47 protein-coding genes (1 of these 47 only partly in view) are annotated in these 57671 nt (G+C 59.0%); 29 read left to right on the forward strand and 18 right to left on the reverse strand.

Features of this window, described 5'->3' with window-relative positions; translation table 11 throughout:
* The 3 genes in view from K6U75_00230 to K6U75_00240 are tightly spaced (each overlapping or abutting the next) and all read left to right on the forward strand, a layout consistent with a single transcriptional unit that may run on beyond the window.
* Positions 1 to 568: the final stretch of an exonuclease SbcCD subunit D gene (locus K6U75_00230; protein ID MCL6473465.1), read on the forward strand. 608 nt of this gene lie to the left of the window's left edge; only the last 568 of its 1176 coding nucleotides appear in the window; the start codon falls outside the window, past its left edge; it ends in the stop codon at positions 566 to 568.
* Positions 565 to 3543, forward strand: coding sequence for an AAA family ATPase (locus tag K6U75_00235; GenBank protein ID MCL6473466.1), 2979 nt, complete (start codon positions 565 to 567; stop codon positions 3541 to 3543). Before K6U75_00230 ends, K6U75_00235 begins: the two co-directional genes overlap by 4 nt.
* On the forward strand, positions 3543 to 4127 hold the full coding sequence (locus tag K6U75_00240; GenBank protein ID MCL6473467.1) for a hypothetical protein: 585 nt from the start codon (positions 3543 to 3545) through the stop codon (positions 4125 to 4127). Before K6U75_00235 ends, K6U75_00240 begins: the two co-directional genes overlap by 1 nt.
* Before the next feature lie 53 nt (positions 4128 to 4180).
* On the opposite strand, the gene K6U75_00245 is transcribed toward K6U75_00240, so the two are convergent.
* Both K6U75_00245 and K6U75_00250 read right to left on the reverse strand, forming a co-directional pair.
* A complete protein-coding gene (locus K6U75_00245; protein MCL6473468.1) occupies positions 4181 to 4999 on the reverse strand; it encodes a hypothetical protein in 819 nt (272 codons plus the stop codon).
* A 41-nt stretch (positions 5000 to 5040) separates the two neighbouring features.
* On the reverse strand, positions 5041 to 8511 hold the full coding sequence (locus K6U75_00250) for a DNA polymerase III subunit alpha (GenBank protein MCL6473469.1): 3471 nt from the start codon (positions 8509 to 8511) through the stop codon (positions 5041 to 5043).
* 394 nt (positions 8512 to 8905) lie between these two features.
* Between K6U75_00250 and K6U75_00255 the strand changes: the two genes are divergently transcribed.
* Both K6U75_00255 and K6U75_00260 read left to right on the forward strand, forming a co-directional pair.
* Positions 8906 to 9586, forward strand: coding sequence for a Uma2 family endonuclease (locus K6U75_00255; protein ID MCL6473470.1), 681 nt, complete (start codon positions 8906 to 8908; stop codon positions 9584 to 9586).
* A gap of 16 nt (positions 9587 to 9602) precedes the next feature.
* Positions 9603 to 10862, forward strand: a complete 1260-nt coding sequence (locus K6U75_00260) for a hypothetical protein (protein ID MCL6473471.1) — start codon at positions 9603 to 9605, stop codon at positions 10860 to 10862.
* 17 nt (positions 10863 to 10879) lie between these two features.
* Here the strand turns inward: K6U75_00260 and K6U75_00265 are convergent, their stop codons facing one another.
* Positions 10880 to 11734: an aldo/keto reductase gene (locus tag K6U75_00265; protein ID MCL6473472.1), complete on the reverse strand. Its 855-nt coding sequence runs from the start codon at positions 11732 to 11734 to the stop codon at positions 10880 to 10882.
* A gap of 316 nt (positions 11735 to 12050) precedes the next feature.
* Between K6U75_00265 and K6U75_00270 the strand changes: the two genes are divergently transcribed.
* Positions 12051 to 12698: a DUF4011 domain-containing protein gene (locus tag K6U75_00270; protein ID MCL6473473.1), complete on the forward strand. Its 648-nt coding sequence runs from the start codon at positions 12051 to 12053 to the stop codon at positions 12696 to 12698.
* A 36-nt stretch (positions 12699 to 12734) separates the two neighbouring features.
* Positions 12735 to 16325 (forward strand): DUF3320 domain-containing protein, encoded by a 3591-nt coding sequence (locus K6U75_00275; GenBank protein ID MCL6473474.1) that lies wholly within the window; start codon positions 12735 to 12737, stop codon positions 16323 to 16325.
* Here K6U75_00275 and trpC read toward each other — a convergent pair.
* The 10 genes from trpC to K6U75_00325 all read right to left on the reverse strand — a co-directional run bounded on the left by trpC (position 16312) and on the right by K6U75_00325 (position 24541).
* Positions 16312 to 17115: an indole-3-glycerol phosphate synthase TrpC gene (gene trpC / locus K6U75_00280; protein ID MCL6473475.1), complete on the reverse strand. Its 804-nt coding sequence runs from the start codon at positions 17113 to 17115 to the stop codon at positions 16312 to 16314. The two genes, K6U75_00275 and trpC, sit on opposite strands and share 14 nt — an antisense overlap.
* Positions 17112 to 18140 (reverse strand): anthranilate phosphoribosyltransferase, encoded by a 1029-nt coding sequence (gene trpD, locus K6U75_00285; protein MCL6473476.1) that lies wholly within the window; start codon positions 18138 to 18140, stop codon positions 17112 to 17114. Before trpD ends, trpC begins: the two co-directional genes overlap by 4 nt.
* A gap of 5 nt (positions 18141 to 18145) precedes the next feature.
* A complete protein-coding gene (locus tag K6U75_00290) occupies positions 18146 to 19261 on the reverse strand; it encodes a Xaa-Pro peptidase family protein (protein ID MCL6473477.1) in 1116 nt (371 codons plus the stop codon).
* 47 nt (positions 19262 to 19308) lie between these two features.
* Positions 19309 to 19881, reverse strand: coding sequence for an aminodeoxychorismate/anthranilate synthase component II (locus K6U75_00295; GenBank protein MCL6473478.1), 573 nt, complete (start codon positions 19879 to 19881; stop codon positions 19309 to 19311).
* Between the two features lie 8 nt (positions 19882 to 19889).
* The gene (trpE, locus tag K6U75_00300) at positions 19890 to 21371 is read right to left on the reverse strand and encodes an anthranilate synthase component I (GenBank protein ID MCL6473479.1); all 1482 of its coding nucleotides are present in this window, start codon (positions 21369 to 21371) and stop codon (positions 19890 to 19892) included.
* Between the two features lie 76 nt (positions 21372 to 21447).
* A complete protein-coding gene (locus K6U75_00305; protein ID MCL6473480.1) occupies positions 21448 to 21714 on the reverse strand; it encodes a DUF167 domain-containing protein in 267 nt (88 codons plus the stop codon).
* Entirely contained in the window at positions 21711 to 23153 is a 1443-nt protein-coding gene (locus tag K6U75_00310) for a CPBP family intramembrane metalloprotease (protein ID MCL6473481.1), read from the reverse strand. Before K6U75_00310 ends, K6U75_00305 begins: the two co-directional genes overlap by 4 nt.
* Positions 23128 to 23679 carry a DivIVA domain-containing protein gene (locus K6U75_00315; protein ID MCL6473482.1) on the reverse strand — a complete coding sequence of 184 codons (552 nt, stop codon included), beginning with the start codon at positions 23677 to 23679 and terminating at the stop codon, positions 23128 to 23130. Before K6U75_00315 ends, K6U75_00310 begins: the two co-directional genes overlap by 26 nt.
* Positions 23667 to 23927 carry a YggT family protein gene (locus tag K6U75_00320; protein MCL6473483.1) on the reverse strand — a complete coding sequence of 87 codons (261 nt, stop codon included), beginning with the start codon at positions 23925 to 23927 and terminating at the stop codon, positions 23667 to 23669. Before K6U75_00320 ends, K6U75_00315 begins: the two co-directional genes overlap by 13 nt.
* A complete protein-coding gene (locus K6U75_00325) occupies positions 23924 to 24541 on the reverse strand; it encodes a tetratricopeptide repeat protein (GenBank protein MCL6473484.1) in 618 nt (205 codons plus the stop codon). The genes K6U75_00320 and K6U75_00325 overlap by 4 nt, the downstream gene beginning before the upstream one ends.
* A 155-nt stretch (positions 24542 to 24696) precedes the next feature.
* Here K6U75_00325 and K6U75_00330 point away from each other — a divergent pair, with 155 nt between their 5' ends.
* The 9 genes from K6U75_00330 (at position 24697) to K6U75_00370 (ending at position 33515) form a co-directional block, all read left to right on the forward strand.
* Complete coding sequence (locus K6U75_00330) at positions 24697 to 25275, forward strand: CPBP family intramembrane metalloprotease (GenBank protein ID MCL6473485.1); 579 nt, start codon at positions 24697 to 24699, stop codon at positions 25273 to 25275.
* A gap of 81 nt (positions 25276 to 25356) precedes the next feature.
* Positions 25357 to 25983, forward strand: a complete 627-nt coding sequence (locus K6U75_00335; GenBank protein MCL6473486.1) for a phosphoribosylanthranilate isomerase — start codon at positions 25357 to 25359, stop codon at positions 25981 to 25983.
* Positions 25955 to 27157, forward strand: a complete 1203-nt coding sequence (gene trpB / locus K6U75_00340) for a tryptophan synthase subunit beta (protein MCL6473487.1) — start codon at positions 25955 to 25957, stop codon at positions 27155 to 27157. Before K6U75_00335 ends, trpB begins: the two co-directional genes overlap by 29 nt.
* The gene (gene trpA / locus K6U75_00345) at positions 27154 to 27954 is read left to right on the forward strand and encodes a tryptophan synthase subunit alpha (GenBank protein MCL6473488.1); all 801 of its coding nucleotides are present in this window, start codon (positions 27154 to 27156) and stop codon (positions 27952 to 27954) included. The genes trpB and trpA overlap by 4 nt, the downstream gene beginning before the upstream one ends.
* A gap of 2 nt (positions 27955 to 27956) precedes the next feature.
* A complete protein-coding gene (locus K6U75_00350; protein MCL6473489.1) occupies positions 27957 to 28736 on the forward strand; it encodes a phosphoglycolate/pyridoxal phosphate family phosphatase in 780 nt (259 codons plus the stop codon).
* Positions 28737 to 28980: 244 nt separating this feature from the next.
* Positions 28981 to 30039, forward strand: coding sequence for a Gfo/Idh/MocA family oxidoreductase (locus K6U75_00355; protein MCL6473490.1), 1059 nt, complete (start codon positions 28981 to 28983; stop codon positions 30037 to 30039).
* Positions 30040 to 30056: 17 nt separating this feature from the next.
* A complete protein-coding gene (locus K6U75_00360) occupies positions 30057 to 31328 on the forward strand; it encodes an MFS transporter (GenBank protein ID MCL6473491.1) in 1272 nt (423 codons plus the stop codon).
* The gene (locus K6U75_00365) at positions 31318 to 32550 is read left to right on the forward strand and encodes a sodium:calcium antiporter (protein ID MCL6473492.1); all 1233 of its coding nucleotides are present in this window, start codon (positions 31318 to 31320) and stop codon (positions 32548 to 32550) included. Before K6U75_00360 ends, K6U75_00365 begins: the two co-directional genes overlap by 11 nt.
* Positions 32550 to 33515, forward strand: a complete 966-nt coding sequence (locus K6U75_00370; GenBank protein ID MCL6473493.1) for an ABC transporter permease — start codon at positions 32550 to 32552, stop codon at positions 33513 to 33515. Before K6U75_00365 ends, K6U75_00370 begins: the two co-directional genes overlap by 1 nt.
* A gap of 10 nt (positions 33516 to 33525) precedes the next feature.
* Here the strand turns inward: K6U75_00370 and K6U75_00375 are convergent, their stop codons facing one another.
* Positions 33526 to 35919: a response regulator gene (locus K6U75_00375; protein MCL6473494.1), complete on the reverse strand. Its 2394-nt coding sequence runs from the start codon at positions 35917 to 35919 to the stop codon at positions 33526 to 33528.
* 249 nt (positions 35920 to 36168) lie between these two features.
* On the opposite strand from K6U75_00375, the gene K6U75_00380 reads away from it, so the two are divergent.
* Complete coding sequence (locus K6U75_00380; protein MCL6473495.1) at positions 36169 to 36666, forward strand: hypothetical protein; 498 nt, start codon at positions 36169 to 36171, stop codon at positions 36664 to 36666.
* Positions 36667 to 36671: 5 nt separating this feature from the next.
* On the opposite strand, the gene K6U75_00385 is transcribed toward K6U75_00380, so the two are convergent.
* Positions 36672 to 38114, reverse strand: a complete 1443-nt coding sequence (locus K6U75_00385) for an NAD-dependent malic enzyme (GenBank protein ID MCL6473496.1) — start codon at positions 38112 to 38114, stop codon at positions 36672 to 36674.
* 235 nt (positions 38115 to 38349) lie between these two features.
* Here K6U75_00385 and K6U75_00390 point away from each other — a divergent pair, with 235 nt between their 5' ends.
* The 4 genes from K6U75_00390 to xylB all read left to right on the forward strand — a co-directional run bounded on the left by K6U75_00390 (position 38350) and on the right by xylB (position 43003).
* On the forward strand, positions 38350 to 39498 hold the full coding sequence (locus tag K6U75_00390; protein MCL6473497.1) for a cystathionine gamma-synthase: 1149 nt from the start codon (positions 38350 to 38352) through the stop codon (positions 39496 to 39498).
* Between the two features lie 80 nt (positions 39499 to 39578).
* Positions 39579 to 40679: a DUF2961 domain-containing protein gene (locus tag K6U75_00395; GenBank protein ID MCL6473498.1), complete on the forward strand. Its 1101-nt coding sequence runs from the start codon at positions 39579 to 39581 to the stop codon at positions 40677 to 40679.
* A gap of 27 nt (positions 40680 to 40706) precedes the next feature.
* A complete protein-coding gene (locus K6U75_00400) occupies positions 40707 to 41525 on the forward strand; it encodes a sugar phosphate isomerase/epimerase (protein ID MCL6473499.1) in 819 nt (272 codons plus the stop codon).
* Complete coding sequence (gene xylB / locus K6U75_00405) at positions 41489 to 43003, forward strand: xylulokinase (GenBank protein MCL6473500.1); 1515 nt, start codon at positions 41489 to 41491, stop codon at positions 43001 to 43003. The genes K6U75_00400 and xylB overlap by 37 nt, the downstream gene beginning before the upstream one ends.
* A 25-nt stretch (positions 43004 to 43028) precedes the next feature.
* On the opposite strand, the gene K6U75_00410 is transcribed toward xylB, so the two are convergent.
* Positions 43029 to 43379 (reverse strand): hypothetical protein, encoded by a 351-nt coding sequence (locus K6U75_00410; GenBank protein ID MCL6473501.1) that lies wholly within the window; start codon positions 43377 to 43379, stop codon positions 43029 to 43031.
* Positions 43380 to 43555: 176 nt separating this feature from the next.
* On the opposite strand from K6U75_00410, the gene pyrR reads away from it, so the two are divergent.
* From pyrR to carB, 8 genes are all read left to right on the forward strand, one after another.
* A complete protein-coding gene (gene pyrR / locus K6U75_00415) occupies positions 43556 to 44107 on the forward strand; it encodes a bifunctional pyr operon transcriptional regulator/uracil phosphoribosyltransferase PyrR (protein ID MCL6473502.1) in 552 nt (183 codons plus the stop codon).
* Positions 44107 to 45024: an aspartate carbamoyltransferase catalytic subunit gene (locus K6U75_00420; protein MCL6473503.1), complete on the forward strand. Its 918-nt coding sequence runs from the start codon at positions 44107 to 44109 to the stop codon at positions 45022 to 45024. Before pyrR ends, K6U75_00420 begins: the two co-directional genes overlap by 1 nt.
* Entirely contained in the window at positions 45021 to 46307 is a 1287-nt protein-coding gene (locus K6U75_00425; GenBank protein MCL6473504.1) for a dihydroorotase, read from the forward strand. The genes K6U75_00420 and K6U75_00425 overlap by 4 nt, the downstream gene beginning before the upstream one ends.
* A gap of 267 nt (positions 46308 to 46574) precedes the next feature.
* A complete protein-coding gene (locus K6U75_00430) occupies positions 46575 to 48176 on the forward strand; it encodes an amidohydrolase (protein ID MCL6473505.1) in 1602 nt (533 codons plus the stop codon).
* Positions 48173 to 49285, forward strand: coding sequence for a glutamine-hydrolyzing carbamoyl-phosphate synthase small subunit (gene carA, locus K6U75_00435; GenBank protein ID MCL6473506.1), 1113 nt, complete (start codon positions 48173 to 48175; stop codon positions 49283 to 49285). The genes K6U75_00430 and carA overlap by 4 nt, the downstream gene beginning before the upstream one ends.
* Positions 49286 to 49295: 10 nt before the next feature.
* The gene (locus K6U75_00440; GenBank protein MCL6473507.1) at positions 49296 to 51047 is read left to right on the forward strand and encodes a glycosyltransferase family 39 protein; all 1752 of its coding nucleotides are present in this window, start codon (positions 49296 to 49298) and stop codon (positions 51045 to 51047) included.
* Entirely contained in the window at positions 51047 to 53785 is a 2739-nt protein-coding gene (locus tag K6U75_00445; protein MCL6473508.1) for a hypothetical protein, read from the forward strand. Before K6U75_00440 ends, K6U75_00445 begins: the two co-directional genes overlap by 1 nt.
* A 60-nt stretch (positions 53786 to 53845) precedes the next feature.
* A complete protein-coding gene (gene carB / locus K6U75_00450) occupies positions 53846 to 55528 on the forward strand; it encodes a carbamoyl-phosphate synthase large subunit (GenBank protein MCL6473509.1) in 1683 nt (560 codons plus the stop codon).
* A 47-nt stretch (positions 55529 to 55575) separates the two neighbouring features.
* On the opposite strand, the gene K6U75_00455 is transcribed toward carB, so the two are convergent.
* Both K6U75_00455 and K6U75_00460 read right to left on the reverse strand, forming a co-directional pair.
* Positions 55576 to 57123, reverse strand: a complete 1548-nt coding sequence (locus tag K6U75_00455; protein ID MCL6473510.1) for a hypothetical protein — start codon at positions 57121 to 57123, stop codon at positions 55576 to 55578.
* 112 nt (positions 57124 to 57235) lie between these two features.
* Positions 57236 to 57559, reverse strand: a complete 324-nt coding sequence (locus K6U75_00460; GenBank protein ID MCL6473511.1) for a helix-turn-helix domain-containing protein — start codon at positions 57557 to 57559, stop codon at positions 57236 to 57238.
* Between the last annotated feature and the right edge of the window lie 112 nt (positions 57560 to 57671).

Consider the following 57671-nt stretch of genomic DNA (forward strand, 5'->3'; position numbering starts at 1 on the left):
TTATCACGACTTTCGCAAAGTGGCGCGCAACGCGGCGTATGCCGGTGCGACAGAGTTCACCACCACCAACATCTGGAGCGAGAACCGCGAGAAGGGCTGGGTGTGGGTGGAGATCGAGAAGGGCAAGCATCTTGCTATCCGTCACCAACCGGTTCCAACGCGCCGGGTGGTCAGTCTGCCCGATGTGGACACCCTGCAATGCGCCTCCACAGAAGAGGCGATAGAGAAGATACTGGCAGAAGCCAGGCTGGAAGATACCGCCAATGCGCTGGTGCGGGTGCGCATCCTGAACCTGCCCTACTCGGAGCGTGCGAGGGTGCATCGCGCCATCGTGGAGGGAATGGAGAATGCTTTCCACGTACAGGTGGATTTTCGCGCGGCTCCGCGCATCTCACCCTCTGCGGGCGGACAAACATCGGAAACAGGTGTAGCCCAACCCATCGAGGAACGCTGGCGACAGTTTGTTGAGGAACACAAAGGCGAGCTGCCTGTGGAAATCGGCGCGGAGGAGGTCATCTCTCGTGGACTGCAGGCTCTGGGCGCGGTAGGTGAGGGGGTATCCGCATGAAGGTGCATCGTTTACAGCTCACCAATTTCCGACAGTATACGGAGCTGGATCTGACCTTTGAAGACGGCATTACCGCCATTATCGGGGCAAACGGTTCGGGCAAAAGCACCCTGCTGGAGGCAATCTGCTGGTCGTTGTACGGGTCGGATGCGCTGCGCAGCAAGGTAGAGGAGGTGCGCCCGTTGTTTCTGAGCCTGCTGGATGGTGGCTCCCAGAGAGGCAGAGGCACGAACCCGAAGGCGGTGCTGACCTTCTCACTGGGTGGCACTACCTACGAAATCGAGCGCACAGCGCAGGGAGCGCGTCTGTATCGCCTGCAATCGGAGCGGGAACCACTTGCGGACGGCACCACGGCAGTCAACAGCATGGTGCAGCGGTTGCTTGGCGGCATGACCTATCGCCAGTTCCTCACCTCGTTCTTCGCACAGCAGGGCGAGCTGGATTTCCTGAACTTCGACAGGGCGCGTCGGCGCGAGGAAGTACTGCGGATGCTGGGACTGGAACGCGTTACCCGCAGTGTGAAGTGGATGGACGCCGAGCTGGCGAAGGGGCGTGCGGAGCTGCAGGGCAAACAATCACTGCCTGTCAGTCCCGAGGAGGCAAAGGCACGGCTGGAGCGGGCGAGGGAGGAGCTGCAGACGGCGCGCGCTGAGTGGCGAGAGGCTGAGCGGACACTGGAGAAGGCAAAAGCGGACTGGGAGCGCCGGAAGCCAATTGCCGAGCAGTGGCAGGCAAAAAAGACAGCTTACGACAGCCTGCAAACACAGGTGAAGCTACTGGAGCAAACCATCCAGACCCGCCAGGAAGAGCTGAGCCGACTGCAGGGTGAGCTGTCCGAGGCACAGACAGCCCGCGCGCGCCTGGAGGAGCTGCGTCCGCAGGGAGAACGATACAAACAGGTGCGCGAACAACTGCGCCAGCTGGATGACCTGCAGCGATATGAGCAACGTCGCGCCGAGCTGCGGGTACATATAGAGAACCTGACAGTACAGATAAAGGAAAAAGAAACCCAGCTTGCGCAGGCGGAGGCGGAACTATCCCGTGTGCAGAGCCAAAGAGAGGAACTGAACGTTCAGGAGCAGCGCGTGCAGGAACTGGAGCAAAAGGCGAAGCAGGCAGAAGACCTTCAACGCAAGCTCGAGCAGATGGATAGCCTTAAACTGGCTGTGCAGAAGCAGTTATCGGCGCTGGACGCGCAAATCGCCTCTCTGCACAGGCAACTGAAGCAGATAGAGCAGCAGATTGCGTCCACAAAGGGAATCGACACCGAGGTGCAGCGCACGGGTACGCTGGTGCACGAGGCGGAGGCGCGCGTGCGGGAACTGGAAGCCGAACTGGGGCGTTTGGAGAAACAACGTGCCAGCGCCATCGCCAGTGCAGATGCCGAAGCGAAAAGCGTGCAACAGCAAATGCGGGAGATAGAGCGACGTCGCCAGAACGTGGAAGCACTGGGACCCGATGGCGAGTGTCCTGTCTGCACCCGCCGTTTGGGCGAGGAGTACGCCAGTGTGGTGAAGCACTTTGACATGGAACTGCAGGAGGCGGAGAAGCGGTTGCAGGCGGCGCTGAGCCGCAAGGCAGAGGCAGAACGCGATACCGAGGCTATTGAACAGTGCAGGGCAAACCTGGAGGAGGCGCGTACCGACCTGCAGCAATATCGTGAGCAGCTCGCGCGATTGCAGGAGCAGATTCGCCAGCGGGATGGCTGGCTGCAGGAGGTACAGAACCTTCGCCAGCAAATGGATGAACTGTCGCAGCAGCGCGAACAGGTGGCGTCCACTTACAACGCCCAGGAGCACGAGCAGATACGTCGTCAAGTGGATCTACTGCAGCCCATTGTGGGTCAGGCAACGGCAGAGAGGCAGGTTTGGCTGGACCGCCTCAGCCGATGGCAGCGTGAAAGTGCGCAGGTACAGGACACGGTGAAGCAGCTGCGCACTGCGCTGGAACATTTTACGAAGTCGATGCGTACCGCCGAAGCCGAGATGCAGCAGCTACCGTCGGGCTACGATGCGGCACTCCATGAACAGCTGCGCAAAGAGCTGGTCGACCTGCAGCCGGCGTGGGATGAGGCGTTGCGATTGTACGCTATTGCAAAACGACTGGACAGCCTGCAGACGCGCCACAGCGAACTGCAGAGCGCTTTGCAATCTGCATCGGAGCATCTGGAGCAAACGCGCCAGAGATTGCGGGAACTGGCTTACGACGAGCAAGAGTACCAGCACGTCATGAGCCAGTTCGAGCAGTGCGAGAGCGTGCTGCGGGATGCCGAAACGCAGGTGCGCGTCCTGCAGGAACGGGTACAGCAGCGGGAGGGGCAGGTGGCTACCCTCGAGGAGCAATGGCAGCGCTTGCAGGAACATCTGCGCGAACTGCATGAGTTGCAACGCGCGGTGCGCCGCGATGAGACCGTGCGCAACTGGCTGCGCAGTTTTGCCGACCTGTTGAACGGTGAAGTGGTTCCGGAGTTACAGGAGCGCGCGGGTGAGCTCCTGAACTTGCTAACCGACGGGCGCTACACGCAACTGCAGATTACCGAAGAGTTCGAGTTCACGCTCTACGATGAAGACCGCCCCAAGCCCATCATTTCGGGTGGAGAAGAGGACATCGTGAATCTCAGCCTGCGCCTGGCAATGGCAGAGATGATATGCGAGCGTAGCGGTCAACCGTTAGGACTGCTGGTGCTGGACGAGGTGTTCGGCTCGCTGGATGCTGACCGCCGCGAAAATACCCTGCAGTTGCTGCGCCGCTTGCGTGACCGTTTCGAACAGATTATCATCATCTCGCATATCGAGGAGATACAGGCAGGCGCGGACCGCGTGTTGCATGTGGAGTACAATCCCAGTTTGCATCGCAGCACCGTGCGGGAGATGGACCTCTTACAGACCGTGGATATCCTGAGCGAGGAGCCTTCTTTGATAATGGCAACCTCTGAAGCCGTCTCGCAGGGGTGGGGAGGGCTGTTTGACGTCTGATGGATGAACTCAGCAAGCGACGCAAATGGCGACGCTGGCTGTCAATCATTGAGGCAGAGAACCAGCGCCTGCAGGAGGACCATCGGCTGTATACGGAACTGCGCGAGCATCTTCGGGAAAAACCAGAGTGGATTTCGTGGATAGATACCCTGTACCTGGTAGGGGTATCTCTCGCCCTGCGTCGCCTGGTGGACGCCAACCCGCGGCACCGAACGGTCTCGCTGGTCAAGCTGCTGACAGAGATGGAGACTCATGTGGAGTGCCTGTCCCGCCGCCGTGTGCTGCTTCAGGCGAAACCGGCACAACGTGCAGAAATTCATGGGTTTTTTGACCGAATCGCAGGTGAAGGCGCCACCACGATTCCCCCGTCGGTGATTCGGCAGTGGCGGGAGGAGTTCAAACACCTTGCTGCGCCTTTCCGGGCGTGGGTGGACCATCGCATCGCCCACTACGATTTGTCTGTGGACTGTCCTCCTCCCGACAGAGCGCAAGTCGAGCAGGTTCTACAGTGGTTATGTTCACGCCTCGAGATTGTGAAGGTGTTGCTGGTAGTCCATCAGACCGATTACCATGCATCGTCATAAAAAGAGCCCCTCGCATTGTGCGAGAGGCGTTGAGGGGGGAGCACAAAAGAGCCTTACACGCACCGGACAACAGCGTTCCCGGTACCGATAATTCCCTGATAACTCAATACCTGCACTTCCCGTGCTTGTTGGGCAAAGCCCGATAGCACCGCCAGGTGGTGCATCCCGCCAACCGGTTGCGCCCGCGCCGACAGCAGGGGGTCCAGGTTCAACAGGTCGTTCCACGCCCGGCTCTGCAGAACACGCAGTACCTGCTCATCGTGTTTCTTTCCTTCGGGCGATACGGCGGTAATCTCGCGATGATCCAATCTGCCGGACAGCCCGCCTACTGCCAGCAGGGCAACACGCTTGCCCCATGCTGCGGCAGTTTCCGCAAGCACACGTCCCCAACGGTAGCTGTCGCGCAGAGATAAGGGGCAGATACTGAGTGGTATCACTTGCATCTGTTCGTTTAGCCGAAGGGCGCGTAACGCCACTACCGCGCTGACGTCCATTTCGCACCGCTCCGCCACCAGTCTTACCGGCAGGGAGGCATCTGCCCCTCGCTCTACAAGTAGCTGCGCCAGCTGTGGGGCGCCATGATAACTGTATGGTATGATTCCGATAAAGTTTTCCTCACAAACCCCAGCATATTGTGTGCATGCTCCCACATTGAAAGCATCGGGGGTTACCCATCCTGCCGAAACCACCAGTAGCACCTGTGTCATGCTCTCTGCCAGTTCTTCGGAGACGCGGCGGAGGGCATTATGCAAGGACAGAAAACTGGGTGCCAGTTCCTCGTCCAGTAATAGGGACTGCGCTGGAATCACGTAGCTGCGCAGTGTTGCCGGACTACCCAGTGACGGCTGTTCCAGAGTAGTAATCTGATACACTTTTGCGCTCCTCCATATACAAATAGTGTATAAAGCGTGGTCTATTGAAGCCAGACGCTGTCGCGTCCAACGATGCGTACCAGGTCCTGCTGAGTGTCATCGCTGACATCCACGTTCAGGTGCGAGACCACCCGATACCGCTGTCTGCCGGAATCAACGTGCAACACCAATCGCGCCTCGCCCGGATGTCTGGTGAGAATTTCTCGCAACACCCGCAGCGCGGGGCGGTGGGCAGGCGTCAGACGGATATGCAGTGTGCGGGCAGATGGTTTTCCGTTGCCGTTACCGTTGTTTGGTGTGCTACCGTTAGTCAGGGCGTGCGCCTTTTCACATACCAGTTCGACCGGCGCCTGTGTTTCACCAGACTCCGGGTCCTCCGCACGCCAGCGATCGCGGTGTTTGACCCTGCCTTCGATAACCACTACGCTGTCTTTGACAAGCAGCGATTTGTTTTCTTCGAACACCTTGGGGAAGACGGTGGCAGAGACGGTTCCGGTGAGGTCTTCCAGAGTGATTGCTGCCATGCGGTCGCCTCGCTTGGTTCGCAGAGGACGTACATCAGTAATGACCCCGGCGACGCGCACCTGTGCACCGTCCGCCATCTCATTGAGGTGGCTGCAGAGCACCACCCCCAGCTGCTTCAGGCGTGTTTGCAGGGAACGCAGGGGATGGTCTGCCAGATAGACACCCAGCAGTTCCTTCTCAAAGGCGAGTATTTGCTCGCGCGGGAATTCGGGCACGCTCGGCAGGGCAGGTGCCTCCACTTCCTGCATCTGCCCCCCTGCGAACAGTGATTCCTGCCCGATGCGTCGGTTGTGTACGGCGCGTTGCGCCGCCGTCCATGTATCGTCTAGACCAGATAGCAATTGGTTGCGGTTGGGTACCAGAGAATGGAACGCACCCGCCTGGATAAGCGTTTCCGCCGTGCTCTTGCCGAAGTTGCCCTGCTGCTCCAGTGTGCGCACACAGAAATCAAAAAGGCTGGTGAACGGTCCATCTGCCCGCGCACGCAGGATAACCTCTACCGCTGCCTTTCCCACGTTTTTGATAGCCCCCAGCCCAAAGCGAATGGCTCCCTCCTCCACGGTGAAGTCCACATCACTGCGGTTGATGTCCGGGGGCAATACCTGGATGTTGCGCCGCCGACACTCCTCTACATACTGCACCACTTTGTCCTGTTTATCGAGGTGCGCTGCCATGAGGGCGGCAAAGTATTCTACGGGATAGTTCGCTTTCAGGTAAGCGGTCTGGTAGGCGACCATAGCGTAGCACACCGCGTGCGCCTTGTTAAAGGCATAGCCCGCGAACGGCTCGATCAGCTTGAAAAGCTCTTCTGCCTGTTGCGCGTCGATACCGTTGCGCACCGCGCCTTCGATAAACTTGGAACGCATCTTCTCCATATCTTCGGATTTCTTCTTACCCATAGCGCGGCGCAGGATATCCGCCTGCCCGAGGGTAAACCCGGCGAGCGTGCGCACGATTTGCAACACCTGGTCCTGGTAGACGATGACACCATAGGTCTCTTTGAGAATCGGTTCCAGCGATGGGTGCGGATAGACGATGGGCTGTAATCCCAGCTTGGAGCGGATATACTGGGGGATATGGTCCATTGGACCCGGGCGATAAAGCGCGACCATCGCTGCCAGCTCGCGCACGTCGGTCGGTTTCAACTCTGCGATGTTGCGCCGCATCCCCTGCGATTCCAGCTGGAACACACCGGTGGTATCTCCCTGTCCGAGCATCTCGTAGGTTTTGCGGTCATTCAGCGGGATGCTGCGCAGGTCGATGCGTTCTCCTCGCGTCAGCTCGATGTTTCGCAACGTTTTGGCAAGGATGGTCAAGTTGGTCAACCCCAGAAAGTCCATCTTCAGCAAGCCAATCTTTTCCAGCGAGCCCATGTCGTACTGGGTCACCGGTGGTCCGTCGCTTACCCTTGCCAGAGGGACGTGCTCTGCCAGTGGGTCGCGGCTGATGACTACCCCGGCGGCATGAGTGCTCATGTGTCGGGCGACCCCTTCGAGACGCCTGGCGATTTGGATGAGTTCTTGCAGTTTGGGCTCGCTGGCGACTAATGCTTGCAGTTCGGAGTCTTCCTGCAGGGCTGAATCAATAGTCACCTTTGGCCCCGAAGGGATCAGTCGGGCGAGGTGATCCACCGTTTGTGCAGGGATGCCCAGTGCCTTGCCAACATCGCGTACCGCTTGCTTGGCGCCCAGCGTCCCAAACGTACCGATTTGCGCTACCCGGTCTTTGCCGTATTTCTCGGTGACGTATTGAATCACCTCATCCCGGCGCGTATCTTCGAAGTCCATGTCGATATCAGGCATCTGCACGCGCTCGGGGTTCAAGAAGCGCTCGAATGTCAAGCCGTAATAGAGCGGGTCGATCTCGGTGATGCCGATGCAGTAAGAGACCATGCTACCGGCTGCGGAGCCACGCACACCAAAGAAAATCCCCCGGTCGCGGGCAAACTGAGCGAAATCCCGCACGATGAGGAAGTACGGGGCAAACCCGGTTTTTTCAATGACATCCAGCTCGTACGCCAGCCTTTGCTCCACTTCAGGAGTAACCGGGTGGTATTTGCGTCTCATCCCCTCCCGGGCCAGATGCGTCAGATAGCTGATGGCTGTGTGCCCTGCAGGGAGGTCCGGCTCGGGCAGATGCACCCGCCCGAAGTCCAGACGCAGGTCCACCATCTCTGCAATGCGCAGAGTATTTTCCAGCGCCTCCGGGTGTTCGGGAAACAGCTGAGCCATCTGTTCGGGGGTTTTCAAGTAGAATTCGTTGGAGCCATAGCGCAGGCGGTCTTCATCCTGTATCGTTTTGCCCGTCTGGATACACAACAGCACGTCATGCGCACGGGCGTCTTCCGCGGTCAGGTAGTGTACGTCGTTGGTACATATCAAGGGGACACCGAGTTCACGAGAGAGTTTCACCAGTCCGTCGCGGATGGCCCTCTGCTCGCTCAGCCCGTGGTCCTGCAGTTCGATGAAGTAGTTCTCTTTGCCGAAGAGGTCGCGGTAGAAGCCCGCGATGCGCAACGCCCTGTCGTAATCGCGGTTAATCAGCGCCACACAAACCTCACTGCTCAGGCAGCCGCTGGTAGCAATCAATCCTTCGCAATATTCCTGCAGTAGCTCGTGGTCGACACGCGGTTTGTAGTAGAAACCTTCCAGCGATGCAATAGTGCTTAGGCGTATCAGGTTCTTGTAGCCTGTGAGGTTTTTCGCCAGCAGAAGCAGGTGGAAAGCCGAAGAGTCCTTGCGTGGGTCGCGGTCAGTGCGCTTACGGGGTGCTACATACACTTCACAGCCGATGATAGGTTTGATGCCTGCTTCAAGGCAAGCCTCGTAGAACTCGATGACACCGCTCATGACGCCATGGTCGGTAATCGCCAGAGCAGGCATCCCCAGATTGGCTACTTGCTGCACAAGCGGTTTGATGCGATTTGCCCCATCCAGCAGACTGTATTCCGTATGCGTATGCAGATGCACAAATCCCGGTCGCGACATCGCTTTTTGACCCCCGGCTCCCGTTCCTGCGAGGCTCAGCCCAGTGGGCTGGGAAAAAGTAGATAAAAGTCAGCGCAAACAACATGTAGTAATATTGTATCGCTACTCACACAATATATTGTGTTGTCCTTGCCATGCGCAGATATTCTACACAATCTGGAGCGCAGTTGTAAAGGGGTTTCGAGAGGCTTTGAAGAAAATTTTTTTTGCCAATCCCTTCTGCTTTCTCGTGGCATGGCGGAACTCGCTATACCCCTTTTGAACATTCACCGTTGTCGCCGGGATTCCTGCCTGCGACCGCGGTTCATTGACTCGGCAATCGCTTTGGTGGTAGTATGGTTTGTGGAGTAAGTCGCCCTATTGCCGAATCACGGCTGCGGCAGGAGGTTTTACTATGTCGGTAACCGTATCCAAGTCCCCGCCCGAAGGGGTCCGTCGCCTCCGCATGAGTTATGAGCAGTTTCTGGCGTGGAGCCAAGAAGATACCCATGCGGAATGGGTAGAGGGGGAGGTTATCGTCTTTATGCCACCGAAAGATAGACATCAGGATATCGTTCAATTTCTGGTCGCTCTGCTGAGCAGCTATGTGAGTTTTTATGGGTTGGGTAAGGTTCGCTCTGCCCCCTTTGAGATGCGTTTGGAACGCTCCGCGCGGGAACCCGACATCCTGTTTGTTTCTCAGGCGAACCTGCACCGCCTCACCGCCGAGCGGCTGCAGGGGGCTGCCGATTTGGTGGTAGAGGTGGTCTCGGAAGAGAGCCAGCAACGCGACCGCGTGCAGAAGTTCGGGGAATACCAGTCTGGCGGGGTGCGCGAATACTGGCTGATTGACTCGCGCCCGGAGGTGGAACCGGAGTTTTACGTGTTGAACGACGCGGGCAAGTTTGAGCGTGCAGTGTTAGAGGACGGCGTGTTTCGTTCGCGCGTGTTGGTGGGCTTCTGGTTGCGAGTGGAGTGGGTGACCGCTGCGGAGATGCCAGAGCCGCTGGGCGTTTTTGCGGAGATAGTGGGGTTGCCAGAAGAGGTGAAGCAGACCCTCCGCCGGATTGCACAGCAAGGACCGCAAAGCCTGTGAGAGGAGACGACGCAGCATGACTCCACGCGAGCGATTCCGCGCTATCGTTCGCGGACAGCAGCCCGACCGGATGCCATACTTTTATGGTGGTCCTCGCGCGTCCACCTTCGCTGCCTGGCGCAAGCAGGGACTTTCCGAAGAGCAGTACCGCCACTGGAGTGCGTTCATCGGTGAGGAAGGCTTCACAGGCATCGGCAAGTTCGACTGCGGACCTATCCCCCGCTTTGAGGAGCGGGTGCTGGAAGAGCACGGCAACGTGCGCATCTGGATCGACCATTGGGGCGTGAAGCGGATGGATGCTATCCATCAGCCCACCGCGGGTTTCGCCACCAGACGATACCTGGAGTTTCCCGTAAAGACATCTGACGACTTCGAGGAGATGAAAAAACGCTTCGACCCACATACGCCGGAACGCACTATCCCTCTGCCCGGTGAGAACGAACGCCCCACCCTGAACCCCGACGGCTACCGCGTGTATCAGGCGACCGTCTGCTGGCGCGACCGCGTGGAGGAGTGCAACCAGAGCGAAAATCCGGTTTCCCTTGTCGTTCCCGGTTTGTGGTGGACGGCGCGGGACTGGGCGGGCTTCGAAGGGCTTTGCATGATGTGCGTGGAACAGCCGAACTTAGTGCATGAGATGATGGAGTACTGGACGTGGTTCATCACGGAGCTGTTCGACGAGCCCCTGCGGGCGATCAAGGTGGACCTGGTGATTCTGAACGAGGATATGGCGTTCAAAACGCACGCCATGATTTCTCCCTGCATGATGCGCGAGTTCATGCTGCCCCGCTACCGTCGGCTGTACCGATTCTTCAAGGAGCGCGGGGTGGAGTGCGTCATGATGGACTCCGACGGCTACATCGGGCAGATTCTGGACGTGTTCCATCCCAACGCGCTGGACGGAAGCACTCCGGTGGAGATTGCGGCGAACAATGACCCCGAGCGTTACCTGCGTCAATATCCCCACCTGTTCCTGATGGGCGGCATCGACAAACGGGAGCTGATGCGCAGCAAGGCAGAGGTGCGCCGGGAGGTGGTGAAACGCTACCGTGCCGCCCGAGAGCTCAGTCGCTATATCCCTACCGTAGACCACGGCGTACCACCTGACGTACCCTTGCGCAACTTCCTGTACATGGTGGAGCTCATCAAAGGCTTTGCGCAGGGTGAGGATTTGGATACCTACGAGCCTCCCTGCGTCCTCGAGCGCCAGCTGGGACCGATCGAAGAGATGTTCGACCCGCTGAAAGCCATCGAGGAGGCGTATGGGGAGGAGTAAGCGCAATCACTCCTCCGTCAAGGCCACTCGTGGTATATACTGGCTACCTGCATCGCGAACGGCTTCGCTCGCTCCTCAAGCTGACGTCGGGCTTCGCGGAATAGTGGTCGGAAGTTTCTGGCAGCCTGCACCAGTTCGCGCAGTTCGCGCAGGGAGTTGGGCAAAATAACCGCTGTGTGGACGGGATGGCTCATCGTGTAGCGGAACAGCTCCTCTACCGAGAACCGCCCATCGCCCACCAGTCTCCCAACGCCCATTACCTTCATCACCGCCAGACCTATCTGCTTCTGCACGGCGAACTCCAGAAACTCGCGAGCAAAGGTACGGGGGTGATGCGGCTCCGCCGGGTTCAAGGGGAACAACACCATGTCAAAGGGAAACCGTTCGAGCATTGTCCTTAAGACCCTCGGGTCATTATGCCCCGAGACGCCGATGTAGCGCACTATCTTCTGTTCCTTCGCCTGCTGGAAGGCTCGCATTGCGCCGTTCGGGGAAAACAGTTGCTCTACCTCGTGTGGGTAGGAAACGTGGTGCACAATCCACTGGTCCAGCCTGTTCGTGCGCAGGCGGCGGAGGCTTTCCTGCAGCTCAGGCCAGGCTCCATCGTAATCGCGGCGTGCGCTCTTGGTGCTGAGGAACACCTTATTGCGGATGCCCTGTATGGCTTCCCCGAAGATGATCTCGCTGTTGCCGTTGGCATACTGCACGGCGGTGTCTAAATAGTAGACGCCTGACTCTATCGCTTCGCGGATGATGGCGACCGCCTGCTGACGGCGGTTGAGGTCTTGCAGCACGCCCGCCCCACCCAGCGCCAGGATGGGCATCTGGATGCCCGTCTTGCCGTAAACACGAGTAGGAATAGTGTTTTTCATGGTTATAGTGTACCCTGCGAACGGGCGGAAAAGTCTTTCCTGAGCAGGTGTCAAACGTCACAAAATCCTTCTTTGCCATAGTCACATCCTGTTGCACAATTACAGCAATCACATGGTGCGGTTATTAGAAAGTCAATGATGTTTACCACCCTAGGAGTGCAGCCATGCTTGCTCTGTTAAGGAGATAGAAGGGGGAATAGGTAGGGAATGATGTCAGTCGCTTGGTAGAGTATTGACGTTTTAGACGCAACATTACTATAATGTGCGTTAGGGCACGGTGAAGGTCAGACGTAATTACGAGCGAGGAGAGACTTCTGTGGACGACATTAGTCTTATTAGGCTGCGCATCGAGAATGCTCGGAAACGCCTCATCGACCTTAGCCTGAGGAATAGGTTTTTGAACTATCGGGTCGGTAGCCGTGCAGCAATTGAGATTACCGATGTAGACCCGGACTCTTTGTACAACATGTTAGTTCAAGAAGCGAAGTCGTTGAAGCTGCTACCTCAGAATGATGACGAATTGGATTTAGCGGACCTAGATACTAGAAGTTCTAACCCAACTACAGCGAAAAAGCTGCGGGTGAAGGAGACAGAAAAGTCACTCGAGAACAAGCTGTTAAGATTTTACCGGGAGTCCCGTACGATTCAGGAAGAACAGGGTATCAACCTTCTCTTCTTAGCGTTGGGACTTTTACAGTGGTTTGAAGCGGATGGTGAACAGATAGCCCGCTATGCACCAATGTTGTTGATCCCAATTACCATTGAACGTACTACGGCAAAGAGTTTCACCCTTAGCCATGACGGAACAGAAATCGTTAGCAATCTGTCAATGATCGAAAAAGCAAAAGATTTCGGTATCAGGCTTTCTGAGTTTGACCAGGAAGGCGGTAGCGTGAGTAATTACTTTAATCTCATTTCCAGGCAAGTTTCTTCGTTGAAACAATGGACAGTCATACCGGGGTAGGCCGTCATTGGTTTCTTTAATTATGCGAAATATGTAATGTTCAAAGACCTGGATGAGAACAATTGGAAACCGGGTAGTAAGCCGGAAGAGCATGAGATAGTGCAGATATTATTTGGCGACAATGAACATCCTAGCCTATGTAACGCAATCGAACTTAGTGGTAACCTTGATGAAATACGCCCAGTAAAAGGTTCACTTGAAGTTTATGACGCAGACTCATCGCAGCTCGAGGCCATTGTTCAGGCAAAGAACGCCAAGCCAATGATTATAGAAGGTCCGCCCGGAACTGGTAAATCGCAGACAATTACAAACTTGATCGCTGAAGCCGTGTATGAGGGGAAGAAAGTGTTGTTTGTCGCGGAAAAACGTGCAGCGTTAGAGGTGGTAGTGCGAAGATTAGATGAAGCTAGTTTGTCACAGATGTGTATTGAGCTTCATAGCAGTAAGGCGATTAAGAAATCCTTCTACGAGAGCCTAAAAAGGACGATAGAGTACGAGACTAGTTCAGTCAAGGGGATTCAACAGCAGCTCCAAGAATTAGAGCAGGTCCGAATGAAGCTTAATGAATACTGCTCAGCGCTACACACCCCTGTATCTCAGTATGGTGTCAGCCCATATCAGTGCGCGAATGAGTTGATTAAATTGGGAGTGAGGGCGAACGGACGGAGACCTCTTCGCTTCACGATGATGAAGGATTGGGATTTGAACACCTATCAGTCCGTGCGTGAGATTGTTCAGAGATTTGAGACATACAGACAACGCTATGGGGTACCTGTGCGTAACCCATTTTGGGGTAGCGAACTTCGAAGCATATCCTCGGAAGTGCTCGAGGAGGTACGAACACGCGTTAAGACGACGTTGGAGCGGTTGCAGAGGGCTGAAGACACACTACAGCGCCTACGCTCCTATTCAGAATTAGACATTGACCTGCGCGAAGTCGTTCGCTCTAACAGGTCCTCGTGGGAAGAGAAACTACCTCAAATCCGTCTTGCTGTCCACTCGTTCGGCCGCCGTTGGTATCGGTTTGCTGTTCCTGCCTTTTTGATTGCTAGCATCGATTTAAGCCGGCTCCTAAGGCGACGGGCGCCTATGAACTCTGAGGTACTTTTGAAGATTGTTTATAGCGCACTATCTATCGTGGAATATGAGAGCGAATTAGAAGCACTGTGTGACCTACTACAGGCGCAGGTCATTAGGCAGCACCTCTCTTCTTTACCTTACAGCGAGCAGATGGTAAAGCTGGAAGAGTGGAACAATTGCATATCGGACTTGGGACATCTTGTACGTTTCAACTGTTTGACCGATGACGCGCAAAGGGCGGGTGTCTCGTGGCTAGCCGATTTGGCAAAAAGCGGTGCTGTATCTCTCTCTGAGTTCGACTGGACATGGTATCAAGGAATATTCGATGAAGCGCTTAGCCAACGACCGGTGCTTCGGAAATGCGAGCCAGAAGACTACGCTGATTTAACGGCAAAGTTTAAAGAGTTAGACAATCTACTGCTACAAATTAACCGGCTACGCGTTGCAGAAAAGCACGCTTCGCAAATCCCCCGATACAGGGGGGCAGGAAACCTCTTGATGCTTCAGCGCGAAATCAGGAAACAACGAGCACAAAAGCCTGTTCGCAGGATAATGAGTGAAGCTGGCGCTGCAATACTTGATATCAAACCAGTGTTTATGATGTCCCCCCTATCGGTGGCGTTATATCTTCCTCCGAACAGCGCGCAGTTTGACTTAGTCATTTTTGATGAGGCAAGTCAGGTGAAACCAGAGGACGCACTTGGTGCTATTCTTCGTGCCAAACAAGTCGTAGTGGTTTGCGATAGTCAGCAGCTTCCCCCGACGACGTTTTTTGACAAGTTGGTTGAGGACGATATCTCGGAGGCTGAACAGGAAGAGGACATAACGGGCGGCATCGAAAGCATCCTTGACATGGCTTGTGCGGCCTTGCCCCCTAGGCACCCATGGCACAGACTTTTACGTTGGCACTACAGAAGCAAGCATCACTCACTCATTGAATGTTCCAATCGCCTCTTCTATCGCGATCGGTTGGTGATACCTCCGAGCAATCTGCTTATGTGCAAGGAGCTTGGTGTGGTCTTCCATCCGGTACCTGAGGGTGTTTATGAAAGGGGACGAACTAGAACGAACAGGGTTGAGGCTAGCAAGGTGGCAGATGCTATCATTGAACACCTGAAACACTCGTGGAACCTTTCACTAGGGGTTGCTGCCTTTAGTGTCGCCCAGCAACACGCTGTTGAAGATGAACTAGAGATGCGTAGGCGAGACGACCCAGCCCTCGATACAATGCTTTGCGAATTTGACAAAAGGCATCTGCACGAGCCGCTATTTATTAAGAACCTCGAGACTATACAGGGCGACGAGAGAGATGTCATTTTCATCAGCGTGGGCTACGGCAGGGATGAGCAAGGGAGTCTTTCAATGAACTCTGGACCGCTTAACAAAGAAGGGGGTGAACGAAGGCTAAATGTACTCATAACTCGCGCGAGACACCGCTGCGAAGTTTTCAGTGGCATCCGTTTCGTAGACCTACGAATGGATGATTCCTGGCCGAAGGGGGTCAGGGCACTGTATACCTTTCTCAGGTATGCTGAGACTGGAGATTTGGACGAACCACCTGTAGTGGAAAAGGAACCTATGTCGCCGTTTGAGGAGGATGTTCTAAACGTGCTGCGTGAATGGGGGTATGAAGTGAGACCGCAGGTAGGCACTGCCGGATTCTACGTAGACATCGGGGTTGTGAACCCCCTGAATCCGGCTGAGTATATTTTAGGGGTCGAATGTGATGGCGCACAATACCACTCTTCGCGCAGCGCCAGGGATAGCGACCGCCTCCGCCAACAGATTTTGGAGCAATGGGGTTGGCAGATACACCGGATATGGAGCACAAGCTGGTATAGGAATAACGAACACGAGCGGCAGCGCCTGAAAAAGGCTGTAGAGGACGCAATCAACCGTGTCTCGGAAGTTAAGGTGTGGTCGGTCCCTAAACACGTTCCTGAAAAAAGAGACGAAAACCCAGTTATTCCCGTAGTGAACAACGGAGTAAGCCAAACAACACCTTCTCGCGACGGCGGTTTGTTCCCTGATTATCGTTTTGCTAATATCGCAAAACTGTCAATCACAAGTACAACTGCATTGTCTAGAAGTGTGGTTATGGTTGCTAAGGAAGAATCCCCTGTGCATATTGAGGAGCTAATTCGCCGGATACGCGAGGCTGGCGGCTATGCACGTGCAGGAACCAAGATTCGAAGCGACATCATGGCTGCTCTAAGGGCAGTTGAGCGAGCTGGAAAAGTCATCTGTGACGGCGAATTCGTGTGGATAAAGCCTCAGAAAACACCCGTGCCCCGCAATCGGAGTAACATGCCTCCTCAGTACAAGAAAATAGAATATATCCATCCTGAAGAACTTCGGCAGGGTATACTATATGTTGTGAAAAACTCTTACGGGATTGAGGCAACCGAGTTGGTCAAAGAGGTTATCAGGATGTTTGGTTTTGAAAGGACAACCTCGAACATGCTTAGAACGGTACAAATACAGGTAGAATCGCTTATCAGTGGAGGAAAGATTATCAACGATAATGGCGTACTCAGACTGACATAGCCGATGTTGTAATGGACACGAGTTCCCGCAACTTCTTCCCCACGTCCTCAGCGCGCATGAGCGATTCGCCGACCAGCACAGCGTGTGCCCCAGCCTGTGCGACGCGCCGCACATCTTCTACCGAATCGATACCGCTTTCGCTGACGATAATACTCCCTGGGGGTATCATCGGGGCGAGGCGTTCGGTGACCTCCAAGGTGGTGTGGAAGGTGGTCAGGTCGCGGTTGTTAATGCCGATGATAACCGCACCCGCGTCCAGCGCGCGTTGCAGTTGCACCTCTTTGTGCACCTCGACCAGCGCATCCATACCCAGCTCGCATGTAAAGGCAATCAGCTCGCGCAGTTCGGCATCGGTGAGTGCCGCCACAATCAAGAGAACGGCATCTGCCCCGGCGACGCGCGCCTCCACCACCTGATATCGGCTGATGAGGAAGTCCTTGCGCAGTAAGGGCACGTCTACCTGCTGGCGGATGGCACGCAGATAGTCGAGATGACCCTGAAAGAACCGCTCGTCCGTCAGCACGCTGATGGCGCTGGCGCCATGCTCGGCGTAGACTCGGGCGATATGCAAGGGGTCAAAGTCCTCCCGCAGTACCCCTTTGGACGGCGAGGCTTTCTTGACCTCGGCGATAACCGCTATCCGACCGTCAGCTCGTTGCAGGGCATGACGAAAGGAGCGCACCGGGGGCGCACCGGATAGCTGTTTCTCCAGCTGGGAGAGGGGCACGCGCAACTCGGCTTCGGCAACCTCCTGACGTTTGTGAGCCAGGATGGTGTCCAGAATCGTCACCTGCCTGCCTCCTGCGTGAACTGAATGTAGCTTTCCAGCACCTGCATGGCTTTGCCGGAATCGATGATTTCCCCAGCGACCTGAATGCCCTCGGCGATGGTCTGAGCCGCACCGCCGACAACGAGTGCCGCCCCCGCGTTCAGGAGCAGAAGGTCACGTGCAGCCCCTTTTTCTCCGCTAAACAGGCGACGTATCATCTCCGCACAGGATTGCGGCGAGTCTGGCGCGCTCACCTCCTCTGGCGAAGCACTCCGCAAACCGAATTGCTCGGGGGCGATTCGCTCTTCGCGTATCTGCCCATCCTGTACATGCACGATGATAGTCTCACCCAGTGTGGAAAGCTCGTCCAGACCGGGCTCACCGTGCACCACCATCGCGCGCTCCGTGCCCAGCTCCCGTAGCACCTCCGCAATCAGCCGGGTGAGACTGGCATCGAACACGCCAAGCAGCTGGCGCGGCGCTCCGGCGGGGTTGGTTAGCGGACCAAGGATGTTGAACACCGTGCGCACGCCCAGCTCCTGTCGGACGGGGGCGGCGTACTTCATCGCAGGGTGATGCGCCCGTGCAAACAGGAAACCGATGCCGATGTCATCAATCGCTTGCGCCACCTTTTCGGGAGGAAGGTCCAGCCGGCATCCCAGCGCTTCCAGCACATCCGCGCTGCCGCACTTGCTCGTCACGGCACGGTTGCCGTGCTTTGCCACGGGCACTCCCCCTGCGGCGGCGACAAACGCTACCGCCGTCGAGACGTTGAAGGTCTTCACCCTATCCGCGCCGGTGCCGCAGGTGTCTATCAGTTCCGCTTTTCGCTGGGGATGCACCGCCACGGCATGGCGGCGCATGGTCTCGGCACAGCCGGCAATCTCTTCCGCCGTCTCGCCTTTCATGCGCAGCGCGACCAGCCAGCCGGCGGTTTGGGCAGGCGTTGCTTGCCCGCTGATGGTGGCTTCCATCAACGCTGCCGCTTCGGCACGCGTCAGGTTCTGCCGCTCGATGAGTTTGGCAATCGCTTGTTGAACGGTCATACCTGCTATCCTATCTCCCGAATATGGGGTGTGGGTTCCGAGTTCAGGGACTGACAGCCGTCCGCCGTTACCACGACGACGTTCTCAATGCGCACTCCGAATCGCCCCGGCAGGTAGATACCCGGCTCGACGCTGAAGCACATACCCTCCTCCAGTATCTGCTTGTTGCCTTTGACGATGTAGGGAGGCTCATGGACGGACAACCCGATGCCATGTCCCGTACGATGCACGAAGAACTCGCCGTAGCCGGCCTTCTCTATCACCGTGCGTGCGGCGGCATCTACCGACTCTGCAGTGACGCCCGGTTTCACGGCAGCGCGCGCGGCGTAGTGTGCGTCATAGACAATCTTGTATATCTTTTGTATCTCCGGAGTTGCCTCGCCGATACACACGGTGCGCGTCACGTCGGAGTTGTAACCGTTCAGGCGTGCCCCGTAGTCAATAACGACTACGTCTCCCGGATGTAGCACCGTCTTAGTCGTGCGGTAGTGGGGCTGGGCGCTATGCTTGCCCGCCGCGACGATGGGTAATCCGAACGCCATCTCAGCGCCTTGCGCTTCCACTTCCGCCTCAATGGCGCAGGCAACCTCCCATTCGGTGTTGCCCGCGGCGCACAATGCCAGTCCCGCCGCGAAGGCATTATCCGCGTAGCGCGAAGCCTGTGTCATATGCCACAGCTCGTCCTCGTCTTTGCGAATGCGCGCCGCTGCCCAGATTTCAGTGCCCGGGCGATACAGGGCAGTGGGCAGTATCTGCTGCAGCTTCAGCAGAAACAACGCTGGCAGATCCTCGTCGATGGCGATGATGGCGGTGGCGAGGTCCATTTCCTGCGCCACCTCGCGCAAAACGGGCTCCACGCCCTCATGGTCTTCCCACACCCGAATGTCGCCGACCCCGAATGCCTCCTGCCGCGCGCTCTCTGCGCTCAGCGCGGGAACGACCAGAGTCGGTTCACCCTCGGCGGGCACGAACAATGCCATGAAACGCTCGTGCGCTGGCTCCACGAAACCGGTGAGGTAGTGCATATTCACCGATGGCGCGGCAATGAAGCAGTCTACCCCCTCACACAACATCGCCTGTTGCATCATCGCAAGGCGATGATGAAGAACGTCAGCGTTCATCCTTGTCCCCCCTCCATGCTCTTCATCAGGACACAACAAACAGCATATTATCCCGAACGCATGTTCAGGAAATTGCGCAGCAGGTCTTTGCCCGGCTGCGTCAGGATAGATTCCGGATGAAACTGCACCCCTTCAATCGGGAACTCTCGATGCCGCACGCCCATAATCTCTCCGTCATAGGTCTCCGCTGAGATTTCCAGGCAATCCGGCAAACTTTCGCGGGCGATCACCAGCGAGTGGTAGCGGGTGGCTTCAAATGGATTGGGCAGGGAACGAAACACGCCGCGCCCATCATGGTAAATCGCGGAGGTTTTACCGTGCATAATCTGTTGCGCCCGCACGATCTCTCCACCGAACGCCGCGCCAATGCACTGATGTCCCAAACACACCCCGAGAATGGGTACTTTGCCTGCGAAACGTTGTATCAGGGGCACCGAGATGCCCGCCTCTTTCGGCGTGCAGGGGCCCGGCGAGATGACGATGCGCTCGGGCTGCAGTCTCTCGATCTCCTCCAGCGTGATGGCATCGTTGCGGTAAACCTTCAGGTCTGCACCCAGCTCGCCGAAATACTGCACCAGATTATAGGTGAAACTATCATAGTTGTCGATAATCAGTAGCATCTCTGACCTCACTCGAGACCGGCTTCCGCCATCTCCACCGCGCGCATCAGCGCACCTGCTTTATTCAGGCACTCCTGATGTTCACGCTCCGGCACCGAGTCCGCAACGATTCCCGCTCCTGCCTGAATATAGGCAACCCCGTCTTTGATGACGATGGTACGGATGGCGATACAGGTATCCATGTCACCGCTGAAACTGAAGTAGCCAACTGCGCCTGCGTAGATACCTCGCCGTGTCGGCTCTAACTCCTCGATAATCTCCATCGCGCGCACTTTGGGTGCCCCCGAAACCGTACCCGCAGGGAAGCAGGCGCGCAGGGCATCGAAAGCATCCTTGTCGGGGGTAAGCCTGCCTTTCACATCAGACACGATATGAATCACATGCGAGTACTGCTCAATGGTCATCAGCTCTTCCACGCGCACCGTGCCGTAAGCGCAGACGCGCCCCAAATCGTTGCGTCCAAGGTCTACCAGCATCACATGTTCGGCGCGCTCCTTCTCGTCTGCCAGCAGCTCCCGAGCCAGCCTTTTATCGTCTTCAGGGGTTTTACCTCGTGGGCGCGTGCCCGCAATGGGACGGGTGGTGGCGATGCGTTTTTCCACCGTCACCAGAATCTCCGGCGAAGCTCCCGCCAGCACCACATCGTCCAGCTCCAGATAGAACATGTAGGGCGAAGGGTTCAGCGAGCGCAGGGCGCGGTATACATCGAACGGATGCGACTGGATAGGGGCATGCCAACGTTGAGAGATGACCATCTGCGTGCCGTCGCCCGCCGTGATATACTCCTTGGTTCGGGCAACTGCCTGCTGATACTGCTCGGGCGTCTGGTTTGGTGTGAAGACAACGGGCGTCTGCCTCGCCGGTGTTTTGGGGGCTGGCGGTAGCGGAGCGCGAAGCCTTTCGATCATCTCGTCCACTCGCGCACAGGCTTCCTCGTATGCTTTGTCCGCGTTGCCCTCCACATGCGCGTTGCTCAGCGCGATGATGCGATGGCGTACGTGATCGAAGATAATCAGGGAATCCGCCAGCAAGAAGCAGCTGTCGTCCACCTGTAAGTCATCCACCGTCTCTTCGGGCAGCCGCTCGAAGAAGCGCACCATGTCGTAGGCGATGTAGCCCACCAGCCCACCCACAAAGCGAGGCAACTCGGCTGGCAACGCGATGCGATAGGGGCTGAGCAGGCTTTTGAGACGGTGCAGGGGGTCCTGCCCCTGCGGAAGTATCTCGGTAGTTACCGTTCCATCCCGGATAAGGCGTATCTCGCGCCCCTTGCTGCGGAACACCAGGGCAGGCTCCGTGCCCAGGAACGAGTAGCGCGCGATTCGCTCGCCGCCCGCCACGCTTTCCAGCAGAAACGAGTATCTCCCCCGCGCGATTTTGCGGAACGCCGAAACAGGCGTCTCCATGTCCGCCAGAATCTCGCGGTACACGGGTATCAGGTTGCTCTGCTGCGCCAGACGATGGAACTCCTCTCGCGAGGGAGAGAACATGCGTGTTTCTCCTCCAGCAAACGCAAGGGATAACAGTTAGCGTAACGTTATTATAGCAGATTGGGGCAAGGGGCGTCTACTGTCGGCGGAACCTGCCCACTATATCCGGTTCGCCCTGTTCGATGCGGAACACCTTATCGCGGCTGTGCGCCCCCTGCACCAGCACAATCGCGCTTTTGGGGATATCGAGCGCTTTCGACAGCAGTTCGCGGCAGGCTTTGTTCGCCTGTCCTTCCGCAGGGGGAGCGGTCACGCGCACCCGCAGGGTTTCGCCGTCCCAGCTTTCCACTTCATTGCGTCCGGCGCGAGGGGTCAATCGCACTTTCAGGTACCACTGGCTCATCCCGCTACCCTCAGCAGTTGGGTGGCTATCAGCGCAAGCGTATTGTTCAGGGCGTGCATCCAGATGCAGGGCAACAGACTGCGACGTTCTACAAACAGCGCGCCCAGCATCACGCCGATGACGAAAACCGCTACCCAGCCAAGATACATCTGCGGATGCAATACCGAGAAGACCAGCGCGGAACCCAAAATGCCTGCCCACTTGTTGCCCGTGCGCGCCCACAGGGCATTCAGAAGCACTCCGCGGAAGAATATCTCCTCGAACAGCGGAGCAAATACCGCGGCCACCAGAAACAAGAGGATGGTAACCCACCACGGGTTCTCCGACATTGCCACGCCCGCGATAGGATGGGCAGGAGTGGGTATCGCAGGAAGAAGCACCTGTACCACCACCACCGTCACCAGTAACACGGGCACAGTTGCCACATAAGCCGCCGTTCCCCAACCAACGTGCTGGAACAAGGGTTTCCAGACCAGGCCGATGTCGCGCCAGCCCATGCCCGCACGCTTCATGAACAGATGCAGCAACCAGACGGCGACACCGCCCGTCGTTGCCTGCACCAGCACGACCAGCACCACCAGTAAAGGGGTAGAGGCAGCCAGACTGCGTACAAATCCCCCCGCCATCCACCCCCCGAAGTATGTCGCGGCGAAGTAAGCTACCAGTCCCCACAGCATCGCTTCCGTACAACGGTAAGGCAGGGAAGGCGGTGCCGGCTGTGCCGAGTGGGCACTGCTCTTCCACACTGCGTATGTCAGCCACAGCATCAGCCCAACCAACAGCAATATCGCGACGACCAGGAAAACCCCGATGAATATCTGCTGCAGCTGGTTTGCCTGCTGGCGAGCCTCGACATCCCACCTGCGTGCCGCTTCGGTGTTGCCTGCCAGAAACTCCAGATGCTTCAACGCAAGCAGACGCATCCATCCGAGTTGGGAGTTCTCAATCGTTCGTCGGAACCGTTCGTAGTCTGCGGGGGACAAAGAGCTACCATTCCCATATACCGTTTCGCACCAGCGTTGTATCTCTTTCTTCTGCTCAGCGGAAAAGCGGGTAGGGGCGGCAGGCATACGCTGCAGCAGCTGCCGAATGCGTTCTCGCGCGACTTGCTGACCGATGACGCTTTCGCGATCGTGCAGCAGGATAATGGCTCGTACCAGCGCACCCAGCGGAGCGTCTTTGGCAGAGAGCAGTCCCACCACCTCGTTCCACTCTGCCCCGCGCACCGCACTGAAGGGTAATACATCTCCGTACAGCATTCGTGCGCTGAAATCAGCCTGCATCACCTTCGTGGTCCACGTGTCCATGCGGTCGACGATGCGAGGGCGCAGCATCAGCAGGTTTGACAGCACGATGAGCGCAAACAGGAGTAGAGCTACCCACAGAGCTGCACCTTTGCCCTGTGGACTTTCCTCAAACTGAGGCGGATTGTTCCACATGCGACTGCTCCGGTTCGGGTCGCTCGGTCTTCTCCTCCGGGCACGCCGGTTCTGTATCTATCTCGGCAGGTGGTAGGGACAGGTAGCGCTCGACGAATTCCAGCATACCGTTCAGGGCGGAGCGAAGTTCGATAGCGAACCGCTGACGGGCTACCTGTAAATCGGCGATGGCTTTTCGTTGCTGTTCGAACTGCTGGCGTATCTGCATCTCCGCCTGCGCCCGGAGGATTTCTGCCTCTTGATGCGCCGTAGCACGCAGCTCGTCGGCGGTACGTTGCGCCAGCACCAGCGCCTCCTTCATCGCCTCCTCCATCGAACGATAACGGTTCAGCTCCTGCTCCATTTGCGCTACCTGCTCGCGCAGACGGGCGTTTTCCAGCACAACCGCCTCGTAATCCGCACCAACCTCCGCGAGAAACTCGTCGACCTCGCTGGTGCGGTAACCACGCAGCGCACGTCGAAATCGCTTGTTGGTGATGTCTATGGGTGTCAGCCTTACCGGTGTGGTCATTGCTACAACCGCCATATCATCTGACGAACAATCTGTATGATGATCAGTGCCACAAAGGGACTGAAGTCCAGCCCGTACCGCCAGGGAGGCACCAGCTTGCGAATCGGGTCCAGTATGGGCGAGGTGATGCGGCTGAGAGTGCGCGGCACCGGGTGCCAGGGGCTCCACTTGACGACGTTCGCGTACATCAACCACGACAGGATGACGTCCGCCAGTATTGCCCACGTCAACAGCTGCAGGAGCAAGTCCAGCACACCTGTCATCGCTGTCCTCTCTCCCCAAAGGAAGGTGAAGAATCACGCGTCATGACGTCACGGATGTTCTTCCGTACTGCCTCCATCTGGTCTACCGGCATCATCGGGAACCGACGCAAAAGCTCCTGCCACGTCTCCAGAGCCTTTTCGCGCTCCCCCAACCTAGCATACACGTGCCCCAGCGTGTTCCACACGAACCACTCGCAGGGAAACTTCACCGCCTGCTCCAGATACTCCCGCGCCCTAGCGTAATCCTTTTTGCGGATGTAGTAGTACTGTCCCAGTTCGTAGTACATGTCATAAGCGTTCGGGTTATTGCGCAGACCGCGTTGGTACAGCGCCACCGCTTCATCGTCACGGTCCGAGCTCCACAGTAACCATCCGGCGTTCTCATACAGATCGATGTTGTGGGGGTCCAGTGGAATGGCAAAGTAGGTCATGTTGATCAGATGTTCGTGTTGACCGTCATGCCACCAGCGGTCCATCTGTACAATCCAGCGATCTACCACCCCATCCATGATGGTATCCACACGCTTTTGAATCTCTGCGGGCAAGGGGCGAGGTTGCGCCTGCGCCGATGCGAAACACACACATACCAGTCCGATTGTCCAGAGCCATTTCATGGTTGCTGATCCTTTCTCATCGCGGTGTTTTAATCCTATTGTCGGCAACCGCACTGTCCTGTAGTAGTATACGGGGAATCTGGTGCAAAAATCAACGTGATTTGACCGGCAGAGTGCGTTTGGGTTATACTGCGTATGCCAACAGGAGCGTATCGATGCGTCGTCTGGTGTCTACACTGGTGTGGCTGGAAAGCGCGCTGGCGATAGCCGGTTTCGGGTTGCTTGCTCTGCGGATAAGCTGGCTGCGTACCGGATGGCCGCGGGTCATCTATCCCACCTGGCAGGACACGTTGCTGGGGGTACTTCTCACCGCTGTCATGCTGGCTCTGGCGGTCGCCGGTTCCGCCGCATCCGAACGATGGGCAGCCTGGGCTTTCCTTAAGCGGTGGATGCTGCAGGTTTCGCCTTTTCTCTCGGAACTCCAGCCAAAGGAGATGGTGTTGTTGTCGGTGGTGGCTGGGTTTGGCGAGGAGGCGTTGTTTCGCGGCGTTATCCAGCCGATTGCCGGTATCTGGCTGGCTTCCCTGCTCTTCGCGGTCATCCATGTGTTGCGATGGGACAGCGACGGTATCAAGATGATACTGTTCTACATGCCGTTTGGACTGCTGTTAGGCGGGTTGTACTTGCTCACCGATAATCTGTGGGGATGCTGTGTGGCGCATACGCTTTATGACCTGGTGGCTTTGTGGTGGATACAGCGACAGGTGAAACGGTCTGGTTTCTCGGCTCATTGACGCTTCGGGGGATGCAATCCGCTGCAGGGACTGCGTGTTTGCCCGCTTCGTGGTGTATACTCTAAGAGGGAGTGTACGCTCGTGGTGCGCATCAAAATCTGCGGTATCACACGGATAGAGGATATACACGCTGTGGTAGAGGGCGGGGCGCACGCGGTGGGCTTTGTGTTCGAGCCGTCGAGCCCCCGCTATGTCGGCAGGTGTGACAACCTGTTTCTGCTGCTGGAAAGCGTGCCCCCTTTCGTGACACGGGTGGCGGTGTTTGGAAAACTGGTTGATGCAGGCGATGCCGTCTGGCAGCGGGTCGATGCAGTGCAGTTTGTGCACGAGGCTGAGCCTGTTCGCCTGCCGTTGCATCTGCGTCGTATCCGAGCGGTGCGCTTGCGTGACGAGGAGGATGTCGCGCACGCCCTGCGGCTGCAGGCAGAAGCGGATGCGCTTCTCGTCGATGCCCATCACCCCGAGAAGATGGGGGGTACTGGCGAGCGGGCAGACTGGGGCCTGGCTCATCAGTTGCGCGAGCAGGCAATCAAGCCGCTCATTCTGGCGGGTGGTTTGACTGCCGATAATGTGCGGGAAGCCATTGCGCAGGTCATGCCCTATGCGGTAGACGTCAGCAGCGGCGTGGAGAGCGCACCCGGCAAAAAAGACTATCAGAAAATCAAGGAGTTTATCGCGAATGTCCGGCAGTTTGCAGACAGCCCCTGATGCGCGCGGTCATTTCGGCATCTTCGGTGGAAGGTTTGTACCGGAAACGCTGATACCCGCGCTGGAAGAGCTTGAGCAAGAGTACCATAAGGCACAGCAGGACCCCGAGTTCCAGAGGGAGTTCCAGTATTACCTGCAGCACTACGTCGGCAGACCCACACCCATCACCTTCGCCGAACGCCTCAGCAGCTACCTGGGCGGGGCGCGAATCTACCTGAAGCGCGAAGACCTCTGCCACACCGGGGCGCACAAAATCAACAACACGCTGGGGCAAATCCTGCTGGCGAAACGGATGAACAAAAGGCGCATCATCGCCGAGACGGGTGCGGGACAGCACGGCGTCGCCACCGCAACGGTGTGCGCCCGATTCGGCTTCGAGTGCGAAGTATACATGGGTGAAGAAGACGTGCATCGTCAGGCACTCAACGTCTTCCGCATGAGGCTGCTGGGCGCGAAGGTCATCCCGGTAACTTCCGGCACACGCACCCTGAAAGACGCTACCAGCGAAGCCATCCGTGACTGGGTGACCAACGTGCGCACCACGCACTACATTATCGGCTCGGTCGTGGGACCGCATCCTTACCCGATGATTGTGCGCGATTTCCAGTCGGTCATCGGGCAGGAAAGTCGTCAGCAGATGCTGGAGTTGACGGGCAAGCTGCCCGACGTGGTGCTGGCGTGCGTGGGGGGCGGCAGCAACGCTATGGGAATCTTTTATCCGTTCCTGGAGGACCCTGTTCGGCTGATTGGGGTGGAGGCAGCCGGGCGCGGTTTACACACCGATGAACATGCCGCCACGCTAGCCAGAGGACGACCAGGCGTCCTGCATGGCGCGGCGAGTTACCTGCTACAGGACGAATACGGTCAGGTGATGCCGACGCACTCCATTTCAGCAGGGCTGGATTACCCGGGCGTCGGACCCGAACACAGTTACCTCAAAGAGACCGGGCGGGCGGAGTATGTGACCGCTACGGACGAAGAGGCGCTGGAGGCTTTGCAAATGCTGGCGCGTATGGAAGGCATCATCGCCGCGCTGGAGACGGCGCATGCAGTGGCACACGCGATTAAAATCGCTCCCATCATGCCGGAGGACAGCACGATATTGATTAACCTCTCCGGCAGGGGTGACAAGGACGTGGATATCGTATCCCGCGCGCTGGGAGGGCAGCTGTGAGCCGAATCGCCGGGCGTTTTGCCACCTTGCGCCAGAGAGACGAGGGCGCGCTGGTGATATTCGTGACCGCAGGCGACCCGAATCCCGACCTGAGCGAGAAACTGGTGTTGACCATTGCCGACGCAGGAGCGGACGTGATCGAAATCGGTATCCCTTTCAGTGACCCGCTGGCAGATGGCCCCACCATACAGGCATCCACCTTCCGCGCTTTGCAACAGGGAATGACCCCAATCCGTGTGCTGGAAATGGTTTCTCGGGTGCGTGCACAAACTAACGTGCCTCTGGTGGTGATGACCTATTTCAACCCCGTATGGCAGATGGGCGTGGAGAGATTCGCACGAGAGGCAAGTCAGGCAGGGGTGGACGGCGTTATCATGACCGATATGCCTCCAGACGAGGCTGGTGAGTGGCATCCTGTGGCGCGACAGCACGGGCTCGACACCATTTTTCTGGTGGCTCCCACCAGCACGGCGGAGCGGATGAAGCGGGTAGCGCAGATGAGCAGTGGATTCGTGTATTGTGTGTCTCGCACGGGTGTGACCGGCGCGCGCGAGCATTTGCCCGAGGAGATACCGCAGATGCTACAGGCGATGCGCTCACTCACCGACCTGCCGTTATGTGTGGGCTTCGGCATTTCGCGCCCGGAGCACGTGCGCGCGGTGTGCCAGATTGCCGATGGGGCGGTGGTGGGCAGTGCGGTGGTGTCGTTGGTCGCAGAGGGAGTGAAAGCGGGAGAGCAGGCGGCGCTGGCGGCAGTGCGTCGGTTTGTGAAGAGTTTGAAAGAGGCAACAAGGTAAACATGAGCTTGCGTCTGTTTATCTTCGACCTGGACGGCGTCATCTATCGCGGTGAGGAAACCATGCCCTATGCCGCGGAGACGGTACACCGCCTGCGCCAGCAGGGCAAGATGGTGCGCTTTCTCACCAACAACTCCGCCCTGACGCGCGAGGCTTATGTGCGCCGCCTCACGGGTATGGGTATTCCGTGTGAAGAGGAAGAGTTTATGACCTCTGCTTATGCGACCGCGCTCTACCTGCAGTCGCAGGGCGCAGCGGGTAAGCGGGTGTTTATTGTGGGAGAGGAAGGCATTCACGAGGAACTGCGCCGTATCGGGATGCAGGTGGTTAACGATCCGGAGGAGGAAGGCGCGGACTACGTGGTGGCGGGCATCGACAGGGATTTCACCTACGACAAGCTGCGCCGCGCGCACTATGCTATCCAGCACGGTGCGGTGTTCATCGCCACGAACCGCGACGCGACTTACCCCGCCGCGAGAGGAAGGATTGTGCCCGGTGGAGGAGCGATTGTCGCAGCTATCCAGACCTGCACCGGAGTGGAACCGCTGGTGATTGGCAAACCGAACACCTACAGCATGGAGCTGCTGTTGCGGCGCTGTGAGGTGTCCGCTGATGAGGCGGTGCTGGTGGGCGACAGGCTCGATACCGATGTGCTGGTGGGGAAGCGGGCGGGACTTCACACGGTGCTGGTTCTGACGGGAGTCACGGATGCAGAGGCACTGCGTTCTGCGCCCGTAGAGATGCTGCCGGAGAGGGTCATACACAATCTGGCGGAACTGTGAGAAAACGCCCCTCTGCGTGGATCTACGGGGCAGAGGGGCGAGCTTCCCTGCGGCTTTTGGAGGTCGCTCGCAGGAGTGACCATGTTGTTGCTCCAGGCTGATTGCTTTCATTATACAGAATGATGCATCAAAAGTCAATATCTTTTTGTATACTATTTTGGAGAAGCAGGAGAAAAATCCGGCTTGCGTTAATAAGTATCGCGGGAACCAACCCGGATACCATCACCACACAGAGAGGGCGACGATGAGCAGAAAGGTAAAGAAGCCGATAGGCATCGGCATCATTGGCAGTGGGGGCATTGCGCAGGCTGCGCACATGCCCGGCTACGCTGCGTATCCTGACCTGTGCCGCATTGTGGCAGTGGCAGATATTAACCCCGAGGTGGCGAAAGCAGCCGCGGAGAAGTTCAACGTGCCGCATGTGTTCACCGACTACCGTGACCTGTTAAAGCTGAAGGAGGTGGATGCGGTCAGCGTGTGCACGCCCAACTACCTGCACAAGCAGCCCACGATTGACGCGCTGGAAGCGGGCAAGCATGTGCTGGTAGAGAAGCCGATGGCGATGAACGCACAGGAAGGGCGCGAGATGCTGGCAGCGGCGAAGCGTACGGGCAAGAAGCTGCAGGTCGCGTTGAACATGCGCTTCAGCACCGGCGTGCGTACCATCAAGCGGTTTATCGACGCCGGCAAGCTGGGAGAGATTTACTATGCCCGGGCGCAGGCACTGCGTCGGCGTGGTATCCCCGGCTGGGGCGTGTTCACCCAGAAGGATAAGCAGGGGGGCGGTCCGCTGATAGACATCGGCGTGCACATTCTGGATGCTACCCTGTTCTTCATGGGGCATCCCAGGCCCGTGTCGGTCAGCGGAATGACCTACACCAAGTTCGGCACACGTGAGGGTGTGGTCGGCTTGATGGGACAGTGGGATCCCAAGACCTACACGGTGGAAGACTTTGCGGTGGGGCTGGTGCGCTTCGAGAACGATGCCACACTGGTGATAGAGTCCAGCTTCTGCGCCAACATTGAACACGACATCTTCAACACCACCATTTTGGGCACCGAAGGTGGGGCGCAGCTCAATCCGCTGAAGCTCTTCCGCGAGGAGGAACAGACGCTTCTGGATATCACGCCCTATGGGTTGCGTGAAGTGAACAGCCACCAGCAGGAGGTGTACGCTTTCCTGCAGGCGATTATCAACGACACCGAGCCGGAGGTTACCGCCGAGCAGGGACTGATGGCGACCGAGATTATCGATGCCATTTACGCTTCGGCGGAAACCGGTAAAGAGGTTGTGCTGAAGTAGGCGATCTCAGGAGCACCATGGAAGCCAGCCGGCTGAAGCCGCAAATAGGACTGCTCCGCCGCTCTTCGCGCGGACGTGCGTTACTTGCGCTGGTCGCACTGGCGGGGGTGGTGGAGCTGGCTTACGCCGTGGTGAACTTCTCCGCCATGCCCCCCTATCTTCGCTTCGAATTGGGTTTGGGCGCATGGGTTGGAGCAGTGGGTGCCGCCTTCCTGTTGGCGGAGACGGTATTGAAATCGCCACTGGGCTTGCTCAGTGACCGATTCGGGCGCAAAAGGCTGTTGCTGGTTGGTCCGCTGATCTCGATGGTGACCGCCCCGCTGACTGTGGTGGTGCACCATCCGCTGGGACTGATGTTGCTGCGCGCGCTGGATGGGGTTGGAGCAGCCGCACTGTGGCCGACCATCTTTGCGGCGGTGGCTGATGTGGTGGAAGAAAAAGACCGCTCGACCGCCATGAGCCTGTTGAATGTGACCTATCTGATTGGTGTGGCGATGGGTCCGCTGCTTGGCGGACTGGTGAATGACCTGACGGGTAGCCGCACCGCCTCTTTCTATCTGGCGAGCCTGCTTTTCCTTCTGGCGATGGTGGTCTGCCTCGTGGGAGTTCCTGCGCGCTTTCCGCGTCATGCCGAACACCACACCGATGTCCAGCCTCCTCATATCTCCCTGCGCGAGATGTGGGAGAGCGCAAAGATGGTGCCAGATACCTTGCTGCTGGGCTTTATCTCTTTCTTCGGTATCGGCATGGTCATGCTGCTGGTGAAGCTGTACGCCATGGAGGTGCTGCATCTGAGTGAAAGCGCGTACGGCGTGTTGTTACTGCCTCCGGCTGTGGTGTTCGCACTTGCCAGCATACCGGCAGGCAGGATTGGCGACCTGTGGGGCAGGGAGCGCGCCATGCGGCTGGGCGTTGGGCTGGCGATGGCAGGCATGTGGTTCATCCCCTTTGTGCATAATTACTGGGTGCTGTTGATTTGCGGATGTATCGTCGGTTTGGGCTACATTCTGGCGATACCGGCGTGGATGGCACTCGTCTCGGAGATCGGCGGTAGCCGACGCGGTGCGGTCATGGGGGCGGTGTTCACCGCGCAAGGGGTGGGAGCCATGCTGGGCGCACCGCTGGGGGCATATCTTTATGATAAGGTGCCCATCCGCATCGGTGAATGGGTGATACCGAGCCACATTACGCCGTTTCTGGGCACCGCGCTCGCGCTGACCGTTTCCTTCATTTTAACGGTGTGGTTCTTTCGTGACGGCAGGCGTGTGAGGCGAACCGATGCCAGCTAACAGGGCGCTTCATATCGCGCTGATGGTCGGCACAGTGTTGCTGACCGTGCCGTGGCTCGTTGTGGCGTTCGGCACGCACCCCTCGGCACCAGTTACGGTGGTATTATCCGGGCTGGCGATTTTGGGGGCAGCGTTTCTTATCTCGTGGTCGGCGGAGCTGGCTCAGTTTGACGTGTCGCGCTCGCTGGCGATGGCACTGCTCGCGTTGATTGCTGTGCTGCCGGAGTACGCGGTGGACATCTATCTGGCATGGCGTGCCGCCCACCATCCGGAGTACATTCCGCTGGTTGCGGCGAACATGACGGGTGCAAACCGTCTGCTGGTCGGCGTCGGCTGGTCGGCGGTGGTGTTTCTGGGCTGGATGGCATTGCGCAAACAGGGCAAGATACCTGCAGAAGGACAGATTCCTATCGAGCCGGTGCTTGCCATTGAGGTAACCACTCTAACTGTTGCCACGCTGTACTCTCTGGTGTTGCCACTCAAGGACACCATTACTCTTTGGGATGCGGTGGTCTTTGTACTGATGTTTGCGGGATATGTCTGGATGGCAGGTCGTGCCCCGCACATCGAGCCTGAACCTACGGGACCGGTGGCTACCCTCGCTGCGCTTCCCAGAGGGTGGCGTCGTGCCTCTTATGTGCTGATGTTCCTGTATTCCGGCTTCATCATCCTGATAGCCACCGAACCGTTTACCGAGGGGCTAATTGATCTTGGTAAGAGCTTTGGCATCAGCGAGTTTCTGCTAATCCAGTGGATTGCGCCGCTGGCTTCCGAGTCGCCGGAAATGATTATCCTCTGCTATTTTGCATTGCGTGGGCATGTGGCGTCTGCGATGTCGGCGATTATCTCGTCGAAAATCAACCAGTGGACGCTGTTGATAGGCTCACTGCCCATCATCTACTCCGTATCTGCAGGGCACTTCTCTTTCCTGCCTCTGGAGCCGCGTCCGCGCGAAGAGGTGCTTCTCACCGCCGCGCAATCGTTCTTCGCGTGCGCCGTGATTGCCAACCGATTCTTCAGCCGATTAGAGGCTCTGTTGCTCTTTGTGCTGTTCGCCGTGCAGCTGTTGATACCCAGTATCGCGGCACGCTATGCCTTCACCGTCCTGTACTTCGTTCTGGCGATGGGATGGATACTCGCTTACCGACGCGAGGTCGCAGTGAACATGAATATCTTCTACCGCCTGGTAAAGCGGCTGCCGGTGGATAAGGAGGTCACCTGATGCGTCGCCTGTTCCGGGCGCGCGACTTCGGCATCTTGCTGGTGCTGGCGGTGGAAATCGCCGTGTTCAGTATCCTGACCCATCGGCCCGACCGCCCCAATCCGATGCTGGATGCCGCGAACCTGCTTGCCACTGTTCGCGATATGACCGTCCTTGCCACGGCTGCGCTTGGCTCTTGCGTCATCATTATTTCGGGCGGGATTGACCTGTCGGTCGGCTCCTGTATCGCCTTGACCTCGGTGGTGACCGCCCACGCAATTGTCTTGGGGCACTCGCCTGTGGCGGCGTGCCTGCTGGGCATATTGACGGCGGTGGCAATGGGACTGCTTTCGGCAACCTTCATCACGCGAGCCAAGCTGCCTCCTTTCATCGCCACGCTGGGCATGATGAGCATCGCACGCGGTCTGGCATATCTGGTAACCAAAGGAGCGACCATTCCCATCCCCGATTCGGGCTTTACGCGCGGACTGGGCAGTGGCATGGTGCCGCTGCTGGGCGTATCGGTGCCAGTGCCTGTGCTGCTGCTGGTGGTATGTGCGCTGGTGTTTCACCTGTTTCTCACGCGCACGCGGTTTGGGCGTGAAATCTATGCGCTCGGCGGCAACGAGGAAGCCGCGCGTCTATCTGGAGTGCCGATAGTGCGTTTGAAGTACCTGGTGTACGCGCTGGGCGGTCTGATGGCTGGGCTGGCAGGGGTGATTTTCACGGCGTACTACGGCACAGGGCAGTCCACCGCCGCGATGGGCTGGGAGCTGGACGCTATCGCCTCCGTGGTCATCGGTGGGGGCAGCCTTTCCGGCGGGCGCGGCTCCGTCTGGGGAACCTGTATCGGCGCGCTCATCTTTCAGGTGTTGCGTAGCGGTCTAGCGATGGTGGGCGCATCGGACTATAACCAGCTCATCATCGGGGCGGTAGTGATTGCGGTTGTCGCCTTTGACCAGGTAACCCGAAAGGGGCGCGGGTGACCTCGTGCGGCTACGCTGCCTCAGCCAGCTCCTGCCTGTTCAACCATTTGGATAGCATCTCCGCCAGCCTGTTGCGCTGCACTGGTTTGCTCAGGTAGTCGTCCATACCGGCTTCCAGACAGGCGCGGCGGTCGCTCTCCATCGAGTGAGCGGTCATCGCGACGATGATGCGGTGTTCCCCGGTCGAGTACTCTGCCTCGCGGATGCGTCTGGTGGCTTCGTAACCATCCATCTCTGGCATCTGCACGTCCATCAGGATCATATCGTATCGGTTCTGCAGTGCCTTCTTCACCACTTCCTCGCCGTTGACCGCCACATCCACTGTGCAACCGAGGCTCTGCAGCATCTTCACCGCGACCAGGCGGTTCACCTCATTGTCTTCCGCCAGCAGGATGCGGCAGGAGGTGAACCCGAGAGGCGCAGTTGGTCGCGTTTCTGCTGGAGGATACACCTCTTCTGCCAGAGGCAGGGACAGGTCAATCCAGAAAGTGCTGCCTTTGCCCGGCTCGCTCTGCACGCCGATTTGACCGCCCATCATCTCTACCAGCTTCTTGCTGATAGCCAGGCCTAAACCGGTGCCGCCGTAGCGACGGGTGATGGAGCCATCCGCCTGGGTGAACTCTTCAAAAATACGAGGCAGGCTCTCGGGTGGAATGCCAATACCGGTATCGCTCACGCGGATGCGCAGTCTGGCGGTGTGCTCGCCGTCGCGGACTGTCTCTCCCAGATACTCGAGACCGATGGTGATGCTACCGTGCTCAGTGAACTTCAGTGCATTGTTGACCAGATTGTTGACAATCTGACGGATTCGCAGTTCGTCACCGATGACCGCAGGAGGCACATCCGGTGCGACGTCTGTATACAGCCCCAACCCTTTGTTGCGGGCGGGTGGAGCGAACAGCGCGGCAACCTCTCTCACCATCTGGGCGGGGTCGAACGGTTCGGGATTCAACGTCATGCGCCCGGATTCGATCTTGGAGAGGTCCAGGATGTCATTGATAATCCCCATCAAAGTATTTGCACTGCCGCGAACCAGGCTCAGGTACTCGCTCTGCTGGGCGTCTAATGAAGTATCCGCCAGCATGTCCAGTAGTCCGATGATGCCGTTCATCGGGGTACGAATCTCGTGGCTCATGTTGGCGAGGAACTCGGATTTGGCGCGGCTTGCCGACTCGGCTATCTCCGCCATGCGAGTGGCTTCCGCGAGTGCATCTTGCAGCTGCCGATTCATCTCCGCCAGCGATTCTATCATTCTCGCGCGCTCGATGGCGATTCCGGCGATATGGGCAATGACCTCCGCCAGCTGCTGCTCGCCTTCGGAGGGATAATGCTTGAAAGGATAGTACGCGGCAAATACCGCCAGCACCTGTCCCGTGCTGGAACGTATCGGTAGCGAGTACGAGGCGGCGATGCCCTGTTCCTGAGCGATATGCCGAAAACTGTACCACAAGGGGCTTAGGCTGGTGTCGGGCACAATAACCGCCTCGTTACGGAAAGCGGTGGCGCCGCAGGCAGAAGTGGTATTGCCCACAGGAAGATTGTCCATCAGGCTTCGCAATCTCGCATCGATGTTGGGCGCGGCAAGCAGATTCAATTTATCGCCAGCAACTGTAAACACAGCACAGCGCACACCCACGACCATCGTTTCAAACTGCTCACACAACGAATCCATCAGTTGTGTTAGCGGAACGTCGCTGGCAATCTGTTCCAGCACGTTCATCTCGAACTCCAGCAACCCGGCGCGCGTGGTCACCCACTGGTTGTATTCGGATTGGCGCCGCGAGTAGAAGACGACGGTTCCTAGCCCGGTGGAGAGGATGAGAGCGATGATGAATATCGCGGATGCTGCCAGGCGCAACCCGGCGAGCCGCTCCGTTAATCGGTTTACGGGCATCTGGGTAACTACTACCATCGGAACCGGAGTAGGGAGGGAGGCGTATGCCGAGAGATAACCGTTGCGAGATGCTTTACTGCCCAGTTGTTCTGCTACCGTGAGCCGGAAACGCAAAGCATTCATCAGGCTTGGTGAAGCCGATGTTACCTCTCCTCTCGAGGAGGAGCTTGCGGTGCTGAACAACAACCGAGGACTGTCGTTACGAAGGGCGTAGATATGAATCTGGTGTACTCCTCCGGTCAGGTGATGCAGCCGGGCAAGTTCTGCTCGCCATTCGGCGGGGACAGCCTCTTGCGGAGATGAAGACACCTTCGCCCCTGTTGTCAGAGCGTTAACCGCAAGCCTGGCGGTAAACAACAGGTCGTCGCGTGCCTCCTGGACAACAAGGTTCTGGGCATGTATATATATCGCGCTGCCACCGAGTAGCGTAACGGCAAAGGTGAGCACTGCAGATACAATGCCGAGCACTACTGCAGCACGGCTACTACCTGTGTTCATGCGTTCGTTCATCAGATTTTCTCCTCTCGGGTCGTTCATCCCGGAACGACGACCGACGTGCTACGCCCTGGTGAGCACTGCTCCTTTTGAGAGTTCTTGACGTTCAATCCCATTATTGGAAATCATTGTAGTGTAATGCATACCTTCGCTGAAAAACCGGTAATACTTGCAGGCTAATGCGATTGATAAAGGCATTTGACTTTTGCAGCCATATTGTTCATAATTGGTGGCAGCAATCGAATCTACCAAGGAGGCAGTAATATGGACTGGGGCGATCTGTTGGTCAAATGGGTTCATGTGCTGAGCATTGTGACGGTAGTAGGGTTTACGTTGTTTCAGTATCTGGTTTTGCAACCGATACTGCGCCGATCAGAGGGTGTATCAGACGACCTTGTCAAGGCGGTTCAAAGGCGTTCGGGCATCGTGATAGGCGTCGCTTGGGTACTTATCTGGGTAACCGGCATCTACAATCTGGTGGTGGTTATCCCGACGGTCAAACCCAACTACCACATGGTGTTGGGGGCGAAGATACTGCTGGTGCTGGTGTTGTTCTTCATCTCCACCGCGCTGTCGCACCCCTCACTGGCGTTCGAAGGCATTCAACGCAACAGGGCACGCTGGGTGGCTTTCGCAGCGTGGCTGGGCATCCTCATCGTTGTGCTTTCGGCTTCCATGAACATGATGCGCCTCAAAGGCGTGGCTTTGAAGGAGTTACCTGCCGCCGCGCCCGCGCAAGAGATGCCCGCAACGACCCCATGAGCGCTTCAGGACATTTTGCCCCGTCGGTGCTTGTGGCGCTGAGCGACGCCGCTACGATACGCCTCACGTTCCACAGCGGTAGCCACCGCTTCTGCCACCCGCCGATCGAAGACGCTCGGCACAATATAGTCCTCATGCAGCTCGGAGGGTTTGATGGTACCAGCGATGGCACGGGCAGCCGCCAGTTTCATCTCCTCAGTCACCCGCCTTGCCCGACTGTCCAGCAACCCACGAAACAGTCCGGGAAAACACAGCACGTTGTTAATCTGGTTGGGGTAGTCAGAACGTCCGGTGGCGATGATACGGGCAATGCCGGCGATTTCTTCAGGCATCACTTCCGGTATCGGGTTCGCCATCGCGAAGACGATGGGGTCTTTTGCCATCTTGCGCACGTCCTCTGCCGTCAACGTGTCCGGTGCAGACACACCGATGAACACGTCCGCACCTTCGATGACCTCCGACAGACTCCCACGCAGTCCACGCGGATTGGTGATTTCCGCGACGGCAGTTTTGTAGGGGTTCATGTGTTCGGTTCGTCCGCGATAGATGGCTCCCGCCCTGTCGCACAGCACGATATCGCGTATCCCCGCTCGTAGTAGCAGTCTGGTCACCGCGATGCCGGCCGCCCCAGCACCATTGACCACCACCTTGAGCGTCTCCATCGGCTTGTTCACGAGGCGCAGGGCGTTCTGTAGCGCCGCCAGAGTGACTACTGCCGTACCATGCTGGTCATCGTGGAACACGGGGATATCCAGCCGCTCGATGAGCCGTTCTTCCACCTCGAAACAGCGTGGAGCGGCAATGTCCTCGAGATTAATCCCGCCAAACACCGGGGCGATGTTCTCCACCGTACGCACAATCTCGTCGGTGTCCTGCGTTTGCAGCGCGATGGGAAAAGCATCCACCCCGCCCAGCTCCTTAAACAGCATCGCCTTACCCTCCATCACTGGCAACGATGCTGCCGCGCCGATGTTTCCAAGCCCCAGCACTGCGGAACCGTCGGTGACGACGGCTACTGTGTTTCGCTTGATGGTCAGGTTGAAGACGTCTTCGGGATGTGCCACTATGGCTTCGCACACCCGCGCCACGCCTGGCGTGTACGCCATGGACAGGTCGTCGCGGGTGCGGATGGGTATCTTCGGCTGCATGGATATCTTGCCTCCAAGGTGAAGCAGGAACGTGCGGTCCGAGTATTTAATGACTTTGACCCCAGGCGTTTGACGCAGCGATTTCAGGATAGATTGGGCGTGTTCGATGTTGCCTGCGTAGATGGTGAAGTCGCGCGTGATGAAGCCGCTGGTCATGCGCACGATGTCGACCGCGCCGATACTGCCACCCTCCGCGCCAACCAGGGAAGCAATCTTGCCCAACATGCCGGGCTCGTTGGCGTACTCCAGACGCACCGTGAAGCTGTAACTCGGGCTCACATGGGTTGTCGGCTCTGACATCTGTATCCCTCCACTCTGAGGTTATTTCCGCTGTTGTATTCGCAACCCGTGCGCGTGTTCTCCTGCTGCACATCGCACCGGGGCACTGACGAACCCGCTATTTGACAGCACCTGAGGTTTTAGGTTACTATAACACGCACAGAACGCCTCGAGGTCGTCGCACTCAAGCAAAGAGGTCGGACCAAGACGATGGAAGCGACCTCGCTGAAAAAAAGAACTTCGATGGAGGAACAAGATGCGTTTTGGTACCAAAGCGATTCGCTCTGGACAAGAACCAGACCCAATAACAGGGGCGGTGGTACCGCCAATTCATATGGCGTCCACCTATGTCCAGCAGAAGGTAGGCGAACTTAAAGCAGGGTGGGAGTATGCCCGCTCGGGAAATCCCACGCGTGGGGCACTAGAACGCAGTATCGCCGCGCTGGAGAACGCCCAGTATGGGCTGGCGTTTGCTTCTGGGATGGCGGCGGAGACGGCGGTGAGCTCGCTGGTGCGCACCGGGGAGCATATCGTGGCTACCAAAGACATTTATGGGGGAACCTTCCGCCTGTTTCGCCACCTGCGCGAGAAATACGGTATTGAGTCCACCTATGCCGATTTCACCGACCTGAACCGCGTGGAAGAGGCGTTCACCCCCAACACACGGCTGGTGTGGATCGAAAGCCCCTCCAACCCCACGCTGGTGGTGCTGGACATTGCAGCCATCGCCGAACTGGCGCATCGTCGCAACGCCCTGCTGGTGGTGGATAATACCTTCGCCAGCCCCTACCTGCAAACGCCACTGGACCTCGGCGCGGACATTGTGTTGCACAGCACCACCAAGTACATCGGCGGGCACAGCGACCTGATTGGCGGCGCAGTGGTGACCAACGACCCCCAGCTGTATGAGAAACTGTATCGCTACCAGAACGACTTTGGCGGCGTGCCCAGCCCATTCGACTGCTGGCTAACCTTGCGGGGCATCCGCACTCTGCACGTGCGCATGGAGGCGCACTGCCGAAACGCCCTGGCAGTGGCGCAGTTTCTGGAGAGCCACCCGAAGATCGAGTGGGTGCGCTATCCCGGCTTGCCGTCCCATCCACAGCACGAACTGGCACGCAAACAGATGCGCCACGGTTTCAGCGGCATGATTGCGGTGGGCGTGAAAGGGGGCGCGGAAGCCGCCCAGTGCTTCTGCGAAGGCACGAAGATATTCAACCTCGCGGAGAGCCTGGGCGGGGCGGAGTCGCTGATTGGCTACCCACCGAAGATGTCTCATGCTTCGATGAGTTCCGAAGAGCGTGCGTGGTGCGGCATCCCCGATAACATGGTGCGTCTCTCCGTCGGTCTGGAGGACGTGAACGACCTCATCGAAGACCTGCAGCAGGCACTCGAATCCGTTTAGCGCGGACGGTGGCGCAGGAACCGCCGCAGGAATGGCGAAGCAAGACAGGGGATACATTCCATCTGCAATCGGAGGAGCACATGAACCCATTAACGCTGTCGACGCTGAAATCGCTGACCCTGCGGCGGTATGCACGTACCAGGCGCGTGTCCAGCTACGATAAGACAGGCGGCAATGCCGACTTCCGACAGATACCTGCTGGCGAAACCGCTACGTTAGCAGACATCTCTGGTGCAGGCTGCATCACGCATATCTGGTTCACCGTCGCCTGCAAGGACCGCGACTACCTGCGTAAGACCCTGCTGAAGATGTACTGGGACAACGAACCCGAACCGAGCGTCTACGTGCCGTTAGGCGACTTCTTCGGTCTGGGGCACGGCATCGCGCAGTCGTTTGTCTCCGCCCCGCTGGCGACAGTTGCCCCCGCAGAGCTGGACGGCAAGCGCGGCGGCAATATGGCGATGAACTGCTACTGGCAGATGCCTTTTGCCGAGCGGGCGGTCATTCAGGTGGTCAACGAGTGCGATGTGCCCATCGACGCCTTCTACTTCTATATCGACTACGAGGAGTACGATACGCTGCCCGAAGACGCCCTGCGCTTCCACGCCCAGTATCGGCAGGAGTATCCCACGCGCGGGATTAAGGGAGAACTGGCGCGTCAGGGTCTGGATATCGGCTTGTTTTGGCAGGAACCGAACATCGACGGCAAGGAGAACTACGTGATCCTGGAGGCGGAGGGCGCGGGGCACTACGTGGGCTGTGTGCTGTCGGTGCATAACATCGACCCCATTTTGGAGGGACTGACCTGGTGGGGCGAGGGCGACGACATGTTCTTCATCGACGGCGAAGAGCTGTCCTCCCTGAACGGAACCGGTTCGGAGGACTACTTCTGCCACGCCTGGGGGATGCACAATCACGCCTATCCCTACGCGGGCACATCCATCTGGGAGCATGACCCGCGCTACCCCGGACGGCACAAATGCACCAGCTACCGATTCCATATTCAGGACCCGGTGGTTTTCACCAAATCGCTGAAGGTAACCATCGAGCACGGGCACGCCAACCTGCAAAACAACGACTACTCCAGCGTGGCGTTCTGGTATCAGACCGAGCCGCACAAGCCCCATCCGCACATGCCGGGCAAGTGGGAGCGTTGCGCCCGTCCCGACACTTCACGGTAGCGGATATCCAAACAGGAGGAGACTGCGATGAAACTGGCTTGTCAGGATGGCATGGCGCCGGGCAACACGCTTCAGGAGAAGCTGGACAACCTGGCGCAGTTCGGATACGAAGGCATCGAGTTCTGGGGAGCGCAGTTCCTGGACACCGAGCAGGGCGGGATGCGCAAGGAGCGCGTGGCGGAGGTGAAGCGACTCACCCAGAACCACTCCGTTAAGCCCAGCTCCATCTGCGCGGGCTATCGGGGAGCGCTGCTGGACGCCGACCGCCGCGAGCGCGAACGCGCCATGCAGGACATCGAGACCCTGCTGTACGTTGCGGGCGAAATCGGCGCGACGGGCGTGATTGTGGTGCCCATCTTCGGTCCGCCGCGCATCTCCGACCTGTCGCCCTATGCCTCGGCAGTGGATCTGGAGACGGAACTCTTGTGCAAGCTGCTGGAGCCTCTGAGTAAGGTGGCGGAGAAGGCGTGCAGTTACATCCTGCTGGAGCCACTGAACCGCTACGAGACCCACTACATGAACCGGCTCGAGCAGGCGGTCAGCATCTGCCAGCGCGTGGCTGGTTCGCACCTGAAGCTGATGGCGGACTTCTTCCACATGAACATCGAAGAGCGCGACATCCCCGCCGCCATCCGCAGCGCAAAAGGGTACCTCGCGCATGTACATCTCGCCGATAGCACGCGCCTGTTGCCGGGCTACGGGCATACCGACTTCCGGTCGGGCTTCGCGGCACTGAAGGAGATTGGCTTCACCGGCTATATGGCGCTGGAGTGCGGCATTCCGGGCGACCCACGTGAGGAGCTGCCGAAGTGCGCTCAGTACCTGCGGGCGCAGATGGATACATGAATCTTATCCTCGCGCACGATCTGGGCACAACCGGTAATAAGGCGGTGCTGGTGGACGAGCGGGGGCAGATCATCGATACCGCCTTCGCGGGCTACCGCACCGCCCATCCCGCTCCCCTTGCCGCCGAGCAGAACCCTGCCGACTGGTGGCGGACGGTCGTGCGGTGCTGTCGCGTCCTGCTGGAGAAAGACCCCAACCGACGCCGCCAGCTGGTGGCGGTCGGCTTCAGCGGGCACATGAACGGTGTAGTGCTGGTGGACGAGCAGGGCAGACCGCTCCGTCCCGCGCTTATCCATGCCGACATCCGCGCCCAGCAACCGTGTGAACGCCTGCGGCAACGCATGGGTGAGGAGCGATACTACGCCATAACTGGCAACCGCCTCGCACCATTCTACTCCCTGCCCAAGTTGATGATGCTGCAGGAGCGGGAGCCAGAAGTGGTCTCGCAAGCCCGGTGGATGCTGCAATGCAAGGACTACTGTGCGGGCAGACTGACAGGCAGATGGGGCTTTACTGACCCGTCTGATGCCTCGCTGACGGGGATATACGATGTCAAACGCCTTTGCTGGAGCGAGGAGGTGATAGAGGCGACAGGCATTCCCTCTCGTCTGCTGCCTGAAGTGTTCCCCTCGGCGACGGTCATCGGTGGTGTAACCGCGCAGGCGGCGCGGGCAACGGGGCTGCCCGAAGGATTGCCTGTGGTGCTGGGCGCGGGGGATGGCGCGTGCGCCACAGTAGGGGCAGGCGTGGTGGAGCCGGGTGGGTGTTACACCTACGTGGGCGCTACGGCATGGACCTCCTGTTTGCGCGAGCGGTTCACGCCAGACAAGCAGATGCGCCTCACCACGCTGATGTCCGCGCAGGCGGGGCGATGGGTGCAGTTCGGCACGGTGCAGTCGGCGGGCAGCGCGTGGGACTGGTTCACCCGTCTGTTCGGCGGGCGAGCCTCTGCCAAGCGGCTGCAACAGGAAGCGGCGCAGGTGCGCGCAGGCAGTGAAGGGCTTCTCTATCTGCCCTACCTCAGTGGCGAGCGCGCGCCCATCTGGAACCCACAGGCGAAAGGCGTTTTCTTCGGGCTGCAGGCACATCACACGCGGGGGCATCTGGCAAGGGCGGTGCTGGAGGGGGTCGCGTGTGCACTGGCAAGCATTCTGGACGTGATGCGCGAGCACGGAGAGGTTGCCGAGACGGTGCGCGTGGTGGGCGGCGGCACGCGCAACGCGGAATGGATGCGCATTCTGGCAGACATGTACGGCTGTCCGATAGAAATCCCCCATCACGCGGAGACCAGCACGGCGCTGGGCGCGGCGGTGATTGCGGGGGTGGCGGTGGGCGCGTATGAGTCCTTCGGTATCGCCAAACGGATTGCCGCGCCCACGAGGCGGATGGAGCCCCGCGAGGAGAACGCCGCTCTCTACCGCCACCAGCGCACGCAGTTTGGCGAGTTGTATGAAACAGTGAGATGGATGTACAGGTAACCTGAGGGCGCGTGCTTGCCTATTGTTACCAGTGGCGAGTCACATTTAATTCCCAGTTTGAAATGTCACATATCCAAATGGAGAACACCAGCGGCAGGTCTACCTCTTCAGGCAAAGCGCGGTAACGATTCGGCACGCAACGGGTATACTGCTGGTTATACCAGGGCAGAAACTGCTCCTGCAGGAAGCGGTTCGCCTGCGTGTAGTCGGTGATGCCTGCTAACCGCATCTGCTTGATGAGCCTGTCTTGGAAGAAGCGGAACAGACGTTCCACCCTGCCTTTGGCTTGGGGGGTATGGGCGTAGAGTATCGCAATGCCCAACTCGGCTAACGCACGGACGATGTGACATTTCAAATTGGGAATAAAATAGGACATTTCAAATTGGAAACCACAAACAGGCTAGCCCCTCCTTGACAAACCGCCATCCCTTCCGTTATACTCTATGCAACGGGTTCCTTTAAGTCCGTCCAGCGAGGCGGACAAGGAGCGATGCATAGTGCCTGCCCGCTCAGCACCTCTCCTTGCCGCCCGCACAGCAAAAGGAGGCACGCATGCCCACCGAAGTGAAAGTGATGGATGCCCACGAGATGCGGCGCGCGCTGACCCGCATCGCACACGAGATTCTGGAGCGCAACAAAGGCGCGGAAGACTTAGTACTGGTGGGCATCCTGCGAAGAGGCGCACCGCTGGCGCACCGCCTGAGCCGACTGATTGAACACATCGAAGGCACCGCCGTGCCCGTCGGCGAGCTGGACATCTCCCTTTACCGCGACGACTACCGCACCCGCACCGTTTCCGACATCGGCGCAACGCGCATCCCGGTGGACATCACCGGCAAAAAGGTGGTGCTGGTGGACGAGGTCATCTATACCGGGCGCACCGTCCGCGCTGCCATCACCGCGCTGATGGATTTGGGGCGTCCGGCGTGTATCCAGCTGGCGGTGCTGATCGACCGCGGGCACCGCGAACTGCCCATCCGTCCCGATTACGTGGGCAAGAACCTGCCCACATCGCGACAGGAGTTTGTGGAGGTCCGTCTGGAAGAGCTGCACGGCGAAGACTCTGTCTCTATTCGCAAACCCGACCAGGAGCGACAGGCATGATGACCGACCTGATTACCCTGCGCGAAACCAGTCCAGAAGACATCCTCCTGCTTCTGGACACGGCGCAGTCGTTCAAAGAGATACTGGAACGCCCTGTCAAAAAGGTGCCTACCCTGCGCGGCAGGCAGGTGGTCACGCTGTTTTACGAAGCCAGCACCCGCACGCGCGTCTCGTTTGAAAACGCTGCCAAGATTATGTCGGCAGATACTACCAGCGTGGCGGCAGCCACCAGCTCCGTGCAAAAGGGCGAAAGCCTGCTGGATACGGTGCAGACCCTGCGGGCGATGCGCATCGACTGCCTGGTGATGCGTCATCCCCAATCGGGAGCGGCGCATCTGGTGGCGCAGGCGCTGGACGTTCCGGTGGTCAACGCGGGCGACGGCATGCATGAACACCCGACGCAGGCGCTGCTGGATATGCTGACCATCCGCCAGCACAAAGGACGACTGGAAGGGCTGACGGTGGCTATCGTGGGCGACATCGCGCACAGCCGCGTGGCACGAAGCAACCTGTGGGGGCTGACCAAGATGGGCGCGAAGGTACGCTTCGTCGCGCCTGCCACGCTGTTGCCGCGCGATGTGCATCGGTTGCCGGTGGAGGTGTACACCGATTTGCGCGAAGGCGTGAAAGACGCAGACGTGGTGATGGCGCTGCGCCTGCAGCAGGAGCGGATGGAGCGTGGATTGCTGCCCAGCCTGCGCGAATACGCCCAACGCTGGGGCGTCAACGCTGGCGCGCTGCAGCTTGCCAAACCGGACTGCATCGTCATGCACCCGGGGCCCATGAACCGCGGTGTGGAGATTGCTGACGACGTGGCGGATAGCGGACGTTCCGTCATTCTGGAGCAGGTGACCAACGGCGTCGCCATCCGCATGGCAGTGCTTTACCATCTTCTGGGCGGGGAGGCGACGGCATGAGAACAATATTCCGAAAACCGCACGTTTGCGACCCATCGCAGGGCATCGACCGCGTCACAGACGTGGTGGTGGAGGACGGCGCCGTCCTTGCCATCACCGACGACAGCACTTCCTACGATGTGGGCAGCTGCGAAGTGATAGACTGTTCCGGACTGCTGCTGACGCCGGGGCTGATCGACTTGCACACCCACCTGCGCGAGCCGGGCTACGAGTATAAAGAGGACGTGCAATCGGGCACGGCGGCGGCGGTTGCGGGGGGCTTCAGCGCAGTGTGCTGTATGCCCAACACCGACCCACCACTCGATGAACCGTCGGTCGTTCGCGGTCTGCTGAAGCGGGCGGAAGAGGTCGGCGTCGCGCGGGTGTATCCGGTGGCTGCCATCACGAAGGGCTTGCAGCCGGAGGGCTTGAGCGAGATGGCGGCACTGAAGGAGGCAGGAGCCGTTGCGGTCACCGATGACGCCTATCCGCTGCAATCAGCGGAGGTGCTGCGGCGGGGGATGGAGTACGCCGCGCAGCTGGGCTTGACCGTCATGACCCACTGCGAGGACAAATCGCTGACCCGTGACGCCTGCATGAACGAGGGGCTGACCGCCACCATCATGGGCTTGCGCGGGATGCCCGCGGTAGCGGAGGAGATACAGGTGGCGCGAAACTGCCTGATGAGCCTGTTTACCGGCTGCCGCCTGCACATCCTGCACGTGTCGACGGCGGGTGCGGTGCAGGTCATCCGCTGGGCGAAGGAGCGCGGCGCACCCGTCACTGCCGAAACCTGCCCGCACTATTTCGCCCTGACCGATGAGGCGTGCCTGGATTACAACACAAACGCGAAGATGAACCCGCCCCTGCGCACGCAGGCGGACTGCGATGCCATCATTCAGGGGTTGCTGGATGGTACGATTGACGCCATCGCCACCGACCACGCCCCCCACGCCCATCACGAGAAGGCGCAGGAGTTTGCCCTCGCGCCGTTCGGCATCGTGGGGCTGGAAACCGCGTTCGCCGTCTCCTACACCGAGCTGGTGGCGACGGGCAGGATGAGCCTGAGCGCGCTGGTGGAGAAGATGAGCTGCCAGCCCGCAAAGGTGCTGGGGCTGCCCGGAGGCACCCTGAAGCCGGGTTCGCCCGCCGACATCGCGCTGTTTGACCTGAAACGCAGGTGGACGGTTCGCGCCGAGCGATTCCGCTCGAAGTCGCGTAACACCCCCTTCGAGGGATGGGAGGTGTTGGGGAAGCCCGTGTTGACGATGGTTGGGGGTAAGGTGGTGTATCGGGAGGAATGAACCTAACCCCCGTCCCCCTTCCCTGCGAGGGAAGGGGGTAGAACACCCCTCTCCTTTTAGGAGAGGGGCAGGGGGTGAGGTGAAAAGAACCTAACCCCCCCTTCCCTGCGGGGGCTTGGGTAGCGGAACACCCGTCTCCTTGCGGGACAGGGGCAGGGGGTGAGGTTAAGCATCCTTCCCGTGCGGAAGAGAGAGACAGGCGGAGGTCAACCATCTCCCCTCTCCCACAGCGTGGGAGAGGGGTCGGGGGTGAGGGATAACAACACAATGCCGGAAACGCTTCTGAAAAACGTCACCATCTACACGATGGAGGAAGAGCAACCCGTCGCGAGCGCGATGGTCTGGCGAGAAGAACACTTGCTGGCGGTGGGCGATGCGGCGGATTTGGCAGCATGCTACCCCTCCGCGAAGCGCGTCGACGGCGGCGGGCTGTTTGTGGTGCCGGGCTTCAACGACTGCCACTGCCACATTCTGGCATACGGACTGGATTTGAGCGCGGCGAACCTGAGCCCGGAACACGCCCCTGACATCCCGTCGCTAATCAGTCAGTTGCGCCGCTGGGCGCAGGACAACCCGGACGCGCCGTGGATTGTGGGCAGCTTTTACGACCAGAACCGCATGGCGGAGCGCAGGCATCCGACACGCCATGATTTGGACCAGGTGAGCCTTGAAAAGCCGGTGTTCATCGAACACACCAGCAAACACGGGGGCGTGGCGAACTCAGTAGCGTTGCGGATAGCAGGCATCACGCGCGAGACCCCCGACCCGCCCGGTGGCACCATCGAGCGCGACGCGCACGGCGAGCCAACGGGTGTCTTATTGGAGAGAGCCACAGATTTGGTGACCAGGCACCAGCCGCCGCTGTCGCACCGACAACGGGTGCGTGCCATCCATCTGGCGGCGCAGGCGATGGCGAAGAAGGGTATCACTGCCGCATCAGACGCCAGCACCGGCTGGGGCGACCTGGAAGGGGAGGTGGCTGCCTGTGTGCAGGCGGTGAACGAAGGCGCGCCCCTGCGCGTGACGCTGATGATTCTGGCAAACGCGCTTCGGCGTGACGGGAGGTGGCTGCAGCCACAGGATATCGGTACAGGCAGCAACGGCGTGCGTGTGGGCATTGCCAAGGTGTTTGCCGACGGCGCGCTGACCACCCGCACCGCCGCGCTGAAGGAGCCGTATGCCGACACCGAAACGACGGGGATGCTGCTGCACAGCGAGGAAGAGTTGCAGGATCTCATTGCGGGTGCGCACCGGGCAGGCTGGCAGGTAGCTACCCACGCCATCGGCGACCGCGCAATAGAAGCGGTGCTGAACCTGTATGAACAGGCAATGCAAACGCAGCCGCGAGCGGATGTGCGACATCGCATCGAACACTGCATGTTGCTGGACGATGGCTTAATCGACCGCCTCCGCGCGCTGGGTGTGGTGGCGGTGTTGCAACCGGAGTTCGTGGCGCGGCTGGGTGACGCTTACCGCTACGGACTGGGCGAGGAGCGGGCGAGGCGTCTTAAGAGAACAGCTTCACTGCTGCGGGCGGGCGTACGGGTGGCGTTCAGTTCCGACTGTCCGGTGGTGCCGGGTGCACCGCTGGACGGGGTGCGCGCAGCGATGGAACGCAAGACTCCGCTTGGCGTGGTGCTGGGAGAGGAGGAGCGAGTAGACGCGCTGACTGCTATTCGTTTATACACGGCTGGTTCTGCGATGGCAGGTAAGGATGAGACCCATACAGGCACCTTGACGGCAGGGAAGCGAGCAGATTTCGTGGTGTTGAGCCGCGACCCGGCGACAACGCCGTCGGACGAGTGGGAGAACATGCGCGTGATAGCAACAGTGTTCGGAGGCAAAGTGGTAGCAGGGAGGTTGGAGTGAAAGCGATACTGGTTCTGGAGGATGGCATCACCTTCGAGGGCGAGGCAATCGGCGCGCCCGGCACGGTGGTGGGCGAGGTGGTCTTCAACACGGGCATGACCGGCTATCAGGAGATATTGACCGACCCCTCCTATGCCGGGCAAATTGTCACGCTGACCTATCCGCTGATTGGCAACTACGGCATCAATGAGGAAGACGACGAATCGCGGCGCATTCAGGTGTCTGCGCTGGTGGTGCGCGAGGCGTGCGAGCATCCGAGCAACTGGCGTGCCCGCTGGACGTTGCGCGAGCATCTCCGAGCAAAGGGCGTGCCCGGCATCCATCGCATCGATACGCGCGCGCTGACAAGACGACTGCGGGCAGCAGGGGTAATGATGGGCATCTTGACCACCGAACTGACCCGCGAAGAGGCGTGGCAGCATCTCAAAGCCTCCCCCCGCTATGAGGAGTTCAACTACGTGCGGATGGTGACGACACCAGAACCGTATGTTTGGGACGCGGAGGGCATGAAGCCCTATGACGCACCTGAGTTGCCGGGCACACGCTACCGTCTGACACTGGTGGACTGCGGAGTGAAATACAACATCGCGCGGCGGTTCGCCGCGCTGGGCAGTCGGGTGACAGTGTTACCCTGCACCGCGACCGCCGAAGACATTCTGGCGACGCGCCCCGACGGAGTCGCGCTGTCGCCTGGTCCGGGCGACCCCGCCCTGCTGGGGGACATTGTGGAGCAGGTGCGCAAGCTGGTGGGCAGGGTGCCCATCTTCGGCATCTGTTTGGGCAACCAGCTGGTGGGCGCAGCGTTCGGCGCGAAGACGTTCAAACTGAAGTTCGGACATCGGGGATGCAATCATCCCGTCAAAGACCTGCGTTCGGGGCAGGTTACGATTACGTCGCAGAATCACGGTTACGCGGTGGACCCCTCTGGTCTGGAGAAGGGCATGGAGGTATGGCAGATAAACCTGAACGACGGCACGGTGGAGGGCTTGCGCCACACGTCGCTGCCTATCTTCACCCTGCAGTATCACCCGGAGGCGTCGCCTGGTCCGCGCGACAGCGACCCGTACTTTGCCGAGTTCCTGCGGCTAATCGACTCGGTGAGGAGCTGACGGTTCCGCGATGAAAAAGCAGACAGCCATCGTCATGCTGGTTCTTGCGGCGACCGCGCTGGTGATGTGGGCGCGGGTGGTGGCGCTGGATGCCGACCCTGATTTCCGCCTGTGTTGGAGCAGCGGTCTGCTGACGGACGAGGGCTTCTACACCCATAACGCCCGCAACGCGGTGCTGCTGGGGCAGGCGCGCACCAACGAGTTCAACAACATGGTGCTGAGCCCGCTGGTGCACGCGGCGCAGGCAGTGGTGTTCAGGGCGTTCGGGGTGGGCTATCCGCAGGCGCGGGCGATCTCGGTGGTATGTTCCCTGCTGACGCTGATTGTCTTTTTTGCCGCGCTGCGGCGCGCTTTGGGCGAAAGGGTAGCATGGGTGGGCACGCTGGTACTGGCATGGGAACACGCCTACCTGATGTACAACCGCATGGCGTTGCTGGAGACGCCTGCAACCCTGTTTCTGGCGCTGGCGTTCTATGCCTGGGTTCGCCGCGGCGAGGGGCTGGCGTGGTCCGCACTGGCTGGCGTCATGACGATTGTCGCCTGTAGCATCAAGTCGTTATGCGCGTTCTTCATACCCGCGCCGCTGCTGGCGAGCTGGTGGAGCGGACGAACGCACAAACGGGATGCCCGCTGGGAAATCGCGGCGACTGCCGGGGGAATGGTGATTGCGGGACTGCTGTACGCGGGAGTATGGCTGTTACCGCACTGGCGCGAGTACCGTCACATGAGCGATTTCTACCTGACCTACCAGATACTGCCGCGCAATGTCATGGAGGCTTATGCAGACATACGTCGCGCGGTGTTGAATTACCAGTACGGGCTGATGGGTTACCTGTTTGCCCACATGCCGGTGACTATCTTTCTCGCACTGACCACCACCTTACTGGCGATTTTCCGCAGGGAGGAGCGACGTCAGGGAAACGGTGCGGTGGAGTTCTTGCTGGTGTGGATGTGGTTGGGCATCGCGTTGCTTGCCTTCATCCGATACGCCCCGAGCCGTTACTACGTGCCCGTCTATCCCGCCATTGTCGCGCTGGCAGCCATCAGCATCATGCGTTTGCCGGATATCAGCCGCATGGTGTGGCGACCGCGAGAGTGGTGGGCACATCTCTTGCGCACGCTGATGCTGGGATACGCGACCTATTTTGCGCTGGTTTTTGCCTTACGAGTGCCCTTCTCGTGGGATGTGGTAAGTCTGGTGCTGTGGATGGCGTTTCCACTGGCGGCGGTGACACAGTGGGTGCTTCATCGTCTGCTTTCGGAAAACAGGTTCTCTCTGGCGTGGGCGCCTGCGGCAGCGCTGGCGGTTATCGCAGTGTGGAACCTCTGGTACTTCACCAGCTGGTACCAGAATCGTCAGTACACTCTGAAGCATCTCGCCGAGAAGCTGGAACATGTTCTACCTCGGGATGCAGTGGTTGCGGGCAACTGCGCCCCAGGGCTTTGCTTAGATGCGCCGGTTTCCACCATGCTGGTGATTCCCCGCCTTGCCAACTATCCCGACCCCATTGGGCGATACGGGGTTACTCATGTGGTGGTACTGGATGGGATTCAGGGCGAGTGGTGGTGGAGAAAGGATTATCCCGACCTGTTGCGCCGTCGCAACCGCATCCTGCGCGAATGGGTGGGACCGTATGCCATCTCGGTGTACCGTGTACCGGGATGGTTACAGGAGGCTTATCGCTGGAGGTTCCACTCCCACCGGCTGCCTCGTATTCACGATAGCGCAGCAGCAGCTCGCAAAGGAAAGGGAGGTTCTTGATGCCATTCAGCACGCTGTGCCGAGGAGGGATGTGGCGTAAGGAGTGTGCCTACTGGTGGATGCGCACCGACGAAGCCGACAGCGGGGAGTCCGAGCAGTGGTATCTTCCGCGTACCCCGGACGAGCGGTGGAAATCTGTCCGCGTACCACACTGCTGGGAGCGGGAGGGCATCTCCGCGCGTTTTGAGGGTCCCGTCTGGTATGTGACAGAGGTGGAGGTGCCTGCCGACTGGCAGCGGGGCAGGATATGGCTCTTGCTGGAGGGAGTCAGCTACGCCGCGCAGGTCTGGGTCAACGGTCACCGTCTGGCAAACCATGTGGGGATGTGGGACAGCTTTGCTTGCGACCTCACCTCGCACGTAAAGGATGGGAAGGCGTTTGTCGCATTGCGCGTGATGAAGCCGGGGGGCGAAACCTACCCTGTGCCCCGGACACTGGCTGGGTTCCTGCCCTATGTGTACGGCACGTTTGGGGGCATCTGGCAGCGAGCGTGGCTCGTTCGTACGCCGGAGGCATGGATAGAAGACCTCTATCCAAACGTGGTGGGCAAGGAGCAGGTGGAAGTCGAGATATCCTGCGGTGGGCGGCTTCCTGCTGGTCTTGACCTGCGCCTCTACGGTCCTGATGGCGGCTTGGTCAGTAGCAAACAGGTGCAGTGCGATGAACGCGGGTATGTTCGGGTCGCGATGGATGTCCCGGAGCCGCAGTGGTGGTCTCCCCATTCGCCGAACCTGTACCGTCTGGAGGTGGAAATCACCGACCAGCATGGAGATACCTGCCGGATTGCCCGCGCGGTTGGTCTGCGCACGGTGCAGGTGAAAGGGGATACCATTCTGCTCAACGGAGAGCCAGTGTACCCGCGAGGCATCCTGCACTGGGGATGGTATCCGCAACATCTCGCGCCTAACCCGACAGAAGACGAAATACGCGCCGAGCTTGCGCGGCTGCGCGACATGGGTTTCAACATGGTGAAGTTCTGCCTGTGGGTGCCGCCGGCGCATTATCTGCACCTGTGCGATGAGATGGGCATGTTCGCATGGGTGGAGTTACCCATGTGGCTGCCAGAGGTTACCCCGGTGTTCCAGAGGCAGGTCGTGGATGAGTATACGCGCATCGTGCTGCAGCTGCGCGGGCATCCCAGCGTCATCGTCTGGACGCTGGGCTGTGAGCTATCGGACAGCGCAAGTGCGCCCTTCCTGGAGAAGCTCTACCGGCTGGTGAAGCGTCTGACCGACAGTCCTCTGGTGCGGGATAACAGCGGAGGCGGGGAGGCGTACCACGGCTTGCTGAAAGAATATGCCGATTTCTACGACAACCACTTCTACTGCGACCTGCCGTTCCTGCGTCCTCTGTTTGATTATTTCGCACCGCGCGGGCGCGAACCCATGCCCTGGCTGTTCGGCGAGTACTGCGATTGTGACACCTACCGAGATTTGCCGGCTCTTCTGCAGGCAAACGGCGGCGTCGCGCCCTGGTGGGCAACAGAAGACGAGGATATCAACCCTCGTGGCTTACGACCGGACGTCTACGTCATCCAGCAGCTGCACCGGCTGAATCAGGACGGATTTTTTACGGATGACCGTGACGCCCTCAAGTTCTCTTCCGAACAACAGGCGATGTTCCACCGCAAGGTGACCGTAGAGACGACACGCCTGTACCGTGAGATTAGCGGCTATGTGATTACCAGCATCAGCGATACGCCTATCGCTACGTCCGGCATCTTTGACGACTCTGGCAGACCCAAGTGGGATGCCTCAGAGTGGCGGAAGTTCAACGCTGATGATGTGCTGTTGCTGCAGTTCCATCGCAGAAGGGATTGGTTCAACGGCGGCGACCGCCCGTCGTACGTGGACTGGTGGAACTTCTTCAGTAACGATACCGTTGTCGCTCATGTCGCTCTTTCCCATTACGGGCGGTGCGATTGCAGGGGAACTCTGCACTGGAGCCTGTGTGACGAACACGGACGGACGTTGCTGCAGGGTGAGCATGGCATACAGTCGCCGATACGTGCTGGCTCGCTTGCGCCGGTGGCGGCGCTGGAGCTGAGAATGCCCGAGGTGAGCCAGATGCAACCACTCACCCTCTACTGCGCCCTGAAGACGGACGGGGGAGAGGTCATACAGAACGATTGGGAACTCTGGTGTTATCCGCAGGTGGATAGCAGCGTTCTGAGCCAGTGGGCGGTGTATGACCCTCACCACAAGCTGCGCGGAGCGGAGAAACTGGACTGGGAGGTGAAGCGCGTCGGCGAAGGGGAAATCGGGCAGCAGAGGCAACTCATCGCCTCGGCGTGGCATCCGGCGTTGCTGGATGCGCTGCGTCAGGGGGCAAGGGTGGTGCTCTTTCAGCACCAGCATGATGGCTTGCCTGCAGAGGGATTGCCCTTCTGGCGCGAGGCCTTGAGGCACTTTGTGCCTCATCCCCTCTGGAAGCGGTTCCGCCAGAAGGGGTATACCGGCTCGCAATTTATGGGTTTGACCTGCGACTGTGCGCTGGTGACTGGGCAGCTGCAGGAGATGCTGGGGGCAGATGCCGTGGTGCAACCCGTCCTGCGCCGGGTGGACGCCCGATCGTGGCGGGTGCATGACTACATCGTGGACATCACTCTGGGCGAAGGCAGGATGCTTGCGACCACCCTGCGCATCGCGGGTGGTCTGGGTGATGCGCCGTCGGGCATCGAGCGCAACGTGGCGGGGCTGTGGTTGCTGTATAGCATGACAGAACTGCTGACGGAATGACGAACTGAAACCTGTATCGCAGAATGCAGATATGCTGAATACCGGGATAAGAGGGAGGAAATGCCAAAAGATCCAAGCATTCGAAAAGTGATGGTCATCGGTTCGGGACCGATTGTCATCGGTCAGGCGGCGGAGTTCGACTATTCGGGCACGCAGGCGTGCCGCGCTCTGAAAGAGGAGGGCGTGCAGGTAGTGCTTATCAACTCGAACCCCGCGACCATCATGACCGACACCGAGATTGCCGACCGCGTCTATATCGAGCCGTTGACGATAGATTTTGCCGAGCGGGTTATCGCGCGGGAGCGACCGGACGGACTGCTTCCCACGCTGGGGGGACAGACGGGCTTGAACCTTGCCGCGCAGCTGGCGGAGGCGGGCGTTCTCGAAAAGTATGATGTGCGTTTGCTGGGCACGCCGCTCTCCGCCATCCAGAAGGCTGAAGACCGCGAGCTGTTCCGTGAGACAATGAAAGCCATCGGCGAACCAGTGCCCGAGTCGTGGATTGTGGAAAGCGACGAGCAGCTGCAGGAAGTGGCGAAAATCTGCCCCTATCCGGCGATTGTGCGTCCCGCCTACACGCTGGGCGGCACGGGCGGTGGCATCGCCTACAGCGAAGAAGAGCTGCTTCACATCGGTCAGCTGGGCATGAATCTGTCCATGCGCCATCAGGTGCTGGTGGAGCGGTGCTTGCTAGGCTGGAAGGAGATCGAGTACGAGGTGATGCGGGACGGCGCGAACACCTGCATCACCGTGTGTAACATGGAGAACCTGGACCCGATGGGCGTGCACACGGGCGACAGCATCGTGGTTGCGCCCAGCCAGACACTCAGCGATAAAGAGTACCACATGTTGCGCACCGCCTCACTCAACATCATCCGCGCGCTGGGCATCGAGGGCGGCTGCAACGTGCAGCTGGCGTTAGACCCGAACAGCTTCCAGTATTACGTCATCGAGGTGAACCCGCGTGTGTCGCGTTCCTCTGCGCTGGCGTCTAAGGCAACGGGCTATCCCATCGCGCGGGTGGCAGCCAAAATCGCGATTGGGTTGCATCTGGACGAAATCGAGAACGCGGTCACCAAAAAGACGAAAGCGTGCTTTGAGCCCGCGCTGGACTATGTGGTGGTGAAGTTCCCGCGCTGGCCGTTTGACAAGTTCGTCACCGCTGACCGGCGTATCGGCACGCAGATGAAGGCGACGGGCGAGGTGATGGCGATAGACCGCACCTTTGAGGGCGCGCTGATGAAAGCCATCCGCAGTCTGGAAATCGGCGCGACGGGGCTGACGCGACGCGGTACCGCCGCGCTGTCCGACATGCAGATTGAAGAGGGTTTAGCGGTAGCGACCGACGAACGTATCTTCATCGTCGCCGAAGCGTTCCGGCGTGGCATGATGGTGGAAGAGGTGGCGCAGCTGTCGAATATTGACCCCTGGTTCCTCGAGAAAATCCGGCAGCTGGTGGAGATGGAGACCCGCCTGCGCCTGCACGCCCGCGAACTGCGCGAGCTGGTGCACAACCCGTGCGACCAGCATCCGGCAGCGGAACTGCTTCGTCTCGCCAAAGGCAAAGGTTTTCCCGATGCCATGCTGGCGGACATCGCGGGGGTGGACGAACTGGAACTGCGTCGCGCCCGCAAGGCACTGGGCATTGAACCCGTCTACAAGATGGTGGACACCTGCGCCGCCGAGTTCGAGGCAGAGACGCCCTACTACTATTCCTCCTACGAGCAGGGAGAGAGCGGGTAGAGAGGCTCAGGGGGCGACTTGCCCCCTGAGTTGATGTTGGTCTTGCCTCATGGAGCCGGAGGAGGTACCACGTCAATGTAGAGAGTGATGGTAGGGGGGTCTTGGGGGACGTCAATCAAACGTTCCTCCCCACCAGGCGATGAAACCTTAAATTTCCATCGCCAGCCTTTACCAAGCCGTATTATTGCTCCATCCCTACCAACGTACGTATCTGGTGTAGCAGAAGGTGGGGGTGGAGGGTTAGTGATAGGGCTATCACGTAATGCTTGAACGATACCCTCTGCGGGTGCGGTGCGTCCATCTGGGTATCTGACCTTGATATACACCGTCCACTCCTGCGTGAGGTTTTGGTCGCGGACCACCACTTGGGCGCTGTCGGTGCTTACAGAGTATACATCCCCGATGGCGACCACCTCGCCGGGTTTCAACCCGGATGCCTGCGCGTTCTGCTCATCCTGCAGCCACACATTGGCAGCGCTCGCAACCAGCACGGATAAGAACTCTTTCCGAGGCGCTAGTAGTGTGTTGATTGCGCTAAGAAAAGCCGAAAGGGTGGGCTGGCGCTTCTTGCGCTCGTAGGGAATCGCCAGCACCGCCGTTGCCTCGCCTGTGAACTTCAGGCGCCATTTTGCGCAGCTCTCAGAGTAGGGGGCTGCCTGCACAGAAGAAACCGGATACGACGCGTCCTGTGCCGCTGCGTTGTTTATTGTCTGCACCAGCTCCGCCATGGACTTCGGGTCGCCTACCTTGAACGGTCCTACTTTACTTTCCGTCTGGTTTATGAACACGGAGTTGTAGATGGTCTTCTTGCGAAATAGGTTGGCAATCTCATTAGGAGGATCGACCGGCACGGCTAGCCTTGCGTCGTTGACGAAGTCTTTATACAGTGTCGTGTGGCTGCGCCCCAGAACGGTCACACCGCTTCTGTGACCAGGAGGACAATAGGGGTCACCCGGTTGTCCGAACACATCATCTGGATGCGGGCTGATGTGCGGGCAGTAAACAGGTTCGAAGCGATAGGGGTCAAAGTTGCCAACCACTGGTACGGGTACCACCGTATCGAACTTCCCCACATCCACTGCAATGCGCGCCAGTACCCTGCCTACGTCGTTCAGCACTTCCGCTACCATCTCGCGCCGGTCCGCCGGAATCGAAAACACCCCAGACGCCTCCGTTCGAATAGCATTTGCCCAGATGCTCGCAATCAGCTGCCAGGTGTCAGGGTCCCGGAACTCCACGCGTCCGAGTCTGCCCTGCTGGTCGGTAAAGCGCACTTGTATTTCCAGATACTGCTCTGTGGGCTCGAACAGTCCCCAGCCCGGTTGTTCAGGCAGCTCCAGCTGGCTGAAGGAACGGCTAACCAGCTGGTCGAAGTCCACCTGCTCATCGGGCGAAAAGTCGGCGGCCCACACCGGCATGGTCAACGCCTGTTGCTGGTCCACAAGGAGACTGGTAAACTGCCCTCGCACGGCAATTAGCGCGGCGAGATTGGGGTCGGTGTTGAGCCGCTTTGGACTCAGCGGTTGCGCACCTGCCAGAGACAGATACGCTACCCCAAGAAGCAACACGGAGACTACGCGGATAGCTGTTTTCATGGTGACTCCTCCCTTTCCACTGTTTCTGTCACCATTGTACTGCCACCCCCCCCCACGTCAATTGTCCGAAAGTATCAATTTTCTGGTACGATAGTACCATACTATTCGGCGGTCATATCAAACCGGCTCTTGTGGCAATGTAGACTGCTTGCACGGTGGTTTTGACTCCGAGCAGCCGACGGATGTCGTTCAGATGGTGCTTGACCGTGCGCACCGAGCAGCCGCGTTCCTCAGCAACATCCTGGGCGCTACCGAGCTGTGCATAAGCCTGCAACACCTCGCGCTGTGTCCGCGTGAGTAGAGGGCACTCCATCACGATGACATCAGGAGGCGACGGGGTCACACCCCTGTAAATACGTATCTGTCCATCTCTTTGCAATAGTTCCAGAACCTTCTCGGTAGCAACGGCGTCATTGCCGACGACCAGCACGTCCATCGTCGTGCCACACCTCCGCATGTACGTCTCCGCTACGATTATAGTATAGCCTGTGTTATGCGTCAATCATGGACGCTAAAGGCGGTCGGCTCGTCGGGCTCCTCGCCTCCAT

This window comes from Bacillota bacterium (assembly GCA_023511455.1).
Classification (GTDB): domain Bacteria; phylum Armatimonadota; class HRBIN16; order HRBIN16; family HRBIN16; genus HRBIN16.

Coding starts and splice junctions, on each gene's coding strand:
- K6U75_00235 (MCL6473466.1), top strand. CDS start 565: ATGAAGGTGCATCGTTTACAGCTCACCAATTTCCGACAGTATACGGAG.
- K6U75_00240 (MCL6473467.1), top strand. CDS start 3,543: ATGGATGAACTCAGCAAGCGACGCAAATGGCGACGCTGGCTGTCAATC.
- K6U75_00250 (MCL6473469.1), bottom strand. CDS start 8,511: ATGTCGCGACCGGGATTTGTGCATCTGCATACGCATACGGAATACAGT.
- K6U75_00255 (MCL6473470.1), top strand. CDS start 8,906: ATGTCGGTAACCGTATCCAAGTCCCCGCCCGAAGGGGTCCGTCGCCTC.
- K6U75_00260 (MCL6473471.1), top strand. CDS start 9,603: ATGACTCCACGCGAGCGATTCCGCGCTATCGTTCGCGGACAGCAGCCC.
- K6U75_00265 (MCL6473472.1), bottom strand. CDS start 11,734: ATGAAAAACACTATTCCTACTCGTGTTTACGGCAAGACGGGCATCCAG.
- K6U75_00275 (MCL6473474.1), top strand. CDS start 12,735: ATGTTCAAAGACCTGGATGAGAACAATTGGAAACCGGGTAGTAAGCCG.
- trpD (MCL6473476.1), bottom strand. CDS start 18,140: ATGACCGTTCAACAAGCGATTGCCAAACTCATCGAGCGGCAGAACCTG.
- K6U75_00290 (MCL6473477.1), bottom strand. CDS start 19,261: ATGAACGCTGACGTTCTTCATCATCGCCTTGCGATGATGCAACAGGCG.
- K6U75_00295 (MCL6473478.1), bottom strand. CDS start 19,881: ATGCTACTGATTATCGACAACTATGATAGTTTCACCTATAATCTGGTG.
- trpE (MCL6473479.1), bottom strand. CDS start 21,371: ATGTTCTCTCCCTCGCGAGAGGAGTTCCATCGTCTGGCGCAGCAGAGC.
- K6U75_00305 (MCL6473480.1), bottom strand. CDS start 21,714: ATGAGCCAGTGGTACCTGAAAGTGCGATTGACCCCTCGCGCCGGACGC.
- K6U75_00310 (MCL6473481.1), bottom strand. CDS start 23,153: ATGTGGAACAATCCGCCTCAGTTTGAGGAAAGTCCACAGGGCAAAGGT.
- K6U75_00315 (MCL6473482.1), bottom strand. CDS start 23,679: ATGGCGGTTGTAGCAATGACCACACCGGTAAGGCTGACACCCATAGAC.
- K6U75_00320 (MCL6473483.1), bottom strand. CDS start 23,927: ATGACAGGTGTGCTGGACTTGCTCCTGCAGCTGTTGACGTGGGCAATA.
- K6U75_00325 (MCL6473484.1), bottom strand. CDS start 24,541: ATGAAATGGCTCTGGACAATCGGACTGGTATGTGTGTGTTTCGCATCG.
- K6U75_00330 (MCL6473485.1), top strand. CDS start 24,697: ATGCGTCGTCTGGTGTCTACACTGGTGTGGCTGGAAAGCGCGCTGGCG.
- trpB (MCL6473487.1), top strand. CDS start 25,955: ATGTCCGGCAGTTTGCAGACAGCCCCTGATGCGCGCGGTCATTTCGGC.
- K6U75_00350 (MCL6473489.1), top strand. CDS start 27,957: ATGAGCTTGCGTCTGTTTATCTTCGACCTGGACGGCGTCATCTATCGC.
- K6U75_00355 (MCL6473490.1), top strand. CDS start 28,981: ATGAGCAGAAAGGTAAAGAAGCCGATAGGCATCGGCATCATTGGCAGT.
- K6U75_00360 (MCL6473491.1), top strand. CDS start 30,057: ATGGAAGCCAGCCGGCTGAAGCCGCAAATAGGACTGCTCCGCCGCTCT.
- K6U75_00365 (MCL6473492.1), top strand. CDS start 31,318: ATGCCAGCTAACAGGGCGCTTCATATCGCGCTGATGGTCGGCACAGTG.
- K6U75_00370 (MCL6473493.1), top strand. CDS start 32,550: ATGCGTCGCCTGTTCCGGGCGCGCGACTTCGGCATCTTGCTGGTGCTG.
- K6U75_00375 (MCL6473494.1), bottom strand. CDS start 35,919: ATGAACGAACGCATGAACACAGGTAGTAGCCGTGCTGCAGTAGTGCTC.
- K6U75_00380 (MCL6473495.1), top strand. CDS start 36,169: ATGGACTGGGGCGATCTGTTGGTCAAATGGGTTCATGTGCTGAGCATT.
- K6U75_00385 (MCL6473496.1), bottom strand. CDS start 38,114: ATGTCAGAGCCGACAACCCATGTGAGCCCGAGTTACAGCTTCACGGTG.
- K6U75_00390 (MCL6473497.1), top strand. CDS start 38,350: ATGCGTTTTGGTACCAAAGCGATTCGCTCTGGACAAGAACCAGACCCA.
- K6U75_00395 (MCL6473498.1), top strand. CDS start 39,579: ATGAACCCATTAACGCTGTCGACGCTGAAATCGCTGACCCTGCGGCGG.
- K6U75_00400 (MCL6473499.1), top strand. CDS start 40,707: ATGAAACTGGCTTGTCAGGATGGCATGGCGCCGGGCAACACGCTTCAG.
- K6U75_00410 (MCL6473501.1), bottom strand. CDS start 43,379: ATGTCCTATTTTATTCCCAATTTGAAATGTCACATCGTCCGTGCGTTA.
- pyrR (MCL6473502.1), top strand. CDS start 43,556: ATGCCCACCGAAGTGAAAGTGATGGATGCCCACGAGATGCGGCGCGCG.
- K6U75_00420 (MCL6473503.1), top strand. CDS start 44,107: ATGACCGACCTGATTACCCTGCGCGAAACCAGTCCAGAAGACATCCTC.
- K6U75_00425 (MCL6473504.1), top strand. CDS start 45,021: ATGAGAACAATATTCCGAAAACCGCACGTTTGCGACCCATCGCAGGGC.
- K6U75_00430 (MCL6473505.1), top strand. CDS start 46,575: ATGCCGGAAACGCTTCTGAAAAACGTCACCATCTACACGATGGAGGAA.
- K6U75_00440 (MCL6473507.1), top strand. CDS start 49,296: ATGAAAAAGCAGACAGCCATCGTCATGCTGGTTCTTGCGGCGACCGCG.
- K6U75_00445 (MCL6473508.1), top strand. CDS start 51,047: ATGCCATTCAGCACGCTGTGCCGAGGAGGGATGTGGCGTAAGGAGTGT.
- carB (MCL6473509.1), top strand. CDS start 53,846: ATGCCAAAAGATCCAAGCATTCGAAAAGTGATGGTCATCGGTTCGGGA.
- K6U75_00455 (MCL6473510.1), bottom strand. CDS start 57,123: ATGAAAACAGCTATCCGCGTAGTCTCCGTGTTGCTTCTTGGGGTAGCG.
- K6U75_00460 (MCL6473511.1), bottom strand. CDS start 57,559: ATGGACGTGCTGGTCGTCGGCAATGACGCCGTTGCTACCGAGAAGGTT.